This window comes from Elusimicrobiota bacterium (assembly GCA_026388095.1).
GTDB lineage: Bacteria > Elusimicrobiota > Elusimicrobia > UBA1565 > UBA9628 > UBA9628.
This window is the reverse complement of sequence record JAPLKL010000008.1, coordinates 1-54,784: the sequence shown is the minus strand read 5'-3', so window position 1 is coordinate 54,784 and position 54,784 is coordinate 1. Positions and strand designations below refer to the sequence as shown.

Genomic DNA, 54,784 nt, shown 5'->3' with positions numbered 1-54,784 from the left:
TGGAGAAGCGGGCCAGCGTGGAGGCGCCGGTGGGCCGCAAGCCGGGGCATCGGCGGATCATCGCCACGCCTTTCGGCAAGGAGGCGTCGACCGGTTTTTCCGTCCTGGAGTCGTGCGCGGCCGGGGCCTGGGTGGAGGCCCTGCCTTTGACCGGCCGGACTCATCAGATCCGGGTGCATCTTGACCTCCTGGGCCATCCGGTGATGGGAGACCAGGAGTTCGACAGGCCGCGGTCGGGAGAGCCCGTGCCGCCGCGGCTCATGCTGCACGCCTACAAGATCGAATTCGCGCATCCCGCCACGGCCCGGCCGGTCCGGTTCCTGGCCCGGGTCCCCGAGGACATGCGGCGGTTCTGGGCCGCCTGCCGGAAGGCCTAGGCCCAATGCCGGTCACTTAGCGGCACGCAGTTTTTGTGCTATGACGAAAGACGGCGACTTGATGTGCCAATTTTTCATATTTTCCCATCACTTCTAGCCCCTCCACCTCCAGCGCTGGAGGTATTGCTAAATTTATCGTTATTCCATAAATATAATCAGTATTTCAGGTCGCCATCCAGATCACCGAGACTTCGGCCCAATACTCTCTCTTCCTGCTCTCGCGGCGCATGGCGCCACGAGCCGCGCGCGAAGTGACCCAGCACTCAGAATCCTCATAGGGTCGGCGCGACAGAGGAATATCGTCGCGCCGGCCTCGGAACCCCTACGGGGTTCCGAGGGTCTTAACGGCAGCGGCCGACGGAAGCGGACCTTAAGTGACCGGCATTGGGCCTAGGCCCTCCGGCCCGAGGCGTTGGGCCTGAAGGCACTGTCCTCCCGGCTCCGGCACGGCTAAACTAGGAGCATGAACAAGATCCTCCTGGCCGCAGCCGCCGCGCTCGCCGCGATCGCCGTCTCCCCTCTCTCCGCCGCCGAATTCAGCCTCGACACCGCCGGGCTCCAGGACGTCAAGGATTCGGTCTCCAAATTCAAGGACCAGAAGGCTCCGGCGCCGGTGGACAAGGCCCCGGTGCAGAAGCTTTTCGACCGCCTGGCCAAGGACGGGCCGGCCTATGTTCGTTCCCAGGAGACGCCGGACGGAGGCGCGAGGACTTTGCAGGTGACCTTGGTTGAGGTGGCGGGCCCGCCGCAGGAAGAAGGAATGATGCGGGACCTCGTCTACCGGCGCTATTTCAGCCACCTCGAGGGAGTGGAGGAGTCGGTCCGGCCGCAGGCGGACGGCACCGGGGCGCTGGAACGCTACACCTATATCGTCTCTCTGGACGGGAAGCTGCAGTCCGTCAAGCGGGTCACGGCGAAGATCCTGGCCATCACGCCCCAGGGCCTCGCGGTGGTGGATGATAAGAGCGTGCACCAGGAAAGCCTACCGCCCGCCGACCCCCAAGTCCAGAAGCGCTGGAAAAACATCAGCGCCGAGCTCCTCACCATGGGCCGGACCATCGAGGTCTAGCCCCTCCCCGAACTGGCGAGCCGAAGGCTCGCCCGCTCTGCGTCCTTAGCGGGCGTGGACGCCGCTGAGGTGCTTGAGGAAGGTCCGCACGGCCCGGTTCTCGCGCCGCGTCTTGCGCACCAGGACCCCCAGGGGCCTGGTGAGCTTGTGATTCGTGAACCGGCGCACGCAGAGGCTGCCCGCCTTGGCTTCGGCCGCCACCGTCGCCTCCGGCACGATGGCGACTCCCATGCCGCTGGACACCGCGCTCTTGATGGTCTCGATGTTGTCGAACTCCATGCGCACCTTCGGCCGCACCTTGGCCGCGCGCAGGACCTTGTCCAGGGCCTTGCGCGTGGGGGTGCCCCGGTCGAAGGCGACGAAATCCTGCCCCGCCAGGTCGCCCAGGCTGACCGTCTCCTGCCGGGCCAGGGGATGGAGCTTGGGCAGGGCCAGGACCAGCTCCTCCTCGGAGAGGGGGATGGTCTGCAGGTCCCGGCGCTTGACCGGATAGGCCATGATGCTCAGGTCCGCCCGGCCGCGCAGGATGTCGTCGCAGATGCGGCTGGCTTTCTGGTAGTCCACCTCCACCTTGACCTCGGGATGACGCCGCAGGAAATCCTTCAGATAGCGCTGGAGCACGTAGGTGCCCACGCTGTAGATGGCCGCGATGCGCAGCCGCTGGTCGGATTCCGGCGCGGCGGAATGGATGCGCGCCGTGATGTCCTCGTAGGCCGCCACGATGCGTTTGGCCGTGCGGTAGAAGATCCGTCCCGCGGGGGTCAGCTTGAGCTGGCGGCTGCCGCGGTCCAACAGGGGGCGGCCCACGGATTTTTCCAGGTGTTTGAGCTGCTGGCTCACCGCCGACTGGGTGAGGTAGTTGAGCTCGGCCGCCTTGGAGAAGCTCCCGGTCTCGATGAGGTCCCGGAAGATGCGCAGAGATTCTAGATGCATGAGTCCGATTCTATCAAACTATTAGAGCGTCTAATAGGGGCATAAGTAGGATTCGATTCCCAGGGCGGGCCAGTCCATGTTATGATGGGGCCAGACCATCACGGAGGACCCCGCCCCATGAGCCTCAGCGCACTCGCCAGAGCCATCGCCGAATCGCCCACCTTGAGCCTCAACGAGACCGCCCGGGCCCTCCGGGAGAAGGGCGAGGCCGTCATCCACCTGGGCGGCGGCGAGCCCAAGAACAAGGCGCCCCGCAGCGCGGCGCAGGCCTGCGCCGCCAAGCTGGAGAGCGGCGACGTCAAGTACACGCCCACCTCGGGCGTGCCCGCGCTCAAGCAGGCCATCGTCCGCTACACGGCGGAGAACTACGGCTGGACCGTGGGGCCGGGCAATGTCATCGTCTGCGACGGGGCCAAGGGCGCGCTCTTCAACGTGCTCTTCGCTTTGCTCGACCCCGGCGACGAGGTCGTGGTCCTGGCGCCCTACTGGGTGAGCTATCCGGAGATGATCAAGATGGTGCGCGGCGTGCCCGTCATCGTACGGCCGCCGGAGGGCGGCTTCATCCCGAGGCTCCAGGACATCGCGGCCGCGGTTAGCCCGAAGACCAAGGCCGTCATCGTCAATTCCCCCAACAACCCCTCCGGGGCCGTCTACCCCGAGGCGCTCATCGCGGGCCTGGTGCGCCTCTGCGAGGAGCGCGGCCTCGCCTACATCTCGGACGACATCTACCACAAGCTGGTCTTCGACGGCACGGTGCCGGCATCGCCCTACAAGTCCACGGACCGGGACCCGGAGTCCACCAAGATCATCTCCATCAACGGCATCTCCAAGCTCTACGGCATGACGGGCTTCCGCATCGGCTGGGCCGTGGCCCCCCAAGCCGTGGTGAAGGTCCTGGCCAACATCCAGGCGCAGACGGTCTCCTGCACCTCGGGCCTGCTGCAGGCCGCAGCCGTTGGCGCTTTGAACGGCCCGGCGACCGACCTGGAGGCCCTGCGCGCCGCCTTGCAGGGCAACCGGGACGTCATGCTACGGGAGCTGGCCTCAATCCCGGGGCTCAAGGTCTCCCGGCCGGCCGGGACCTTCTACTGCCTGCCCGACTTCCGGGCCTATTCCGAGGATTCGGCGGCCCTGGCGCGCCTGCTGCTGGAGAAGGCTCTGGTGGTCACGGTCCCGGGCAATGAGTTCGGCATGGAGGGGCATCTGCGCCTGAGCTACTGCACCACGGCCCAGGACATCACCGAGGGCGTCGCCCGCATCAGATGGGCGCTAGATCCCAAGGCCCCCAAGGAGATCCGCATCGGGACCAAGACGGTCGTGAGGGACTGGCTATGAAAGACATCCTGGACGTCAAGAGCGAGCATGGACTGGAAAAGCAAGGGTTCCAGGGCCTCCGGAATGTCTATTGGAACCTGTCCCCCTCGGCGCTCTACGAAGAGGCCATCTCCCGTAAGGAGGGCCGCCTGTCGCACATGGGCGCCCTGCTGGTAGACACCGGCAGGCACACCGGGCGCTCCGCCAACGACAAGTTCATCGTCAAGGAGCCGACCACCGCGGGCAAGGTCTGGTGGGGGGAATACAACCGGCCTTTCGACCAGGACAAGTTCAACGGTCTCTACAAGCGGCTACAAGGCTATCTGCAGGGCCGCGACCTCTTCGTGCAGGACTGTTACGGCGGGGCTGATCCCGACTACCGGCTCCCGGCGCGGATCGTCACGGAGCGCGCCTGGCACAGCCTTTTCGCGCGCAACATGCTCATCAAGCCGGCCAGCAGCGAGGAATACCGGCGCTTCGTGCCGGAGTTCACGGTCGTGGCTGTCCCGTCGTTCCAGGCCGATCCCAAGGTGGACGGGACCAGGTCAGGCACTTTCATCCTGGTCGACTTCTCCCAGCGCCTTTGCCTCATCGGCGGCACGGGCTACGGCGGCGAGATCAAGAAGTCCGTCTTCTCCATCCTGAACTACCTGCTGCCGCTGAAAGGCGTGCTCCCCATGCACTGCTCCGCCAACATCGGCCCGGACGACGACGCGGCGCTCTTCTTCGGACTCTCGGGCACGGGCAAGACCACCCTTTCCGCGGACCCCCAGCGCCGGCTCATCGGCGACGACGAGCACGGCTGGAGTGACGCGGGCGTCTTCAACTTCGAGGACGGCTGCTACGCCAAGGTCATCCGCCTCTCGCCCAAGGCCGAGCCGCAGATCACTTCGGCCATCCGGCGCTTCGGAGCCATCCTGGAGAACGTGCCCTTCGACCCGGTGACCAGGCTCATCGACCTTGACGACGAGTCCCGCACCGAGAACACCCGGGCCTCCTATCCCCTGGACTTCATCGCCAACGCCGTGCCGGAGAAGACCGGCGGGCATCCCCGCAACATCATCTTCCTGACCTGCGACGCCTTCGGCGTCCTGCCGCCCATCGCCAAGCTCACGCCGGACCAGGCGCTCTACCAGTTCATCTCCGGGTACACCTCGAAGGTGGCGGGGACCGAGGCCGGGCTGGGCAAGGAGCCGCAGCCGACCTTCAGCACCTGCTTCGGCGCTCCTTTCATGGTCCAGCACCCGGCGGTCTACGCGGACCTGCTCAAGCGCAAGGTCCTCGATCACGGCGCCACCTGCTGGCTGGTCAACACGGGCTGGGTCGGCGGCCCCTACGGCGTGGGCCAGCGCATCAGCATCCGCCACACGCGCGGCCTGCTCGACGCGGTGCTCAGCGGCCGGCTCCGGGACGCGCAGTTCGCCGCGGACCCGGTGTTCGGCTTCGGCGTGCCCAAGGCCTGCGAGGGCATTCCGGCCGGGGTGCTCAACCCCTCGGACTCCTGGCCCGACCAGGCCCGCTACGCGCAGAAGTACCGGGAGCTGGCGGCCCGTTTCGTCGAGAATTTCAAGAAGTTCGAGTCGGGCTGCCCGGCCGAGGTCCGGGCGGCCGGGCCGAAGCTCTGAGGCCCGCCGCATCCTTACGCCATACCTATTAATTTTGTTAATAGTAGGTCATTGCAACCGGGCCTCCCATAATCTTATACTGATGTAGGTCAGATTCAGAAGCTGACGTTCGTCATGCCGCGCGCGCCCGCGCGCCAGGAGGACGTGAGATGGCCATGACTCAGACGATGAAGTACGAGGCGGATCGCGACGCCGACTTCGCCCGCTGGGCGACCAGCCAGACCGGCGGCGAGAACCTGCGCCACTGCATCCAGTGCGGGGTCTGCAGCGCCACCTGCCCCCTGTCCTTGTACATGGACTACACCCCGCGTAGGCTCATCAATCTGGCTCGCGAGGGCTTCAAGAAGGAGGTCCTGAGCTCCTTCACCATCTGGCTGTGCGCCAGCTGCTACGCCTGCCGGGTGGAATGCCCCAAGCAGATCCAGGTCACGGACATCATGTACGCGCTGAAGCGCCGGGCCATCCAGGAGGGCGTCTATCCCTCGCGCTTCCCCATCCCGGTCCTGGCCAAGGAGTTCGGCCGCATGATCTTCATGTGGGGCCGCGTCAACGAGACCTTGCTGGTCATCGACCTGTTCCTGCGCACCAACTGGTTCAAGTTCCTGAGCATGACCGGCCTGGGCTTGAACCTCATGCGCACGGGCCGCATGTCCTTTTTGCCCGAGCACATCCAGCGCAAGGAAGAGTTGCGCAAGATCCTCGACAGCCTCGACGCCCAAGACAAGCAGGAAAAGAAGGAGGTCGCCAGATGAAATATCTCTATTTCCCCGGCTGTTCCCTCAAGGGGACCGGCAAGGCCTACGAGGAATCCCTCCTGGCCGTGTTCAAGGCCCTGGGCGTCGAGCTCAAGGAGATCGAGGACTGGAACTGCTGCGGCGCCACGGCCTACATGTCCGTCGACGAGGCCAAGTCCTACGCGTTGGCCGGCCGCAACCTGGCCATCGCGGAGCGCGAGGAGCTCGACGTCATCGCGCCCTGCAGCGCCTGCTACCTGGGCCTCAACAAGGCCCAGAAGAGCCTCGAGGACCATCCGCAGATCCGGGCCAAGGTGGACAAGGCCCTGGCCGCCGCCGGCTTGGAATACCACGGCAAGGTCAAGGTCCGCCATCCCCTCGACGTGCTGATCAACGACGTGGGCTTGGACGCCATCGCCAAGCGGATCAAGAGCCCGCTCAAGGGCCACAAGTTCGCGCCCTACTACGGCTGCCAGATCGTGCGGCCCTTCGCGAGCTTCGACGACCAGCACGAGCCGGTCTTCATGGACAGGCTCATCAAGGCCGCGGGCGCGGAGTGCGTGACCTATCCCCTCAAGACCCGTTGCTGCGGCGGCAGCCTCACGGGCACCGTGCCCGAGGTCGGCCTGCGCCTGGCCTACATCATCATCAAGGAAGCCAAGAAGCGCGGGGCCGAGGCCATCGTCACGGTCTGCCCGCTCTGCCAGTTCAATCTCGACGGCTATCAGGACCAGATCGCCCGCAAGTTCGAGGCGGTGGACATGCCCGTCGTGTATTTCACCCAGATCCTCGGCCTGGCGCTGGGCCTGAGCGCCGACGAGCTGGGCCTCAAGCGCAGCATCATCTCCGCCGACGCCGTACTAGCCGGGAGGTAAGCCATGGCCGACAACAACGGGAACAAGCCGCACAGCAACGGGCTGCCGCGCATCGGCTTCTACATCTGCCACTGCGGGTCCAACATCGCGGGCGTCATCGACGTGGCCGAGGTGGCCAAGTACGCGGCGGGCCTGCCCGGCGTGGCCGTCTCGCGCGACTACAAGTACATGTGCTCGGACCCGGGCCAGGAGATGATCGCGGCGGACATCCGCGAGCACAAGCTCGAGCGCCTGGTGGTGGCGGCCTGCTCGCCCAACCTGCACGAGGAGACCTTCCGGAAAGCGGCGGCCAAAGGGGGGCTTAACAGCTTCTACTTCCAGATGGTCAACATCCGCGAGCACGCCGCTTGGGTGCACGAGGACAAGAAGGCCGCGACGCAGAAAGCCAAGGACCTGGCCCGCGCCGCCATCTACCGGGTGCGCTTCCACCAGTCCTTGGAGAAGAAGCAGGTCCCGGTGGACCCCAACGTGCTGGTCGTGGGCGGCGGCATCGCGGGCATCCACGCGGCCCTGACCTTGGCCAACGCGGGCAAGAAGGTGACCCTGGTGGAGCGCGAGTCCACCATCGGCGGCCACATGGCCGCCTTCGACAAGACCTTCCCGACCTTGGACTGCGCGGCCTGCATCCTCACGCCCAAGATGTCCGCGGTCAAATCGCATCCGAACATCACCCTCTGGACCTACTCCGAGGTGGCCAAAGTGGAAGGCTACGTGGGCAACTACAAGGTCACGGTCAAGCGCAAGCCGCGCTACGTCAAGGAAGACCTCTGCGTGGGCTGCATGGAGTGCATCGAGGCCTGCGTCTTCAAAGAACCGAAGTTCGCGGACAAGTTCAACCAGGGCCTGGGCAAGCGCAAGCCCGTGTACATCGACTTCCCGCAGGCCACCCCCAAGGTCGTGATGATCGACCCGGAGACCTGCATCCAGTTCAAGACCGGCAAGTGCAAGAAGACCTGCGCCGCGGCCTGCGACCGCGACGCCATCGACTTCGCCCAGAAGGAGGAGATGAAGGAGCTCAAGGTCGGCGCCATCGTGCTGGCCACGGGCTTCAAGACCTTCGACTCCAAGAAGGCGCCGCAGTACGGCTACGGCAAGTACCCGGGCGTGTACACGGCTTTGGAGATCGAGCGGCTGGTCAACGCCTCCGGGCCGACCTCCGGCGAGGTGGTGGGGCGAGACGGCAAGCATCCCAAGGCCGTGGGCATCATCCACTGCGTGGGCTCCCGCGACGAGAAGACCAACAAATGGTGCTCGCGCGTGTGCTGCATGTACTCGCTCAAGCTCGCGCACCTCATCAAGGAGCACTCCGGCGCCGAGGTGTACAACTTCTACATCGACATGCGCGCGCCCGGCAAGGCCTACGAGGAGTTCTACGACAAGCTCCTCTCCGAGGGTGTGCACTTCATCCGCGGACGAGTGGCCGAGGTCACGGACTGGGCCATGACGCCGGAGGAGGAGGGCAGGCTGGTCCTCAGGGTGGAAGATACCTTGGCCGGCTTTGTGCGCCGCGTGCCGGTGGACATGGTGGTCCTTGCCACGGGCCTGGAGCCCCAGCCCGACGCCCAGGCGGTGCGCCGCATCTTCAACATCGGCTGCGGCAGCGAGGGCTTCTTCCAGGAGCGCCATCCCAAGCTGGCTCCGGTCAACACCTTCACGGACGGCGTGTTCATCGCGGGCGCCTGCCAGGCGCCCAAGGACATCCCGGATACCGTGGCCCAGGCGGGCGCGGCGGCCGCGGAGGCTTTGGTCCTCATCGACGCGGGCCACGTGGAGCTCGAGCCCAACACCTCGCACGTGGTGGAGGAGGAGTGCAGCGGCTGCAAGACCTGCGTGCCGCTCTGCCCCTACACCGCGATCACCTTCAACGAAGAGAAGAAGAAGGCCGAGATCAACGAGGTGCTCTGCAAGGGCTGCGGGGTCTGCGCCGCGGCCTGCCCGTCCGGCTCCATCCGGCAGAACCTGTTCGAGGACGACGAGATCTTCAGCGAGATCGAGGGGGTATTGGCGAAATGAGCAAGCATGTTGAGCCTGCCGCACCGGCCCAGCCGGGGCAGTTCGAACCCCGCATCGTGGCCTTCTTCTGCAACTGGTGCACCTACACCGCGGCGGACCTGGCCGGCGTCTCGCGCCTCAAGTACGCCCCCAACGTGCGCGTCATCCGGGTGATGTGCTCCGGCCGCGTGGACCCGCAGTTCGTTCTGGAGGCCTTCGCCAAGGGCGCCGACGGGGTGCTTTTGGGCGGCTGCCACCCCGGCGACTGCCACTACGCGGAGGGCAACTACAAGACCCTGCGCCGCATGCGCATGCTCGAGCGCATGCTCCGGGACATGGGCATCAAGGACGGCCGCTTCCGCCTGGAGTGGATCTCCGGCGCTGAGGGCGACAAGGTCAGGACCACGGTCAACGACATGACCGCCAAGGTCCGGGCCCTGGGCCCGCTGGACCTGCCCGGCAAGTTCGCGGAGTGGGACAAGGAGATCGAAGAATTGGAGGCGCGCGTCGGCTCTGAGAGCGCGCCGGAGGTGGCCCATGCCCGATAAACCCAAAGTCGCTTTCTACTGGTGCGCGTCCTGCGGCGGCTGCGAAGAGGCCGTGGTGGACCTGGCCGAGGACATCCTCAAGGTCGTGGAAGCCGTGGACATCGTCCTTTGGCCCGTGGCCATGGACTTTAAGAAGGCGGACGTGGAAGCCCGGCCGGACAAGTCCATCGCCGTGGCCTTCATCAACGGCGCCATCCGCACCTCCGAGCAGGAGGAGTGGGTCCGCATGCTGCGCCGCAAGGCGCAGATGGTGGTCTCCTTCGGAGCCTGCGCCAACTCGGGCGGCATCCCGGCTCTGGCCAACCAGTTCAAGAAGGAGGAGATCCTCAAGTATGTGTATGAGGACTGTCCCGGGGTGGACAACCCGTCCAAGACCCGGCCCCAGCTGGAGACCGTGGACCAGGGCCGCACCGTGACTTTGCCCGAGTTCCGCAACATGGTGAGGTCCCTGGACGAGGTCATCGAGGTGGATTACTACCTGCCCGGCTGCCCGCCCACCCCCAAGCTCATCAGCGCCGCGGTCGGCGCCATCCTCGCCGGCAAGCTGCCGCCCAAGGGGACCGTGCTCTCGCCCGACAACTCCCTCTGCGAGGAGTGCAAGCGCAAGGATTCCAAGCCGGCCGACCTGGCCCTGGCCGAGTTCAAGCGGCCGCACCAGGTGCACATCGACCCGGAGAAGTGCCTGCTCGCGCAGGGCCTGGTCTGCATGGGCCCGGCCACGCGCGCGGGCTGCGAGGCCCGCTGCCCGGAGGGCAACATGCCCTGCACCGGCTGCTTCGGGCCGTCCTCGCGGGTGCGCGACCAGGGGGCCAAGTTCATCTCTTCGGTCTTCTCCAACATCGCGCCCAAGGAAGAGAAGGACATCGATGCGGTCCTCGACGGAATACCGGACCCCATCGGGACCTTCTACCGCTACGGGCTTTCCAAGTGCATCCTGCGCCGCAAACTGAACTAGGAGCGATAGAATGGACAAGAAAGTTCAAGAGATCTACGACAAGACCCAGAAGGCGGCCAACCAGCAGTATATGAAGCAGCGGCACGTCGCCATCGACCCCATCACCCGCCTCGAGGGGCACGGCAAGATCGACATCTTCCTAAACGACAAGGGCGACGTGGACCACGCCTACCTGCAGATCCCTGAGCTGCGCGGCTTCGAGGTGTTCAGCCTGGGCCGGCCCTCGGAGGACATGCCCCAGATCACCTCGCGCATCTGCGGGGTCTGCCCCACGGCGCACCACATGGCCGCGACCAAGGCCCTCGACGACCTCTACCAGGTCGAGTGCCACCCGGTCGGCCGCAAGATCCGCGAGCTGGTCTACAACACCTTCATGCTGGAAGACCACGCTTTGCACGTGTACATCCTGGGCGGGCCGGACTTCATCGTAGGTCCCGACGCTCCCAAGGAGCTGCGCAACGTCATCGGCGTGATCGGCAAGGTGGGCCTGGACGTGGGCAAGAAGGTCATCTCCATGCGCCGGCGCCTGCGCGGGATCATCAATTACGCGGGCGGCAAGGTCATCCACCCGGTGCTGGGCCTTCCCGGCGGCGTGGCCAAGGGCATCTCCCCGGACCAGATCGCGGAGTTCAAGCAGATCGCGGCCGAGGGCCTGGAGTTCGCCAAGTTCACCTTGCAGGTGTTCAAGGACATCGTGCTCAAGAACGAGGCCTACGTGAAGCTCATCACCTCGGACGCCTTCACCCACAAGACCTACTACATGGGCCTGGTGGACAAGGACAACAAGGTGAACTTCTACGACGGGGACGTCCGGGTCGTCACCCCGGAGGGCAAGGAGTACGCCAAGTTCCCAATCCGGGATTACCTGCAGCACATCAACGAGCATGTGGAGCCCTGGACCTACATCAAGTTCCCGTTCCTCAAGAACGTGGGCTGGAAGGGCTTCACGGAGGGGGGGCGCTCCGGAGTCTACGCCGTGGCGCCCATGGCGCGCCTCAACGCCGCCGACGGCATGGCCACCCCCGAGGCGCAGAAGGCCTACGAGGAGTACTTCAAGGTGCTGGGCGGCAAGCCGGTCCACCACACCTTGGCCAACCACTACGCGCGCGTCATCGAGATGATCCAGGCCGCGGAGACCATCGTCGCTCTGGTCAACGACCCGCAGATCACCTCCAAGGACTTCCGCACCTTGCCCACCAAGACCCCGAAGATCGGGGTCGGGGTCGTGGAAGCTCCGCGCGGCACGCTGATCCACCACTACGAGACCGACGAGCGGGGCCTCATGCGCAAGACCAACCTCATCGTGGCCACCATCGGCAATTCCGCGCGCATCGCCATGAGCGTGGACAAGGCGGCCAAGGGGCTCATCAAGGGCGGCAACGTGTCCGACGGGCTGCTCAACCAGGTGGAGATGGCCTTCCGGGCCTACGACCCGTGCTTCGGCTGCGCCACGCACACCTTGCCGGGCGAGATGCCCTTGATCGTCACCTTGAGGGACCTCAAGGGCGGAGTCATCAAGGAGATCCGCCGTTAAGACCTCCAGGACCGTCGTCCTGGCCCTGGGCAACGACATCCTGGGCGACGACGCCGTGGGCTTCCACGCGGCGCGCAGCCTCCGTTCGGAGCCCTTCGAGGGCGTAGACGTCGTGGAGACGGGCGAGGCCGGCCTGGCCCTGCTCGACCACCTGGAAGGCTACGACCGGGCCCTCATCCTCGACGCCATCGCCACGGGCAAGTGCCGTCCGGGCACGGTCTTGTCGTGGGGGCGCAAGGACTTCAAGGACATCGTCTCGCCTTCGCCGCATTTCTCCGGCCTGCCCGAGCTGATCCAGCTGGCGGAGCGGGTGGGCATGCATTTCCCGAAGGACATGCGCGTGCTGGCCATGGAAGTCGAGGACCCGACCGTATTCCGCGAGTCTTTGACGCCCGGGGCGGCGCAGGCCCTTCCGGCGCTGGTCTCCGAGGCCAGGCGGGTCCTGGCCGAGTGGGGGCACGCTCAGCCCGCGGCCATGCTCACCGGCGGCCCGCGAACTCGTAGGTGAGCCCGGCCGAGACGTAGCGGCGGGGGGCGTCGCTGCCTTGCGCGAGGGTGAGGGCGGCGTGGATCCAGAGGCCCTTGACCAAGGGAACTGCCACGTCGAGCGACTCGGTGTAGACTGGCGCCTGGTCGCCCAGGAACGGGGCCAGCGCTCCGGTGAGCCTGGGCGGGTGGGGACCCCAAGGCGTGGTCCAGACCGCCGCGACGGCGGGCTGGTGCAGGACCAGGTGCTTCGGGGTCACGCTCGTGGCCCCGGTGACCGGGCTGACCGCCGCGTCGTTCCCGGTGAACAGGTCCCCGCTGATCCAGCGGTACGAGAAGTCCGTCGCGAGGTCGCGCCGCCAGGCCCGGAAGAAGCCCGCTTCTACCGCGTGGGACGTGCCGTGGGGCCCGCCGTCGCGCTGCGCCCCCGCGGAGTAAGTGTAGCCGGCGCGGGCCCGGCCCACGCCCGGGAAGCCTTTCTCGACCCCAGCGCCCGGCGCGAGGACGCCGCGGTAGATTGAATCCGTGAAGACCGAGAGGCGTCCGAACGGATACCAGCCCCCCGCGACGCGCAGCTCGGCCTGGCCCGAGAGCTCGTGGCTCCAATAGCCCTTGCTGCCGGCCGTGTATTGATAGCCCGTTTCGCCCGAGTAGAGCGTCGCGGCCGCCCGGGCTGCGAGCGCGAACAGAAGCGTCAGGGCCGCCCCGAGGGAGCGCATGCGGCTCAGGCGTGGGAAAGTCACCAGGCCCTCTTCAATGCCCTTTGCGGCCGCGTCCTGGCGGCAGCTTTGGGGGATTCCCGTTGAAAGCCCCATGCGCCGCGCTCGCCCCGCTCGCGCCGGCTGGCCCTTGCCCGCCGGTCCTGCCCGCGCTCATGCCCGCGCCCGACCGCATCGCGGCGCCCAAGGAGACTCCCAGGGTATGGGCCACTTGGCCCCAGCCCAGCCCGCTCTCCCTCAAGGCCATGACCTCCTCGAAGTCGACGTGAGTCAAGTCGCTCAGCGCTTGGGCGTGCTTCAGCTCGCCCCTGTTGAAGTCCGTCCCGGGTGGCGGAGCCGGTGGCGGAGCCGGTGGCGGAGCCGGCGGGGGCGGCGAGCCCTGCGGCGGCGCGGGCGATTGGCCGCCGCCGGTCTCGATGAAAGTCCTGCGCTGGTCGCCGGTGAGGCTCAGGTATGCGAGGCGGGGGGCCGGAGGCGGGGCCTGCCGGGTCACGGAGCGCGTCTGGCCCGCCCTCAAGAGCTGCGCCGGACGCGCGGAGTGGTCCCGGACGGCATCCAAGTAGGTCTCCCCGGCCAGCCCGCCGAGCCTCGGGGCCGACCACTCGGCTGCCACCGGCAGGCTGACGCCGTCGCCAGCCCATTGAGCCATGACGAGCAGGAGCAGGACGCCCCACGCGGAACGGCTGTAATGGCGCGCGGGTCCACGATCACGGCGCAAGCCCTTCGGACTACGGTCGGTCACGGGAACCCTCGTTTTATCCTCATCATCTCCGCTCCGCGCCGGGGCAGCATGGTTGAGCGCGGCACTCAATAGAGTTTAGCTGGATGGAATCAAAAAAAAATCAAATGCCGCTTTTGTGGCTTGGCGTCCCGGCGGCTTCTTCTAGGCCAAGCGGGCCGCGATCATGGGCTTGAGCTTGGCCCAGACCAAGGGCTGGTAGAGCACCCAGCCCGTCACCCCCAGGCAGGAGGCCAGCGGAGCCAGAAAGCTCTTGACCATCATGTTCCACAGCGGGTAGTTCGGGTCGAGCACCCTCAGGAAGAGGCCGGAGAGGAGCATGTAACCCACCGGCACCGCCAGCGTCTCCGGCGGCAGCAGCGGCCAGGGATTGATCCGGCTGGCTGCGAAGTAGGCCACCGCGGCCATGGACACCAGCATCAGGAAGCGCCCGCTCAGCCCGAAGGCCATCCCCATGACGAAGCGAGCCAAGCCGCGGAACCAAGGGATCGCGCCCAGCGCGGCCACCCCCAGCAGGGCCAGCCCTGCCAGGAGGAAGTAGGCCAGGGCCTTCTGGCGATGGCTCCGGTAGAACTGGCGCACCTGCTCCGAGTCCTGCAGCAGGCCCATGCGCCACTGCTCGAGGATGGGCTTTTGGTTCTGGTAAGACTTGATCGCCGTCATAGCCGTGTTCAACTGGCCCAGCGGACCGCCCATAGGGGAAGCCCCGCCGTTGGCCATATCCTTGATGGCCGCCAATTGCGGCAAGGAGACACCCTCCATCTGTCCGTTCTGGAGGGACTGCAACTGCGCCAGCATCGCAGAGGTCGGGTCCTGGCCGGGCTTGGCTGACCGCAACTGCGCCAGGAGCGCGGCGGCCGGGTCCTGGCCGGGCTTGCCGGCCTGCGACTGCGCCAGGAGCGCAGCGGCTGGCGCTGGGGCGGGATTGACCACCGGCACCTGCTGCGCGGCAGCGGCAGCCGGCTCTTGGCCGGGCTGGGCTGACAGGACTTCCACAAAGACCTCCCCGTTCGGGTCCGGGGCTTGGCCGGAGTCTTCCGTCGGCGCCGCCTGGTCGCTGCCAGGCATCTGTCCCTTCTCGATGGCGCGCATCTGCGCCAAGGTCCTCTCTTCCATGCCTTGGCCGGAGCTGATGGACTGGACCTGGCCGACCAAGTTGATCAAGCCGCCCTGGTCTATGCCCGTGAACTTGGAGAACAGGCTGGGCGCCATGGTCGAGGCGCCGGCCATAATCAGAGTCGAGATCAAGCTGCCCCAGCGCATTTCGATCCTCCTGGCTCAGTACGTGTCTCGGCGAGCCAGCTATCCGGATAATTGTATTCATTAATACCACATCGCGCAACCTCAATCGGGAACGTCATCATCGCGGGTGCAAATCCTGGCCTACGACGTGTATAATAGATGATCCCATGCACGAACAAGCCATAATCCAGAGCGTCATCGATTCCATCCGCCAGGACCTGGCCGCCCGGAAGCTGACGGGGAAGGTGAAGTCCATCTCCCTGAAGATCGGGGCCTTGGAGCTGCACGGCGAGGAGTCCTTCAAGCAGATCTTCGCGGTGTCGGCTGCGGGCACGCAATTGGAAGGCGCGGAACTGGTCCTCACCGTGCTCCCGGCCCGCATCAAGTGCGCGTGCGGCCATGAGGGCCGGGCGGACGAGGGCGTCGACCACCACTCCGATCTGCCCATCGCGGAATGTCCGAAGTGCGGCGCGGTCTGCCGCGTCAGCGGCGGGCGCGGCGTGGAAGGAATAGACTTGGAGGTCGCAGAGCAGCCGGCCCGGAAGCCCCGCCGGCCGGCCAAGAAGTCCTGACCGGCCGCGACATGAAGGGGAAGCTCCTAGCCCTCGGCGTCGGACTCGCGACGGCCTGCCTCTTGCTGGAGGCGGCCCTGCGGCTGGGCGGCTGCGCGCGCGCGGCCTCCGGCCGCTGGCGCTCCGGGGCCGAGGCTCCGGGCGCCTATCGGATCCTCTGCCTGGGGGAGTCCACCACTTTGCGCCAATACCCCGGGCCGCTCGAAGCCCTGCTCAACGAGCGCGGCCAGGGCCGGAAGTTCGTGGTCATCGACGGCGGCGTGGGCGTGATCAACACCAACTACGTGTTCGCGCACCTTCCGGAGAACCTGGAACGGCATCATCCGGACCTGGTGGTCGCCATGATCGGCGGCAACGACCGCGAGGTCCCCTACCTGAGGGACGTGGCGGGGAGGGACTCCTGGCTGTTCACGCATTCCCGGGCCTTCCGGCTGCTGGCCCTGCTGAGGAACGCCGCGCGCTCCCGGGGCGGCCGTTTCGCGGACCTGCCGCCGCCGGGCCGGGGAGAGGGGGCGGTCCCGGGGACGGCCCGGGCGCACCATCTGCGGCAGTGAGCCCAGTTGTTGGCGCTCGGCCGGGTGCGCGCGGCCGCGGCCTTGTCGCGGCTGGCCTGCCGGGAGGCGCCGGGAGACCCCGAGGCCTGGCTGCTGATGGCGAGACTGGAACTGGGCCGCCGGCAGCCCGAGGCGGCGCGCCTCTGCCTGCGCCGGGCCGAGGCCGCGGGCGCGGGCCGGACCGACCTGCTCACGGCCTGGGGCCGCTGGCATGAGGCGCGGCGGGACTGGCCGGCGGCCCGGGAGTCGTTCGCGCGGGCCTTGGCCCTGCGGCCGAGCGACCTGGCCGCGCGGCAGGGGCTGGCGGACCTGCTCCGGCATGAAGGCATGGCCCGGCAGGCTGAAGAGGGTTTTACGGCCATGGCCCAGGAGCGCCCCCAGGACCCGGCGCGCTGGTCCGCGCTGGGCAGGTTCTACCATGAGCAGGGACGCCCTCACGACGCCGTGGCGAGCCTGCAGCGGAGCCTGCGCCTGGGGCCGGATCAGCCGGAGGTCTGGGACCTCCTGGCCCGGGACTTGCGCCTCAGCGCGCGTCCGGGGGCCGCGGAGGCGGTCTACCGCCGCCTTCTGCGGCGCTGGCCGGGCCTCTTCGCGTCCCGCACAGGCCTCTACGCGGCCGTCGCCGACCAGGGCCGCAGCGAGGCCGAGCCGGAAGACGTGCAGGACTACGTGCTCCGCCAGCCGGACGGCATCCGCGACCTGTTCCTGCTGGCGGCGCGCCGCGGCGGGTTGCAGCGGCAGCAGGACCTGGCCTTGGCGTGGGTCCGGCAGGCCGTGGCGAGCGAGCCCTGGAACCCGGCGGGGCATATGAACCTGGGCCGGGTCCTTTCCGCGCAGGTCCGCCCGCGCTACGGCGAGGCGGAGCGGGAGGTCCGCCTCGCCCTGGCGCTCGATCCCGACGACGAGCCCGCGCGCATGTTCCTGGCGCAGTTGCTCTGCTGGCAGCGCCGTTGGGCTTCAGCCGCGCAGCAGTACCGCTGGATGCTGGCCCGCAGGCCGGAAGACGCCTCCACGCTCAGGGCGCTGGCGCTGGCTTACGATGGGATGTCCCAGCCCGGGCTCGCGGCCGAGACGCGCCGCCGGGCGGAGGCGGCCGCGGGAGGCGGCGTCGCGGCCATGACCCGCGAAAACTACCTGAAGATCAAGACTCTGCTGGACCGGCGGGGCGTGGCTCTGGCGGCCGTGCAATACCCGATGCGCAGCGTGGCGCCGCTCCGGGACATGCTGGCGGGCGCGCCGGAGGTCACATTCGTGGACAACGAGGACTCATTCCGACAAGCCGTGGCGCGGGAGGGCTACTTCGCGCTCTTCGTGGACAACTTCGGCGGAGACTTCGGCCACTGCACGCGGCGCGGCAACGAACTCCTGGCCTCCAACATCGCGGACGCGGTCCTGGCGCGCCTGGCCGCGCCTCCGCGCTGAGCCGCTCGGCGCGCTCCTCCCGGAAATCGAAGTATACTCCACTCGTCCAGTATAGTATCATTGCTGGGCATGCGGCCCCTGTCGCGGCTGAGCCGAGGATTCACCCTCCTGGAGCTGATGTTCGTGGTGCTCATCATCAGCGTCCTGTGCTCAATCGTGTTCCGGAAGGCGAAAGAAGGGGGGACCCAGGGGAATCTGGGAGCGATACGCTCGGCGATCCAGACCTACTACGCGGACCAGGCCTCGACCTTCCCGAGTTCCCTGTCGGCCCTGACCGCGGGCGGCCAGTACCTGGGCGCCTTCCCGCCGGCCGTGCTGGTGGGCTACCACCAGGATTCCAACAGCATCCGGGAAGGGAGCGCGGCCTCCGTCATCAACGACGCGGGAGGCTGGGCCTACGACAACGACTCCAGTGACGCCGACTTCGGGAAACTCTGGGTCAACTGCACGCACACCGACACCAAGGGCTCCGTATGGACGGCCTATTGATCCCATGACCAATCGACCTCTGGACCACTCCCGGACCCATCTCGTCAACCGCTATTTCACCCCCCTGGGCGTGCTCCTGGTGGCTAACGGCATCATCCTGGCCGAGCTCCCGCTGCGGCTGAAGGCGGTCTCCTCGGTCCTGATGGTCTTCTCCATCCTGTTCAACTCCCTGTCCATCGGCTGGATCGACCACGGCGACGCGGCCGGCCGCCGGCTCCGGGTGCGCGTCTGGGTCAATTTCGCGGTCAGCGTGCTGCAGGTCTACATATTCGGGCCGGCCTGGCCTCCGGCCTGGCTGCTGCTCATTCTGACGCCCATCGCCTCGGCCATCTACGGGTCCCGCGGCAACACCATCCTGTTCTCATTCCTCGCGTCCGCCGCCATCCTCGTCGTGCACGCCCTGCGCGGGCCGTCAGGCCCGATCGGCTGGGCCGTGCAGGTCAACTGCGGCGCCTTCATCATACTGCTGAGCCTGGGGCTTTACGCACTCTCCCGGATCGTCCGGGCCGAGGCGCGCCACGGCGGCCGGTAGGCCCGCTGAAGCCTCCTGCGAGCCGGAGACTGACGGAGCACGTGGAGTCCTTGCGCGCCTGCCGGCTCTGCCCGGACATGCGGCCGCCCGTGGTGAGCGGGGGTCCGGTGGCGAGCCGGGTCCTGCTCGTGGGCCAGGCTCCGGGCGACAAGGAGCCCAAGCTGGGGCGCCCCTTCGCGTGGACCGCGGGCAAGACCCTGTTCAAGTGGTTCTACGCGGCGGCGGGCCTCAGCGAGGAGCGGTTCCGCTCCGCCGTCTACATGGCGGCCGTGTGCCGCTGCTTCCCGGGCAAGAGACCGGGAGGCGGCGACCGGGTCCCCTCGCCCGAGGAGATCGCCAACTGCGCGGCCTGGCTCGAGCGCGAGCTTGAGCTCCTCAGGCCGTCGCTGGTCATCCCGGTGGGCAAGCTGGCCATCGCGAGGTTCCTGCCCGAGGGCAAGCTCAGCGGGCTGATCGGGCGCCGGTTCCGGGTCCGGGGCTTCGACGTCATCCCCCTGCCGCACCCTTCCGGCGCGTCCCCCTGGCACCGCATGGAGCCGGGGCGGACCCTGCTGCGCCGGGCGCTGGGCTTGATCGCCGCGCATCCGGCCTTCCGGGCTATTGTAAATCCGCGCGCACATCGTTAAACTATACGGTGCCAATGGCTCAGACATCCCGGGGATCCACCTTGCTGGAGCTGCTGATCGTCACCAGCGTGATCGCGATCCTGGCTCCCATCGCCATGCCGAAGGTCGCGGCCGCGGTCCCGGCTGCGCCCGCGGCCGTGGCCCCGGCTTCGCCCAAGGCCGCGGTCCAGCCGGCCGCCAAGGCCGCGGCAAGCTCCGCGGCCCGTCCCGAGGTCGCCGCCTCCAGCGCGGCCACCGTGGGCGGCATCTACACGGTGGAGCGCCTGCGCGATCCTTTCGCGCGCTGGGGCGCCAGCCGCGGCTCCGCGCGGGCCTTCTCGCTGCAGGACTTCAGCATCCACAAGCTCTACTTGCGGGGCATCATGCGCGACGCGGGGACCGATTTCGCGCTGTTCGTGGACAACGACGCGGGCACGGGCTTCCTCCTGCGCCAGGGCCGGCTCTACGATCCCAAGCAGAAACCCATCCCGGGAGTGGGCGGCACCGTCAATCTCAGGCGGAGGATGGTGACTTTGACCGCTCCGGAAGGCGACGCGCAGGCCTTCCAGCTGGGAGAGGAAGAGAAGGATTGACCGGGGGCCGATCCGCCTCGTTGAGCCGCGCCTGCCTAGCCTTCGTTTTCCTGGCTGCGGGGGGCTGCGCCGCCATGACCAGGATCATGCCCGCGCCGCCGGACTTCATGGTCAAGATCCGGCTCGACGGCCCCTTCGACAAGGACATCCCGGCTGAGTCCGTCAAGCAGCTCAAGGGCGCCAGCGTGGGCGCGGATTGGGGCATCCCCTACATCTTCATGAGCGTGGGCATGCATTTCGAGTCCTTGGGCGATGAGACCAGGACCCTGCATTTCTATGACCGGGCGCTGTCCGAGTTCCGCAAGCGCGGCAACGCCGGCGGCGAGGGCTCGGCGCTGAACCGCAAGGTCTTCGCCCTCTACGAGTTCGGCCGGGTGCGCGAGGCCTTCGACCTGATCCGGCAGAAGGAGAAGGACTGGCCGTCCGCCCCAATGGACGCCTTCGTCGCCCACAACTACGGGCACTACCACCTCATGAACGGCGACTACGCCCAGGCCCTGTCGGATTTCCAGCGCTCCTGCGCCGCCAACGAGGGCTACGGCAAGGACTTCGACTTCATGATGCTGCGGCGCGACTCCGAGCTGGAGAGCGGCATCGCGGCCATCCTCGCCGACTACGTGCCGCGCATGACCAAGAAATACAGCCTCCTGGATTTCGATCCGGCCATGCTCGCCGCCATCCGCGCCCGCCAGGACGAGGGGATCGCGCATCTGCGGCGGGTCCTCGACCTCAACTCCGCCATCCGCAAGACCAAGCCGGGCTCCTTCACCCCGCCCGACGTGTTCCGGATCATGGAGACCAACGTCAACAACTTCCTGGGCCTGGCCGCCGGGATCAAGGGGGATTGGGACACCGCCTTCAATCACCTGGACCGAGCCTCCCGGCTGGCGCGGGAGGAAGGCTATCGCGTAGGCGAGGTGGACAGCCTGTTCTTCCGCGAGCAGGTCTTCCTGCTCAAGCAGGACATCACCGCCGGCCTCAAGGCGGCGCGGGAGCTCAACGAGCTCGCGGACCGCTACCGCTTCCCCTTCTACCAGATCTGGGCCAAGTTCATCCTGTCGCGCTACGAGACGGGCTTCGGCAACGCGCCGGGCGCCATCGCGGCGCTCAAGGAGGCCGCGGCTATCATCGAGGCTCAGCGCTCGGCCTTGGTCATCGACCAGCTCAAGGAGAGCTATCTCTTCAACCGCCAGGTGGTCTACGAGGCCTTGGTGGAGGTCCTGGCCCGGGAGGGGGATTCCGCCGGGGCTCTGGACTACGCGGAGCATTCCAAGGCCCGGTTGCTGGTGGACCTGCTCGCGGGCCAGGACCTCGGCCGCAGCCCCGCGGAACGCTCGCTGCTGCGCCAGGAACAGGCCGCCGACCAGGAGGTGGCGGGCCTGGGCAAGCGGCTGGCCGCGGCCCGCAGCGATCCGGCCGCCCAGGAGCTCCTCGCCGGCTTGGCCAAGGCCGAGGGCGCCTACCGGGACATCGTGGTCAAAGTCAAGCGCGAGAACACCGAGCTGGCCTCCTTGGTCTCGGTCCAGTCGCCGGCGCCGTCCGTCATCCAGGCCAGGCTCCCCGCCGACACCGCCTTGCTGGACTATTTCGTGACGGACCAGACCCTCTACGTCTGGGCCGTGGACCGGGACAAGGTGCACCTGGAGCGCGTCAAGCTCGGCCGCGAGGACCTGCGCGCGCTGGTGGCCTCGTTCCTGAAGGCCATCCAGGCCAAGGACCAGGCCGCGACCAAGGCCCTCTCCCAGAAGCTCTACGACATCCTGCTCAAGCCCATCCTGCCCTTCGTGACCGCGCCGAACATCGGCTTGGCGCCGCACGACGCGCTTTACTACCTGCCGTTCTCGGCCTTGAGCGACCAAGGCAAGTACCTGATCGAGAGTCGCGCCCTCTTCAGCCTGCCCAACGCGGGGGTGCTGGAGTACCTCGCCGAGCGCAAGCCGCAAGCCAGTCTCCGGGTCCTGGCCTTCGGCAACCCGGACCTGGGCCGGCGCGAGTTCGACCTGCCCTCCGCGGAGGCCGAGGTGGCGGCCATCAAGGGACGCTTCCCATCGGCCGTCGTGTTCACGGGCAAGGCCGCCACCGGGGAGAAGGCCAAGGAGCTGCTCGGGGGGGATTTCGACGTGGCCCACTTCGCGGCGCACGGCAACTACTCCGAGGAGACGCCGCTGGAATCCGGACTGCTTTTGGCGCCGACCGCGGCCGACGCGGGGCGCCTGAGCGCGCTGGACATCTTCAAGCTGCGCTTCAAGGGCAGCGCCGTGGTCCTGAGCGCCTGCAAGACGGCCTTGGGCCGCTCGGCCACGGGCAGCGAGATCGTGGGCTTGAACCGCTCCTTCCTCTACGCGGGCGCGCCGTCCGTGCTGGCGACCTTGTGGAGCATAGACGACAAGGCGACCGCCGAGCTGATGGGAAGCCTTTACGCCGGGCTGGAGAAGAAAGAGGGCCTGGCGGAGAGCCTGCGCCTGGCCCAGCTCGAGATGGTCCGCAAGGGCCTGGCCCCGTATTTCTGGGCCGCCTTCTTGGTCACCGGCCGCGGCTGAAGCCGCGCGCTAACGGATCTTCAGCTGCAGGACCGCCTCGCTCCACTCTCCGGGCTTGGCCTTCTTGGCCTTCACGTGGATGTCCCGGGTCAGGGCCGGGGCCTCATCCTTGAGCTCGGCGAAGGGACTCTCGGCCGTGGTCTTGCCCACCGCGTCGGCCAGGTCCACGGCCGGCTCATGCGAGGCGATGGCGCGCACCAGCTCCCTGCCCGCCGGGCCGCTCACCTCGAACTCGAAGCCCGCGGCCGGGTCCGGTATGGTGTAGGTCACGCCCGCCTTGACCGCGTTGTCCGGGGCCTGATGGTTGGGGAAGATGACGCTGACCGAGCCGCTGGTGCCCACGTCGATGAGGGTCAGATGGCAGTCCTGGTTGGCCTTCACGCTGACCCGGAACTTCTCTCCGGGTTTGTACTCGGTCTTATCGGTCCAGACCTCGACCTTGAGCGGCTCGGCCTTGCCGGGCCGGGGCGCGGCCTTGGCCGCCGGCTCGGGCGCGAGCTTCTCGCTCGCCGCGCGCAGGCGCTTGTCGGCCTTGACCAAAGACGTGGCCGCGGCCAGGATCTGCCCGGACTCGGTGTCCACCAAAGAGGCGCGCAGCTCGATGAGCTTCTTCTCCGGGAACGCGTACTTGCCCAGCAGCAGGACGTCTACGCCCAGCAGCTTGCCGGCCTGCTTGGCGGTGGAATCCTCGATGAAGCCCTTGTTGTCGAGCTCCCACTCCTTGGCCAAGGACTCCAGGTTGCGGCGGTCGAGCACCTTGAGCTCCCGCCCCTTGGCCGGGAGCATCAAGGCGGCCTCCAGGGCCTCGGCGCACCGCACCGAGAGCTCGGTGGGGCCACCCTGCGGGGGCGCGATCTCACCGACGGCCACGCTCTTGCCCCGCAAAGACGAGGCCTGGGAGAGCAGTCCGGCCGCGAGCTGGGACGCGGCGTCCGGCAAAGAGTCCTTGGCTTCGTCGGCGGCGGACGCGGCGGTCCAGCCCGCGGCCAGCAAGGCCGCGGCGGCTAGGCAGGTCTTGAAGGAGAGTTTCATGTGTTCACCTCTGGGTCCGGCTGGTATTATATAAAGCCTGCTCACCGCGCGTCGCGCAAAGCGAAGGTCTGCCGCTGCAGCTCCAGCTTCAGGGCATTGTGCCTCTCCATGTCGGCAACGAGCGCGGCATCCGGATAGGAGTCCGGTCGAGTCGAGCGGCCCTGCATCTTCTGCGACATCTCCAACAGCTGGGTGGCGCACCGGTCCAAGGACTCGGCGTAGACCTTGGCCTGGGCGTAATAGGCCGGCCTTCTGCTGGCCGGCCCTGCAGGCTTGGCCGTGTCCTGCGCCAGATGGTCGAGCATCGTCCGCGTCTGCAGCGTCAAGGCCGCCGCGTCGGCTTGCACCGCCGCCCACTCGTTGGAGTCCGCGGAACGCAAGCCGGCCAGGAAGCGCTTCTCCAGCGCGGACCAATCGTTGTAGGCCCGGTCCGACTCTCCCACAAAGCGCGGCCCCGGCCGGGGCGCCTGGCTCTGCCCGGCGTCCACCGGCTCCTTTTCGACCGGCAGGCCCTTCTCCAGCCGGTCGAGATTCTCAACGAACCTGGCCACCCTTTTCGCCTCCGCGTCGGGCGGGGCTTGGCCCGGGCTGCGCGACTCCATGCCGCCGACCACGAATGACTTGAGCCGCGGAGAGGTGGCGGCCCGGTAGCGCAAGGTGATCGTCTGCCGCGAGCGGGGATACTCCAGGTACATCTCCTTGGTGATCTCGTCGCCGCTCATGGTGAAGTTTCCGGGGGCGCAGGACTCGATGGGGCCCTGGTCCCTGGGCAGGGCTTCGAAGATGCGCAAGGGCGCGACGTCGCGGAAGGGCTCGTCTTTATGGCCGAGGAGCGCCTGGGCCAAGCCCGGGATGGAGGGCCTGATGCCTGGGGCCGGCTCCAGAGGCACGGCGGCAGCGGCGGGGTCGCCTTTGCGCAGGGCCGCGCAGAGCTCGCCCACGCCCAGCTTGCGGTCCAGGTCTCCGAAGGTCATCTGCTCCTGGCAGCCCGACAAAGAGGCGGCGGAAAGCAGAATCAGGATGCAGTGCCGCATGGCCTGAATCTACCATTGCGCCGCCGCCCTGTCAAACCTGCCGGAGCATAAGTGCGATATAATGACTCGTCATGAGACTATTGCTCCGGCTTATCCTCCTCGCGGCCCTCTGGGCCGTGACCGATGCTCGGTCAGGGGAGGCCCCCGCCCCACTCCAGGTCCTTTTCCTTGGCAACAGCTACACCTCCGTCAACGACCTGCCCGGCACGCTGACCGCTGTGGCCCGCTCCTTCGGCGACACCGTGGCCGCGGACGCCTCCGTCAAGGGCGGCTATCGCCTCATGGACCATGCCCGGGACGAGCAATCTTTGGCCAAGATCAAGGCCCGCCCCTGGGACTTCGTCGTGCTCCAGGAGCAGAGCCAAATGCCCGGCTTCGACGACTCCCAGATAGACGCTGAGACGGTCCCCTACGCGGTGCGCCTCGATGGGCTCATCCACGCCGCCAACCCCCGGGCCAAGACCGTGTTCTTCGCCGCCTGGGGCCGCAAGAGCGGGGACAGCGAGAACTGCAAGGCCATACCCGCGGTCTGCACCTACGAGAGCCAGCAGCGGCGCATCACTTGGACTTTCGACCGCCTGGCCGCGCGGACCTCCGCGGTCCTGGCCCCGGTCGGCACGGCCTGGAGCCGCGTCCGGCATGCCCATCCCGAGATCGAGCTCTATGACGGCGACGGCGTACATCCCTCGGCCGCCGGCACCTACCTGGCCGCCTGCGTCTTCTACTCGGCCCTGCTGCGCAAAGGGGCGCTCGGCGCCAGCCCCCTCGGCCTGGACCCCGCCGTCGCCCGCGTCCTCCAGAAGGCCGCCCAGGAGAGCGTGTTCGCCCCGGCGGGCCGCGGGCAGCGATGATCTGGGGCTGTCTGTTGGGGCTCACGCTCGGCGCCGGAACTCTGGCGGCCTCGGCCGCCGAGCCTCCCGAGTTCCAGCGCGTGGACTCCGAGCATTTCACCGTTTACAGCGAAGCCTTCTATCCCCCTGAGGGACTGCTCAACGAGCTCGAGGGCCTGCACGCCAAGGTATCCCTCGACCTCGTCCTATTCTCTCCCTGGGCCAAGGACGCCAAGATAGAGCTGTATTTGTATAAGAGCTCCGACTCCTACCGGGCCCAGCCCGGAGTCAAGCCCTGGACCGCCGCGCAGGTGGACCTCGCCCGGCGCCGGATCTCCGCCTTCCAGAGCCCGGACCTGCGCCGCATCCTGGCCCATGAGCTGGGGCACCTGTTCTTCGACGATTTTTTCTTGGCCGCCTCGTCCGGTTCTGCGGCCGGACACGCCCCGCGCTGGCTCACTGAAGGCGTCGCGGTCAACATGGAGTGGGACTACGGTCTGGACCAGGACCGCCCGTTCGACCCGGAGCGGGCGGCCAAGCGCATGCGGCCTTTGCCGGAGTTCCTGGCCTTCGACTATCAGGACGACGCCCATGAGGCGCGCAGCGTCTCGGATTGGTACATCCAGGCCTACAGCCTGGTGCGCTTCTTGATGCGGCGGTTCCCGGGCGGGCTGTTCTTCGACCTGTGCGATGGCCTGCGCCGGGGGCTGCCCTTGGAGGAGGCCCTGCGCCGAGCCTATGGGACGGCGTTTCCGGACCTGACCATGCTGGAGAGGCGCTGGCGCGAGGACCTCAAGGGCGGCTAGCCGCAATGCCGGTCACTTATCGGCACGCAGTTTTTGTGCTATGACGGAAGACGGCGACTCGATGTGCCAATTTTTCATATTTTTCCATCACTTCTAGCCCCGCCACCTCCAGCGCTGGAGGTATTGCTGAATTTATCGTTATTTCATAAATAGAATCACCATTTCAGGTCGCCATCCGATCACTGATACTTCGGCCCATTACTCTCTCTTCCTGCGCTCGCGGCGCTTGGCGCCGCGAGCCGCGCGCGCCCCATTCCGCCTGCGCGCGCAACTTCATGAAGATCCAAGGGATCGGGAAGTGACCCAGCACTCAGAATCCTCATAGGGTCGGCGCGACAGAGGAATATCGTCGCGCCGGCCTCGGAACCCCCACGGGGTTCCGAGGGTCTTAACGGCAGCGGCCGACGGAAGCGGACCTTAAGTGACCGGCATTGCGGCTAGCCGATCACCAGGACCCGGAGGCGCCGCCGCCGCCGAAGCTGCCGCCGCCGCCGGAGAAGCCGCCCCCGCCGCTGGAGAAGCCTCCGCCGCCGGAGGAGCAGCCCCAGCCGCTGGAATAGCTGGAGCCGTGGCAGCCGCCGCCCGTGGTGTGGATGTGGCTGGCCACGCGCTTGCCCCAGTCGGTGCGCGGCAGCAGCAGCCTCAGCAGGGGGAAGCCCACCAGGTGGCAGGTCAAGGTGGCCAGCGCGCCGCGGGGGCCGAGGATCACGATGGGGAACATCGCCCAGAAGGGGATGAGGAAGAAGTACAAGAACCAGCCGGTCGCGTCCGGGATGAGGATGCCGATGGCGGTGAACAGGCCCAGTATGCCGAAGACGAAGGCTCCGATCAGGATGCGCATGACCGGGTCCATGTCCGGCGTCAAGCCGCCGCCGCTGGTCGAGGCGGCGCGCTCCGGCGCCTTAGGCTCATAGGAGCCCTCCAAGGTCCCCAGTATGGCCGAGACCCCGGCCCGGATGCCGCCGTCGTAGTCCTGGTGCCGGAAGGGGGGGGTGATCTCGTCGCGGATGATGCGGCCGGCCAGCGCGTCGGGCAAGGTCGCCTCCAAGCCGTAGCCCACCTCGATGCGCATCTTGCGGTCCTGGGGCGCGACCAGCAGGAGGATGCCGTTGTCCTTGCCCTTCTGACCGAGCTTCCAGGTCTTGGCCACGCGCACCGAGAAATCCTCCAGCGCCTCGCCCTCCAAGGAGGGGACGGTCAGCACCGCGATCTGGTTGCCGGTCTTGCGCTCGTGCTCGGCCAGCTGCGCGGAGATCTCCTTGACCGCGCTGGGGCTCAGGATGCCGGCCTGGTCGCTGACCCGGCCGTCGAGGTAGGGCACGTCCAGGGCAGCGGCCGGCGCGGCGGCCAGCAGGACCAGCGCCAAGGCCCAGGCGCGGCGGATCACGCGCCCTCCCCATCGATCAGGGGCTTGTCGCTGAGCTCGTTGCGCGCGCCGGGCTCGGCCTGGAACCCGGCCTTGAGCAGAAGATCATGGCAGTGCGCGACCGCGTGCTCCATGCCCTCGGCCAGGCTGGCCCCGGCCGCGCTCTCGATGACCCGGGACACGGCCCGGTCCCAGTCTCCGGGGCCGACCTTGGCGTTGATCCCGGAGTCCGCCACCACCACGGCGCGGCGCTCGAAGAGGCTCACGAAGATCAGGATGCCGGTGCGCTTCTGGGTCTTGAAGAGCTCATGGTGCAGGAAGACCTCCTCGGCCCGGCGATGCACCATGGCCGAAAGGCGCTGGGCTCCGGCCAGCCGCCGCCGCAGGGCCGGCACGAAGCGGCCGGCCGCCGCGCCCAAAGCGCAGCCGGCCAGCACCGCGGCGAGCAGGTTGCGCAGGGGCTGCCAGAGGGGCTCTCTCCAGTCCGCGAGGAAGAGGGCCAGGCAGGCGGCCGCCGCGCCCAAGGCCGCGCCTTTCCAGGGCGCTTCCGGATAGGAGTCGCTCTGCCAGGCGATATAGGTCGCGATCTGGCCGGAGGTCCCGGCCTCGGCCCGGGCCACGGCGCTTTCTATGCGCTTGAGCCCGTCTGGGCCCAGCAGAGCCTTGATCCGCTCGGAGGTCCCCATGGCGGGCTAGAAGCGCACCTGGGGGGCCTTCTTGGCTTCGGGCTCGGCCTCGAAATAGGGGCGCTCCTTGAAACCGGCCAGGCCGGCCACGATGCTGGCGGGCACGCGGCGCACCGTCACGTTGTAGGCGATGACCGCCTCGTTGAAAGCGCGGCGCTCCACCGCGATGCGGTTCTCCGTGCCCTCCAGTTGGACCTGCAGGTCGCGGAAGTTCTCCGTGGCCTTGAGGCTGGGGTAGTTCTCGGCCACGGCCAGCAGGCGGCTCAAGGCGCCGCTGAGCTCGCCCTGCGCCGCGGCGAACTTCTTGAACTGGGCGGGGTCGTTGAGCACCGACTTGTCCACGGTGAGGCTGCCCACCCGGGCGCGGGCGTCCACCACCGCGGTCAGCGTGGACTTCTCGAAGCCGGCCGCGCCCTTGACCGTCTCGACCAGGTTGGGGACCAGGTCCATGCGGCGCTGGTACACGTTCTCCACCTGGCCCCAGGCGCCGTTGACCGCCTCCTGGTTGGTGACCAGGCCGTTGTAAGCGGACATGGCCCACAGGCCTATGAGCAAAGCCAGGACGAGGATGCTTCCGAGCACGGCGGCTAAAGCTTTCATGGCGCCTCCGAGGATTGGATTACGGCTATGATAGCAAACCGCCGCCGCGGTGACGCGGCTATCGGCGCAGAGGGGTGCGCCGAAAATTTGTAGGTAGCCGGCCTTACACCCTCGTCAAGCGGTCAATAGAAACGGCGATTGCCCGCGCAAAGAGCTTGCCCCAGGTCGAGAGCTTGGCGTCCTCGCCCCGCTCGGCCCGATGGACGACCGAAGCGTTGACGCCGGCTTGATCGGCAAGCTGCCGCTGGGAGATTCCGCGGTCCAGCCGCAGCTCTTTGAGCGATGTCGCCATGCGACGCACCGTCCCTTGGGAATCCATACTATACTTACGAGATGACCCCCGAAAAAGTTCCCACCCGCCGAGCCTTGCCTCCCTTGGTCCGTTGCTCCCAAGCAACACGGTTCGGAATAGATGCCCTATATCGTTGCGTTGGGGAGGGAAGTTGCAGCAAAGCAACGGACCAAGGGAGGGACCCCCACGGGAGATTGCCGGGCGCGCAATTCCGGGCGCCCGGTCTGGCGGCTACCTACAAATTTTCGGCGCACCCACGCAGAGGGTCGAGTTCAGCGGGCAGCTCGATGGACAACTCGCGGTCTTGGGTCGGATGCTTGAAGCGCAGGCGCACAGCCGCGAGAGCGATGCCGGGCCGCGGCCAAGGCAGGCGCGCGCCGTAGCGCGAGTCGCCGACTATGGGATGCCCGGCCCGCGCCAGTTGGACGCGGATCTGATGCTTGCGTCCGGTCTCTAGGTCGATCTCAAGCAGCGTGGTAGCCTTGTCGCGGCGCAGCACGCGCAGGCCGAGCCTGGCTTCCTTGCGGTCCGGGCCTGGCTCGTCGTGGGCGGTCACGAAGCCGTCGTCTTCCGAGAGCCAGTGCGTCAGCCGCAGGCTTTCCGGCTCCACAGTGCCCTCGACCATGGCGCGGTAGGTCTTTTCGATTGTGCGCGCGCGGATCTGCTCGGAGAGCCGGGAGGCCGCTTTGGAAGTCCGGGCGAAGAGTATGACGCCGCACACGGGCCGGTCGAGGCGCTGCACCAGACCCAAAAACACCTTGCCCGGCTTGTCATACTTCTTGGCGAGCCAGAGCTTGACCGCGTCCATGAGCGTGGGCTCGTTGCTGGCATCGCCTTGGACCAGAACGCCGGCGGGCTTGTACACCACGATGACGTGGTTGTCCTCGTAAAAGACGGTGGGCGCGATGCTCGGGTCCATGTCTCAGACCAGGCAGTTCGCCAGCTTCACCTGGAGCCCGCCGTTCATGGTGGAGAAGCCTGGCTCGAAGCGCAGGCCGGTACTGGCCATGAGCCGAGGTCCCGTGGCGAGCACGGAGGCATGCCAGCCCGGGCACTTGGCCCGCAGGACTTTGCCGAACTGGGCGTAGAGGTCGCGCAGATCGCCGCTGCCTTTCAGGCGCATGCCGTAGGGCGGGTTGGTGACCACCCAGCCCGGACCCAAAGGGGGCTCTATGGCTGAGACGGCCCGGCAGGAGAATTCGATGCGGTCAGCCACTCCCGCGCGCTTCGCGTTGGCCTGCGCGGCGCGGATGGCTCCGGCGTCCCGGTCGGAGGCGATGATCCTCGGTGTCTCAGAGACGGCCTGTTGGGCGGCCGCGGCCTTGAGCTCCTCCCAGCACGCGGCGTCGAAATCGGGCCAGTCCATGAAGGCGAAGCGCCGGGCCTGGCCCGGCGCCATCCTGCCGGCCAGCAAAGCCGCCTCGATGGCGATGGTCCCTGACCCGCAAAAGGGATCGAGGAGGGGCGAGCTTCCGTCCCAGCCCGAAGCCTGCAGCATCGCGCTGGCCAAGGTCTCCCGGAGCGGGGCCTTGGCCAAGGCCAGCCGGTAGCCGCGCTTGTGCAAGGGGTCACCGGAGGAGTCCAGGCTTATGGAGCAAAGGTCGTCGTCGAGGCGCACATCGATGAGTTGTCCCGGCCCTGGGAGTGGGGGAGTGCCGAGGCTGTCTGCGATGGCATCGGCCAGCCGCTCGGCCACTGCCGTCTCATGATACAGGCGCGAGCTCTCGCAGGAGACCCGCAAAGTGACGGGCCGCCCCGGCGCGAGATAGTCCTTCCAGAGCAGGCGGCTCGCCTTGCGCCTTAACTCAGGGAATGAGGCCGCGTGGAACTGCGCGAATCGGACCAGGATGCGGTCCGCGCAGCGCAGGAGCAGGTTGGCCCGGTACAGGTCGCGCAAGGAGCCCTGGAACTTCACGCCTCCGAAATCGCGCAAGAGTCCTAAAGCTTTGATGAGGCCCAATCCATATAGTTCCCGCGCGACGCAGGCCTCCAGGCCGGGGGCGCACACTGCGAAGAGCTGTTCCAAAGCGGGCCTCAAGCTCGTGGGCTGGGTTCGACGCTGGCGCTGAGCATGCGGTCCCCATCGAAGCGAAAATGGCCTTGGAATGGCTTGCCGGCCAGCATCCAGGGCATCCAAAGCTCGTCGTCCGCCCACATGTCCTTGTAGGGGATAGCGCAGATGTCGGTCCAGATGGGCGCGGCCTCGTCCGTCTCGATTAGCGCGCCCTCGGCCTCCCTTGCGGTGAAGACCGTGCAGTGGAGCTTGTAGCCGTCCGCGAATTGGAAGTGGAGCTCGCCGGCCTGGGCCAGACCCGAGGGGGTCAGGCCCACTTCTTCAGTGGTCTCGCGGCAAGCCGCGTCCAGGGCGCTCTCGCCGGGCTCGATGCGTCCGCCGGGGGCTGTGATCTTGCCGGTGCCGAGGCCTTGCTTCTTGCGGATGAGCAGGATGCGGCCGTCCTTGATGAGGAAGCACAGCACTGCGAGTTCGCTGAAGCCGGGCTTTGCGGGCTCCATGAGGTCTGTTTCCACTAGTACAATCATAGCCTTTCCAACGGGTATTGCTATACTCTGCGCGGTCGAGCTTGCGAGTTTGGGGACACAATACCTGACTCCCCGGCTGAATTGAGTATTGTGTCCCCGAACTCCTTTGTCGCATAATGTCTATCATGCGAACTCCAAAGAGACACAAGATGATGACGCTGTATAAGAACCTCAGCGGCAAATCCAAGGTCGTGCGCTATCACCTCGCGAAGGACGCCGTGACCGTCCGGTTCGCCGACTGCTCGGTCTATATCTACACCAACCAGACCGCGGACCCCGCCAATATCGGCAAGATGAAGACCCTCGCGCTCGCCGGCAAGGGCTTGGGCACCTTCATAGACGCCAACCTGAAGGACCGCTTCGCCCGCAAGATCCGATAGGCCGCTTTCAGCGCCCAGACCTGCCGGTTCGGGGATCGGCCTTCCTGCAAGAAGGCCGAACAGCCGAGCCTAGACGTCGCGGCTCAGCTTGGCCTTGAGCAGGGCCGCGTCCACCCCTTCGACGCCGTCCTGGGTGTCGAGCCATTCGGCGAAGGGCTGGCCCAAGGATTTTTCGAAGCTGGTGTCCCACATCTCGATGAACTGCTGTTCGCGCCAGGAGATGGCCCGCCAGGTCGAGACCGGCATGCGCGTGTCCACGAAAGGCTCCGGCTCGGCCTCCAGCCGGGCCAGCAGACGGCGGGCGGAGGCTGTTTCCGTGATCGGCGCCTTAGGAGAGGAGATCTCAGCCACGGTCGCCGGCTCCACCGGCAAGACCTCGGCGGGCGGAGCGGCCGTGAATTCCCGCTTGCTGGCCAGAGCCAGCAGACCCGCCGTTGCCAACGATATCAGGGCCAAACCAGCGAGGGGCAAGGACGGTAGATTGTCGGAGGTCGGCTCCGGGGATTGACTCGCCGCGGCCGGACCCGGCGGGATGACCCCGAGCTCCAGCCTGCGGGCGCGCAGCGACGCCTGCAGCAGAGTGCTCCTGACCGCGGCCCGGCCCGAGGATTGCGGCCAGAGTTGGGCCCGAGGCACGGCCGGGCCTTCCGGAAGCCTCCGCGAGCCTTCCACGAAGCTCTTGAAGTCCGCGGGGTCGCTGATCTGGCTCTGCAGCACCCGGACCTTCTCGGCCGCGGGCTGGGCCCTTGGCGCATCCTCGGCCCGCGCCGCGGACGCGGATACGGCCACAAGGATGGCGGTCAAGAAATAGGCCGAGCCGCGCGCGTCCATGGCAATAGCATAGCCCGTTTTCCAGGCAGCGGCTGGGCTGTGGGGCCCAGAGCGGAGTAGGACTTTGGGCCTATATGGGTATTTCCGGGCCGCCGGGCAGGTTTGGTATGATGTAGGCAGACATGAAAAAGACCAAGCCCGGACCCGTTGTGAAGACCGCTGCCGCTATCAAGCCTGCCCCGGCCAAGCCCGCCGGTCTCAGCGCCGCATCTCCGTCTCCGAGTTCTTCACCAAGAACCGCCACCTCCTCGGCTTCGACAGCCCGCGCAAGGCCCTGCTCACCTGCGTCAAGGAGGCCGTGGACAACGCTTTCGACGCCTGCGAGGAGGCCGGCATACTCCCCGAGGTGGTGGTCAGACTGGAGGTCGTGGCTCCCGAAGGCGCGGCCGCGCCGCCTCTCTCCCAGGCCACGCGCTTCAAGGTCACGGTGGTGGACTACGGCCCGGGCATCGTGCGCGAGCAGATCCCGCGCATCTTCGCCAAGCTCCTCTACGGCTCCAAGTTCCACCGCCTGCGCATGAGCCGCGGCCAGCAGGGCATCGGCATCTCGGCCGCCGGCATGTACGGCCAGCTCACCACGGGCAAGCCCGTGCAGATCATCTCGCGCACGGGCGAGCATGCCCCGGCCCACTACTTCGAGGTGCAGATCAACACCAAGACCAACGAGCCCCGCATCCTGGAGAAGAAGCAGATCGAATGGGAGCACCACCGCGGCACGCAGGTCACCATCGAGCTGGAGGGCAAGTACCAGAAGGGCCGCTCCTCGGTCGACGAGTACCTGGAGCAGACGGCCATCGCCAACCCCCACGCCAAGATCACCTACGTCACCCCCGAAGGCGAGACCAAGGTCTATCCGCGCACCTTCAACCAGCTCCCGGTCCCGCCGCGCGAGATCAAGCCCCACCCCTACGGCATCGAGTTCGGCATCCTGCTCAAGATGCTGCACGACACCAAGAGCCACTGGCTCTCCGGCTTCCTCTCCAGCGACTTCTCGCGCGTCTCGCCCCGCGTGGCCGACGAGATCTGCAAGACCGCGGAGCTCAACCCCCACTCCAAGCCCCGCAACATCATGGGCGTCGAGGCGGACAAGCTCTACAAGGCCATCCAGGCCACCAAGATCATGGCCCCGCCCACCAACTGCATCTCGCCCATCGGGGAGAAGGCCATCCTGACCGGTCTCTACAAGCAGATCAAGGCGGACTTCTACACGGCCGTGACCCGTCCGCCGGCCGTGTATCGCGGCAATCCCTTCATCATCGAGGCGGGCCTGGCCTTCGGCAAGGGGCCGGACGCGGTCCAGGCGGTGGAGAAAAAGGCGCCCATGGCCGAGGGCGAGCACCAGTCGGAGGAGGCGGAGCTGGCGCGCGTTCTTCGCTTCGCCAACCGGGTCCCCCTGCTCTACCAGCAGGCCGCTTGCTGCACCTTCCAGGCCGTGCTGGAGACCTCCTGGCGCAACTACGGCGTCTCGCAGTCCCGGGGCGCCCTCCCCGCCGGGCCCATGGTCATCTTCGTGCACATGGCCTCGGTCTGGGTGCCCTTCACCAGCGAGTCCAAGGAAGCCATCGCCGACTACGACGAGATCCGCAAGGAGATCAAGCTGGCCATGCAGGAGTGCGGCCGGCGCCTGGGCATCTTCCTGAAGAGGAAGGAACACGCCAAGCACGAGTTCCACCGCCGCAACATATTCGAGCTCTACATCGAAGAGGTGGCCGAGGCCTGCAAGCGCCTCAAGGGCGGCAAGCTGGCCACGGAGAAGCTCAAGGCCCAGCTGCTCAAGATCGCCATGAAGCGCACCGGCGGTGAGAAGACTGACGAGATCCTGGGCAAGAAGGGCGGCCCCGAGGGCCTGCCGGACTCCATCATCGTCACGGCCGAAGGGGTAGAAGGGGAGGTGCCGGCGGAGATCCCTTTGGAGGGGATTCCTGAGGCGCCGCAACCGGCGGCCCCCCTGCCGGCAGCGGGCCTGCCGCAGGCTCCCCAACCGGAGCCGGCGCCCGCCCCGATCGGGCCCGCCAAGAAGGGCAAGCCGTCGCCGAAGGCCAAGAAGGCAGCCAAGAAACCGGTCAAGAAGGCCAAGCCGGCCGCCAAGAAGCGGAAGAGATAGCCCGAGGAAGCCATGGCAAAATCCACTCATACGTCCGGGGCGGTCGAGAAGAAGCTCGTGGGTCTGGCGGACCTGGTCATCCGCGCCGCGGAGCGGGGCAGGGACCCGTCCCTATCGATCCCGGTGCGCTCGCTCTCCAACGTCAAGTTCAACGAGAAGAAGCGCATCATCGAGATGGGCTCCAACACCCAGGACCGGACCTTCTTCAACGTGGGCATGGCCAAGAAGTTCATGCAGACCATGCTCGTCGGCGACGCCCTGGCCGAGCTGCAGCGCGCCGGCCTGACCACCTCCCTGCGCGAGATCTACTACCGCGCCAAGCACACCATCGCCGACTCCCATGAGAACACCTTCGACCTCCAGAGCGAGTCCGACCCGCTCATCGAGGACCTGGAAGTGGCTTTGGAGGCCCTGCGCGAGGAGCTGCACGTGCGCGCCGAGAACGCGGGCACCGTGATCGGCCCGCTGACCGTGGTCGACGACGGCGACACCGTGGACTGCGCCAAGCTCGGCAAGGGCGGCTACTCCGTGCCCTCCATCGTGGAGCCCGACTACGTGCAGATCAAGAAGTGCACGGCCGACTTCGTGCTGCTGGTCGAAAAGGGAACCCAGTGGAACCGGCTGGCCGAGGACAAGTTCTGGAGGAAGTACAACTGCGTGCTGCTCACCGGCAACGGCCAGCCGCCCCGCGGGGTGCGGCGCCTGGCCCGGCGCCTCAACGACGAGAAGAAGCTGCCGGTCTACGTGCTGGTGGACAACGACCCCTGGGGCTACTACATCTACTCCGTGGTCAAGCAGGGCTCCATCAACCTGGCTTTCGAGAGCCAGCGCATGGCCATCCCCGAGGCGAAGTTCATCGGGCTCTCCAGCCACGACCCGGAGCGCTACGGACTGCCCCGCAACGTGGGCATCAAGCTCAACGAGAAGGATATCAGCCGGGCCAAGGAGCTGCTCAACTACCCCTGGTTCCAGAAGAAGGAGTGGCAGAAGGAGATCCGCAACATGCTCTCCGTGGGCCTGAAGTTCGAGCTCGACGCTTTGGCCAACAAGGACTTCCAGTACTTGACCAAGAAGTACCTGCCCCGCAAGCTCCAGGAAAAGGACTGGCTGGACTGAGCCCCCCGCTCCGTTGATGTTTTTTTGACGGAGTCCGCCCAGAATATGAGCAGGGGGACACCATCATGGAGCTCAATAGAGGAGTCGCCGGCTTCGTGGGCGTCAGCGTGGTCCTGGCCGGCCTGATGCTGGCGGGGAAGCAGACCCAGGATTCCGAGAAGGCGCAGGCGCAGGCCTACGCGCATGCGGCGATGTGGCCCGCCGGGCCCCGCCAGCAGGCGCTCATGCTCCTGGAGCGGTACGGCTCGCCCCAGCGTCTGTCCGAGGACAGGATGGAGTGGGACGGAAAAGGGCCCTGGAAGAGCGTGGTGGTCAGCGCCGACTGGCCGCTCTCCCCCTTGACCCAGACGGTCTCCTGTCATGTCTCCCGGGAGAAGCTGGAGGAGCTGGCGCGCTACCCCCATGGCCTCACGGCCAGCGTGCGCCGGGGGGAGCTGTCGGCGCGCAGCGACAGCGAGGCCCTCAACTTCCTGAGCCTGAACCTGGGCATGGACATCCTGACCGGCCAGAGGACGCCTGAGGAAGCGAACCGGTACTTCCACAAGGCCATCGACCTGCGCTACGCCGGCAAGTCGGTCCCCTACATGGAGAGGCTGCTCTTCGGCGTCCCCCAGCCGCCGACTTGGCCGGCGGCCCGGGACTGGTTCGGCAACAAGCTCTGAGGCTTCCGCCTCAGAGCATCTTCGAGACCAGCTCGCAGATGAACAAGATGGCGAGGACGACTGCCGCGTAGGTGGAGACGTTGCCCTCGCCGAACATAGCGGCCAGCGTCCCGATGATCACCGCGACGCCCGCCACCATGTCCAAGGTCCCCTGGGGACTGCCGCCCATGCTGTTGATCTGGGAGCCCAGCGAGATGGCCGCGATGGCGCAGGCGATAGCGGCGAGCAGGCAGACGATGGCTATGATCAGGCAGACGTAGGCGAGGATCGATACCGGATAAGGTTTGTCCTTGAGCTTGTCGTAGATCTTGTAGAAGATCGTGGCCAGCAGGCCCAGCGCGCAGCCCGCCAGGATGAGGTCCTTGGCCTGGTTGGCCTTGTCCTGCCAGGGCGTGGAGTTCTGGCCCGGGTCCGTGGTGTAGATGGACTTGCAGGCAGAGCCGTCCCAGTACTGCTGGTCCGTGCAGGTGTCCACGGGATTGGCGTCCGTGGCGGTGGTCCCTGTGGTGCTGCCGGTGTTGCCCACCCCGGCCGGGGTGGCCGGGACCTGGGCCGTGGAAGCGTCGTCCGGAAGGTCGGGCACGGAGCCGGCGCCGGCTCCGTCGAGGCGGGTGCCCTCGAACTGGGCGATCGAGGCGTCCTTGTTGGCTTCCGAGGCCCTGGCGCCGCCCGCGCGCAAGGACGGGTTCATGGTCCTCATGCCGCGCAGCTGGGCCAGCGACCGGCTGTTCTTGTCGAGGCCTTTGACGCGCGCGTAGGGGCTGCCCATGGGCGCGCCTGCGACCGGGTGGCCGCCCTTGGCCTTGGACTTCTGGGGGCTCTGGAAGCCGATGATCTTGCCGCGGTCGAAGCCGTCGCCGAACTTGGGCGCCGCGGTGGCTGCGCCGCCGCCCGAAAAGATGTTGTGGCTGCCGAAGCCGCCCAGGCCGGAGGACTTCAGGCGCGGCTGGACGAGCTTCTTGCCGTCGCTGCCCGTCTCATCGCCCTCGGCCAGCACTCCCGGAGAGGCTCCGCCGGCATCAGCGCCCGCCCCGCCCGCGGCCTGCCTGCCCGCGACGCTGGCGGCGACGTCCGGGGTCGGCCCGGCCGCGCCCGGGCTCTCCGCCGCGACTCCGCCGCCGAACTCCTTCTTCACGGCCTGAGCGAGCAGCGAGAGGGATAGGCTGCTGAGGTCTTGGCTGACCTTGTGCACCGGGATGGCGGAGCGCAGGTCCGCCACCATGCGCCGGACGGTGGGGCTCTGCGAGGCGCTGGGGCGATGCTTGGCCATGACCGCGCCGGCGCCCGCCACGATGGCGGCCGCGATGAGCACCGCTGCCCCCTTGCTCATGAATAGCGCGCCCAGTTTCCCAAAGAAACCTGCCGCGCCCATGCCCATGGGCGCGCCGGCGCCGACCGGGGAGGCGCCGCGGATCACGATCCCCGCCAACTCGCCCAGCCCGGCCGAGCCTGAGGCCGAAGCACCGATGCCCGCGCCGCTCGATCCTGCCCCGGACCCTGCCGGCAAAGCGACACCGCCTTTCTTCTTCTCTTCTTCCTTCTCTCTTTTTGGTTCCGGCTGGGGAATCTCCGGCGCTCCTTCGGAAAGGTAGTCCTCCAGTTTCTTCTTGAGGACCTCCGGGTCCTGGGGGTTCTTCGGGTCGGGTTCGGGGCTCATGGATAAGGGCTATGATACCACACGAAATGGCGTTTTTTACTATAGTATAGGCCCCTCATGACCGAGACCGACCTTCTCATCCGAGCTTTGCGCCTCGCCGTGCGCGGCCAAGGCCTCGTCAGCCCCAACCCCATGGTGGGCGCGGTCTTGGTCAAGGCCGGCCGAGTCATAGGCGAGGGCTGGCACCGCTGCTTCGGGGGAGACCACGCCGAGGTTGACGCCCTCAAGCGGGCCAAGGCCTCGCCCCGGGGGGGCACCCTCTACGTCAACCTGGAGCCCTGCTCTCATTTCGGCAAGACCCCGCCTTGCGTAGACGCCCTCATCTCCAGCGGGATCAAGAAGGTCGTGGCCGCCATGCCCGACCCCAACCCGCTCGTCTCGGGAAAGGGATTCCGCCGCTTGCGCCAAGCCGGCATCGAAGTCGAGGTCGGCCTCATGAGGAAAGAGAGCCTTGAGCTCAATCTGGCCTACCTCACCTGGCTCAAGAAGGCGCGCCCCCTCATCGCGCTCAAGGCCGGCCAGAGCCTCGACGGCAAGATCTCCAGCCGCGCCGGCCGGTCCAAGTGGATCACCGGACCCGAAGCCCGCGCTTACGGCCGGCGCCTGCGCTTCATGTTCGACGCCATCCTGGCGGGCATCAACACGGTGTTGAGCGACGACCCGTCCTTGGACTACCGGCCCCCGCTCCTGCCGCGGGCGCTTCTGGCCCGCAAGCGCCACCTCAAGATCATCCTGGACAGCCGGGCCCGCCTGCCGCTCTCGGCCAGGCTCTGGCGCGGCCCCAGCCAGGTCGTGGTCGCAGTCGCGAAAGCCGCCCCGGAGTCCCGCCTGCGGGCCCTGCGGCTTAAGGGCGCGCGGGTCCTGGTCTGCGGCGAACAGCGCGTGGACGTCAAGAAGCTCATGGCCTTGCTGCGGCCGGAGCTCGGCTCGGTGCTGGTCGAAGGCGGGGCCGCGGTCCACGGCTCTTTCGTCGACGCCGGCCTGGTGGACCTCTTCTACCTCTTCCAGTCGCCCCTGATATTGGGCGGCGAGAAGGCCCGGACCTCCATTGCGGGCCGAGGCTTCGCCTCGCCGGCCCGGGCCCTGCGCATGAGCCTCGCGGCCGAATACTGCTTGGGAGCGGACCATCTCCATGTTTACCGGAATAGTTGAGAGCCTGGGCAGGGTGCTCAGTATCGCGCCTGGCCGCCTGGCCGTGAAAGCGGAGTTCGCGGACGTGAAGGTCGGAGAGAGCATCGCGGTCAACGGCGCCTGCCTGAGCGTGAGCCGGGTCCGAGCCGGCCTGGTCGGCTTCGACGTCTCCCCGGAGACTTTGCAGAAGACCACATTGGGGTCGCTGCGGCGGGGGGAGGCGGTCAATCTGGAGCGCGCCCTGCGCCTGAGCGACCGCCTGGGCGGACATCTCATGACCGGCCATGTGGACGCCGCCGGCCGCGTCGTGGCCATGCGGGGCGCGGCCCCGGGCAAGGAGCTGGCGGTGCTCTTCCCGGAGCGGTTGCGCCGCTACCTGGTGCCCAAGGGCTCCGTGGCCGTCGAGGGGGTGAGCCTCACCATCGCGGCCTTGCACGGCTGCCGGGTGACCGTGGCCTTGGTCCCCCAGACCTTGAAGAGCACCAATCTCGCGCACAAGCGCGTGGGCGACCGGGTCAATGTCGAGGTGGACGCTTTGGCGCGGTATCTGCGATGAGGAACGTGGAGGCGGTCCGCGCCCGGCTGCGCGCCGGCGGCTTGGTCATCCTGGTCGACGACGAGAACCGGGAGAACGAGGGCGACCTGGTCATGGCCGCGGAGAAGATCACCCCGGCGGCCGTCAACTTCATGGCGACCGCGGCGCGGGGCCTGATCTGCTGCGCCATGGAGGAGGGCCGCCTCGACGAGCTGGGCCTGCGGCCCATGGTCGCGGAGAACACCTCCTTGCACGGGACTTCCTTCACGGTGTCGGTGGACGCCAAGAAAGGCGTGGCCACCGGCATCTCGGCCGCGGACCGCGCCGCCACCATCAAGGCCCTCATCTCGCCCAAGACCAGACCCGCGGACCTGGCCAGGCCCGGCCACATCTTCCCTCTGCGCAGCCGCAAGGGCGGGGTCCTGGTGCGCGCCGGGCATACCGAGGCCGGGGTGGACCTCATGAAGATCTCGGGCCTGTACCCGGCCGCGGTCATCTGCGAGATCATGGCCGCCGACGGCGGCATGGCGCGGCTGCCCGAGCTGCGGCGCCTGGGCCGCGAGCACGACATCCCGGTGGCCACGGTCGACGAGGTCATCGCCTACCGCCGCAAGAAAGATAAGCTGGTGGCCAAGGTCCTCGAGGTGGACCTGCCCACCTCTTTGGGCGATTTCACCTTGCACCTCTACGAGTCGGTCATCGAAAAAGAGCACCACATGGCGCTGACCAAGGGCGACCTGCGCCTCAAGAACTCCCGGGACAGCGTCCTGGTCCGGGTCCATTCCCAGTGCCTGACCGGGGACATCTTCCACTCCTCCCGCTGCGATTGCGGCGAGCAGCTGCACCGGGCCCTGAGCATCATCGCCCAGGAAGGCCGCGGGGCTTTGCTCTACATGCGCCAGGAAGGCCGGGGCATCGGCCTGCTCAACAAGCTCAAGGCCTACAAGCTGCAGGAGAAGGGGCTCGACACCGTGGAGGCCAACCTGGCTCTGGGCTTCGCCGAGGACCTGCGCGACTACGGCATCGGCGCCCAGATACTCAAGGACCTGGGCCTCTCGCGCATCCGTCTGCTGACCAACAATCCGCGCAAGCTCGTGGGCCTGGCGGGCTACGGGCTGGAGATCACGGCCCGGGCGCCCATCGAGATCGCGGCCGGCAAGCACAACCTGCGCTATCTGACGACCAAGAAAGAGAAGCTCAAACATCTGCTGAAGATCTAAGGGGGGAGAATGCCGAAAGAATTGTCCGGGATGCTGGACGGGAAGGGCAAGCGCTTCGCCGTGGTGGTGAGCCGCTTCAACGACATGATCACGAACCGGCTCCTGGAAGGGGCCTGCGACTGCCTCGTGCGTCACGGGGTCAAGGACAACGACATCACCGTGGCCCGGGTGCCCGGCGCCTACGAGATCGGGCCCGTGGCCAAGCGCCTGGCCGCTGGCAAGTACGACGCGGTGATCTGCCTGGGCGCGGTCATCCGCGGCGAGACCCCTCACTTCGACTACGTGGCCGGCCAGTCCTGCCGCGCCATCGGCAAGCTTTCCCTGGAAAGCAAGATCCCGGTCATCTACGGGGTCCTGACCTGCGATTCCGCGGACCAGGCCATGGCCCGGGCCGGCACCAAGAGCGGCAACAAGGGCTGGCAGGCCGCTTTGTCCGCCTTGGAGATGGCCGACCTTTACAAAGCGCTCTAACGACTGGCCCTAGCCTGGAAGCATCCCTTGCTCGGCGTGACGAATTCCCGGGCTTCGCCAGTATAGGCTAGTGAGGGGGTGCTAGCGTATGCAGAATGAAGCTTTGCGGGCTCTCCAGCGGCTGGACTTCCGGCTGGAGAGCAAGCGGCTCTTGGTCCACGCGATCCACGAAAGCCGCAGGTACCTTTGGAGCCGGGGGCAAGGAGCTCCGCTTTCCGGAAGCCGCGACGCCCTTCTGGCCCGCGGCGCATCGGCGGCCGACATCGTCCAGCAGGCGATGCTGCTGACGATCAACGGCTCCCGGCCGTGGGATCAAGAGAAATATCCGGACATCGTAAGCCATCTGCGCTGGGTGATCCGCAGCCTGATCTCCAATCTGGCTTCTTCCGCGGACAACCGGCAGGTCCAAGTGCAGGACGAGCAGGAGCTGGAGCTTCCGGAAGCGGCCGTGCTGCGCGACAGCGCGGGGCCGCAAGCCGACGAGCTGAGCCGCCGGGTCCAGGAAGCCATCCATGACGATCCGCAGTTGGTGAAGGTCTTCGAGCGCCTCCAGCAGGGAGGCAAGCCCAAGGAAGTGGGGGCGAGCATGGGTCTGGCCGACAAGGACGTGTACCGGCTGACCCAGAAGCTGAGGCGGCGTCTGGCGCCGGTCTTGACAGCCGGCCAGGGGGCGATATGAAGAACCAGGATTTCCTCAAAGGAGTGGCTGATTTCATGGAACACGGACATAAGCTGCAGACGGAGGAGCAGAGGCTCGACGACGAGATCCGGGAGGCGGGGCTGGACCCCGAATCCTGCATGAAGGGATTGGAGCTGTTCCTCGACCGGCAGGTGCGCAAGTCCCGCGCCGAAGCCGGCTCCAGCCCGGCCTCCGGCCGGCTGGGAGCGCTGGGGACCTGGCTGCGCGCGAAAAAGACCTGGGCCGTGGCCACGGCTGTGGCCGCGGTCTGCATGGGGATCTTCGTGTTCCGCGGCGGCAGCTCGGCCATGGCCGCGGAGCTGCTGGCGCAAGGCGCCCAGAGGCTGGCGGGGCTCAGCGCCATCCATATCCAGGCGCGGATGCGCACCTTGCCCCGGGACAACTTCGAGTACATCGACGTCGCCCACGAGTTCGTAGGGCTCGACATGTGGAAGCGCTATGGCGAGCCGGCCCAGTGGCGGGTGGAGAAAGCGGGCCGGAAGGTGGTGATGGACGGCAAGGCCGCGACTTTGCTGATCGAGCCGAACCTGGCGGCCAAGGGCGGGCCGGACGCAGGCTTCGTGGAATGGCTCAAGCCTTTGCTCGACATCGACCAGGTGCTGAGCCGCGAGGTGGACCTGGCGGCGCGCCAAGGCTCCCGGCTTTCCCTGCGGCCCAGCCGGAGCCGGAAGGGGGAGATCGAGGTGACCGTGGCCGCCAAGGCGCAGGGCGACTTCAGCAACGACTGGCTGAAGAACAAGTCCATCATCGAGGCTGACAACCGCCGGGTTTACCGCTTCGACGCGGAGTCCAAGTGGCTCAGGGGCCTGCAGGTCTTCGTGCGCGGCCGGTCCGGTGAGACGCTGGCCTTCGAGATCACGGACATCGAGTACAACCCGAGCCTCGCGGACTCGCTGTTCTCGCTGGCCCTGCCTAAGGACGTGGTCTGGCTGACCGAGCCTGAGCAGCTGGCGGACAATGCGCGTTACGAGCGGATGCTGCCCGCGGAAACGGCCCGGGCGTTCTTCCTGGCCTGCGCCGACCGGAACTGGGAAGAGGCAGTCAAGTTCATGCCGCACGCCGCCCGGAAGGATTTTCAGGCCGCTTTCGGCGGCCTGCGGGTGGTGCAGGTGGGCAAGCCGTTCAAGTCAGGCCTGTACCGCGGCTGGTTCGTGCCTTATGAGGTCCGGCTGGCCTCGGGGGAAGCCAAGAAGTGGAACCTGGCCGTGCGCAACGACAATCCGGCCAAGCGCTACGTGGTAGACGGCGGTTTCTGAGGGAGCCTTTGAGCCGGCGGCGCTTTGCGCCGCCGGCTCTGTTTCAACGATAGTAGCCGGTGCCCACGACCCAGCCGAAGGGCGCAAACGGGGCCACGAAGGACCTCTTGGGCTCGGCCGCGGTCTGGCCCTTCTTCGCGAACCAGTAATCGACGTACCCGCCGCCGGCCTTGGCATTGGCGATGAATCGTTTGACGTAGAACGTGCCCTTCGGGTCCTGGTCCTCGAGGCGGTTCCTGCCCTCGACGTCCTTGCGGCCGTAAAGGACGATGTTGACGCCTGCCGTGGTGTCGGCCCAGAAATAGCCGTCGCTGCCGTAGCTGAGGTCCCGCAGGAGGTCGGCGCCGAGCTTCTTGGCCTGCTCCAAGGTCATCTCGCCCTGCTGGTGCTTCTTGTAGACCGCCTTGAGCATGCTGACCGCGGTCTGGACCTCGCTCTTGATCAGGAGGTCCTGGGGCGACGTCTCTGGCTGCGCGTCTGCAGGCAGGCACATGCCGGCCACAGTGAGAAGAGCCATCAATGCCATTTTCATGTTTGTTCCTCGCTTTGTTTGTTGTTGGACTGGGCAAGCTGAAGAAGCGCTTGGGCACGAGACAGAGCCGCAGCGGCTTCAGCCGGGCGGCCCTGGGTCTCCAAGAGTCCCGCCCATTCGCGGAAGAGGCTGGCCAAGGTGGATAGGAACTCCGATGAGGGTGCCTGGCCTCGGCACGCCAGAGGGAGGACTTCCTCCAGCGGAAGAGCAAGCGCCAGTTTTTCGCTGATGCCGAAGGCCTTATGGATCGCGGCTTCAAGAGCCGCGGCCGCGGCTTGAATCTCGCCCTTGTTCTTGAGGCCTAGAACGGCGCTCAGGGCTTTCACCATGATTTCAATGTGGTTCATGAACCAGTCGCGTTGGATCATGTTTTCTCTGACTGATTTTTGGCCATTGTCTGTGCCTCAACGCGATGATGGGCCGCCGGGAGCCCCGCAAGCCGGCCGCTTAAGAGGCCGGCTCGTGCGGATGTGCACCGCCTTTCTGATCATGCGCCCAGCAAGGTTTCGAGCTTATGCATCACTTCTGCCAAAGTCGCTTCCGGGACTTTGCAGCAGAATTGGGCGCTTCGAGCCTGCCAATCGAGGCTCTTGACCTGATCTGCCAGCACGACGCCGGATGCCTTTAGGCCAGCTGGGAGGCGGACCTCGAAGGGATATCCCTTGATTTGCGTCGTGACGGGACAAAATATGGCCAGCCCCACCTTGTCGTTATAGGCCGCCGGCGAGAGAGTCAGAGCTGGCCGATGCCCCGATTGCTCATGGCCCGCCTGAGGCGCAAAGGAGAGCCAAACTACATCACCACGTTTTGGGCAGTAGGCTCGGGTCATTACAGTGCTTCCTTCCCGACGGGCCCGCCCCAATCATGCTCGGAGTGCCGATTCGCCTTGGTGATTCCCTTGAGCATTTGCGAAAGAGAGTACTTGCGCTCTCCCTTTGGCTTCAGGACCATCTTCCCCTCGACCACGGCCATATCAACTAAGGATCCTTGGTGCAGATGGATATCCTTGGCCAAGGAGCTCGGGATGCGCAGCGCCAGGCTATTGCCCCATTTTTGAATGGTGGTAGTCATTGGGATCTCCTTGGGAAGTATCTACAATGAGTATACATTATTTCTGGCCGTTGTCAAGGGTTAGCGTGTGCAACGATGGGGCCTACGGCGCGCGCTATGCGCGTGCCGCTGAGGCCGACCCCACGTTGGCGTTCCGCGCACTTGCGCGCGGCCGTCGCAGCCGATGTTATGCGTTCCTCTTTTCACTGTGGATGGACTCTCCATTTGGACGCCACGAGGGTTCCAACCAACAGGCCTACGATTGCACCAGCCAACATTACACCATACCCAGGCCTGATCTGATGACATGTGGTCCTATAGACCTGAACCCAAGTCATTAGAATGAGCGCAACAAGTAGCGAGAGGCAGCCAAGCACTACAGACATCATTCGTCCGGCAAGCGTCCTAGATTTTCGCAATATAACAAGCGCGCTGACCTGCGCGACGCAGAGACTAACCGCAAATCGCCACAGAGGTTTGGGACCATATTGCCATGCGCCCGTTAATGCATATCCGAGAAGGGTCAGCGGGTACTTTAGACCGTAGACCGCGCTAATACATGGGAATACCCGGAATGCCGCGAGCCCTAGCAAGAACAAGAGAACGATGACTGGAGGCATGACACTCAACATGTGTCGTTTCTCTTCTGCCGTTTCGTCAGGAGAGTCTAAGAGGGCATGCCAGCCACAGACCCCAAGCCAGCCTAGGCAGGCCAGGCACAAGAATGATGAGTCGAAATCGATGATGCCAGAGTACTTGCATGAACCAAATTGGGGCATTCTTGCGGATGACCCGCAATCGTCCAGATGGAACATGGTCACGGTGCGGGCCATAATGATGCAGGTCCCGATGCAGACGAAATCTAGGACGAAATGGAGCCTAGACTTGGCTAGCTTCGCTTTGACAACCAGTTGTTCCCGCAAGAGAGAATTCATTGTCTGATTTTCAAATACGCATAACGTTGGGGTTTGCGGCGCGCGCTAAGCGCGTGCCGCAAAGGCCCGCCACACGTTGGTATTCCGCGCTTGCGCGCGACCGCAATACCCGATGTTCTACAGGCCCTTAACGCTCGAAGTCCGTTTTCCAATTCTCGACCTGTTGTCCGTTGTTGATCTTGCTCTTCAACCTTTCGAACACCGTTCCCTAATTCTCGAAATGTCCTTTGACCCAGCTCTGTAGAACATAAGAGTCTGCTGACCAGTGTTGTAGCAGGTCGAGAGGACTCTTGCACTCAAATTCTACTTTAGAAGCCTAGCTCAGGCAAGGTGGAATTGCTTTTCCACTTTGCGCGAAGCCGCCGGCTTGGACGGCCTTTTGTATGACGGCAATGCAGAAGCCCTAGTCTAGATTCCGACGCTCTTGTCTTTGCCCTTGCCGGGGAGCTTCGGGGCGGGGCAGTCCGGGAGGACGGCCGAGAGCCACTTGAGGAACTCGGCCCAGCCTCCGTCCTTGGCCCAGGCCAGCCGGGCGGCCTGGTGAACGAGGTCTTCCAGGGCCCGGGGGTCGTTGAAATCCAGCTGCGCCCGGGCACTGGCCGAGAGTCCGAAGAAGAGCAGAACCGCCAAGGGAACCATACTCAGGGTAGTATGGGGCCGGAGCGGGGCCCGGGGGAGCGGCGAAGGGCCCGGCGCGGGGTGGGTCCGCAGGTCCGGAGTCCGCCTAGCGGCGGAAGCGGTGGCTGCTGGAGCGGGCGATGCGGCGGCGGAACTTGAACCGCTGGGCCATGGGCTCCTTGTAGGCCTTCATCTGCGGCGGCACCTTATAGGGGAACTCCGGGAAGGCCAGGCGCGGGATGGGCGTGCCGATGAGCCTCTCGATGGCCGCCACGAAGCGCTCCTCATCGAGGGCCATGAGCGTGATGGCGTCGCCCGCGGCGAAGACCCGTCCCGTGCGCCCCACCCGGTGCACGTAGTCCTCCGCGTGCAGGGGCACGTCGAAGTTGATCACGTGGCTGATGTGCCGCACGTCCAGGCCGCGGGCCGCGATGTCCGTGGCCACCAGGATCTGGTGCTTCTGCTCCCGGAAGCCCTCCATCGCGTTGTCGCGCTGGGCCTGGGTCTTGTCCGAGTGCAAGGCGACCACTTTCACGCCGCGCACCTCCAGGTAGCGCGTCACCTGTTCGGCGCGGGACCGGGTGCGGGTGAAGATGACGGCCGACTTGATCTTGGTCTTCTTGAGGATGAAGTGCAGCAGCTCGAACTTCTCGCCCGCGTTGATCGGGTAGAGGGCCTGGGTGATGCCCGAGGCCGGCGTGTTGTCCGCGTCGATGGCGATGCGCACCGGCTCGCGCATGAACTCATTGACCACGCGCGCCACTTCCGGCGGGATGGTGGCCGAGAACATGTGCGTCTGGCGCTGCTTGGGCAGGGCCTGCATGATGCGCCGGATGTCGGGCATGAAGCCCATGTCCAGCATCCGGTCGGCCTCGTCGAGAACCGCCACTTCCACCGTGTCGAGCCGGATCTGCCGCCGCCCGTAATGGTCCAACAGCCGCCCGGGGGTGGCCACCACGATGTCGGCGCCCTTGCGCAGGCCCTGCAACTGCTCGTGGAAGGAGGCCCCGCCGATGATCAGCACGCAACGCGCCTGCGTGAAGCGGGAGAACTGGCGCACCGCCTCTTCCACCTGCGTCGCCAGCTCGCGCGTCGGCACCAGCACCAGGGCCCGCACTGGATACTCGGTGCTGCGCCCCTTGGTCTGCTGGCCGGCCGGCCTGGCCCTGCGCGAGAGGATCAGCTTCTGCAGCAGAGGCAGCACGAAAGCCATGGTCTTGCCGCTGCCCGTCATCGCCGAGCCCAGCACGTCCTTGCCCTTGAGGGCCTGCGGCAGCGCCTGCGCCTGGATGGGCGTCGGCTCCGTGAAGCCCAGGGCCTGCACGCCCTGGTAGAGCTCGGGCAGGAGGCCGAACTCCGCGAAAGGCCCCGTCTGATGGATCGCGGGGGCGGGCTTGTGAGCGTGCACATGCGCCGGAGCCTGCGCGTGCGGGTGGGCGTGAGCCGGCGCGTGCTTCTGCACCGGCTCGGCCTGAGCCTTCTTACCGAAGATGCGGCGGATGATTCTCCGTATCAGGGGTCAGTACCGGTAGTTCTCGGGCTTGTAGGGCCCGTCGGGGCTGATGCCCAGGTAATCGGCTTGGGCCTTGGTGAGCTTGGTGAGCTTGGCCCCGAGCTTGCCCAGGTGCAGGCGCGCCACCTTCTCGTCGAGGAGCTTGGGCAGCACGTAGACCTCGTTCTTGAACTTGCCCTGGCCGCGGTGGGACCACAGCTCGATCTGGGCCATGATCTGGTTGGTGAAGGAGGCGCTCATCACGAAGCTCGGATGCCCGGAGGCGCAGCCCAGGTTGACCAGCCGGCCCTCGGCCAGGACGATGACCTTCTTGCCGTCGGGCCAGATGAATTCGTCGACCTGCGGCTTGACTATCTCGCGCTTGATCTTCTCGTCGTTGACGATGGAGGCCACGTCGATCTCCAGGTCGAAGTGCCCGATGTTGCAGACGATGGCGCCCGACTTCATGGCGTCGAGGTGCCTGCGCACGATGATGTCCCGGCAGCCGGTGGCCGTGACGAAGATGTCGCCAAGGGCTGCGGCCTCGTCCATGGTCACGACCTGGTAGCCTTCCATGCAGGCCTGCAGGGCGGTGATGGGGTCGATCTCGGTGACCAGGACCCGCGCGCCCATGCCGCGCAAAGACTGGCAGCAGCCCTTGCCCACGTCGCCGTAGCCGGCGACCACGCAGACCTTGCCCGCGACCATCACGTCGGTGGCGCGCTTGATGCCGTCCAGGAGCGACTCGCGGCAGCCGTACAGGTTGTCGAACTTGCTCTTGGTGGTCGAGTCGTTGACGTTGATGGCCGGGCACTTCAAGGTGCCGGCGGCCTGGCGCTGGCAGAGCCGGTGCACGCCCGTGGTGGTCTCCTCGGAGAGACCCACGACGTCCTTGAGGAGCTCCGGGAACTTGTCGTGGACCATGTTGGTGAGGTCGCCGCCGTCGTCGAGGATGAGGTTGAGACCCTTGCCGCCCGGCCAGCGCAACGTCTGCTCGACGCACCAGTCGTACTCGCCGAGGCTCTCGCCTTTCCAGGCGAAGACCGGCACGCCCGCCTTGGCCACGGCGGCCGCGGCGTGGTCCTGGGTGGAGAAGATGTTGCAGGAGCTCCAGCGCACCGAGGCGCCGAGCTTGATCAAAGTCTCGATCAAGACCGCGGTCTCGATGGTCATGTGCAGGCAGCCCGCGACGCGGGCGCCGGCCAGCGGCTTTTTGCCCGCGTACTCCTCGCGCAGGGCCATGAGGCCCGGCATCTCGGCCTCGGCGATGGTGATCTCCTTGCGGCCCCAGGCGGCGAGGCTGATGTCCTTGACCTTGTAGTCCGGGACTGCGTTCTTGGTGGTCGACTTCTTCATCATAGCGGTAGTTGCCATTATCCTCTTTCTCCGTCGGAAGTTCCATGATTATACCTTTTTTGGCCCCCTTGATGGTGCCGGTGGTCGACTTTCTTGACTTATCAACTTTCCCAACCAACCAACAAGTTGAGAAGTTGACAAAGTTGACCACCGGCACCGATATCCATTATCATCACAGAATGCTCGAACGCGAGATCCTCGGCAACAGCGTCTGGGAGTACCTGGTCAGCGCAGGCACCTTCCTCGGCATACTCGTCGCTTTCTCCATCGTGCGCAAGGTGGTGATCGCACGCCTGCGGGCCTTGGCCGCGAGGACCGAGACCGACCTCGACGACTTGCTCGTCGACCTCCTGGAGCTGATCCGCCTGCCCGAGGTCGTGCTGGTCGCCCTCTGGACCGCCACCCGGCATCTGGACCTGCCTGCGCGGGCCGAGCATCTCCTGCACGCCGTCCTGCTCATGGCCCTCACCTATCGGGCTTTGACCTGGCTGCGCGTCGGGGCCGATTATTCCATCCGCAAGATGCTCTGCGCCCAGGGCCGCGGCGCGGAGGCGGACAAGGGCACGGCGCGCAACCTGAGCTACCTCATCAGCGGCCTGCTCTGGGTCGTGGCCGTGCTCTTCGTGCTGAGCAACCTGGGCTTCAACGTGAGCTCCATGCTCGCGGGCCTGGGCATCGGCGGCGTGGCCGTGGCCCTGGCCGCGCAGGCCGTGCTGGGCGACCTGTTCAGCGCCCTGGCCATCTACCTGGACCGGCCCTTCGTGGTCGGGGACTTCATCGTGGTGGGAGACAAGCAGGGCACGGTCGAGCACATCGGCATCAAGACCACCCGGGTGCGCGCCCTCTCCGGCGAGATGCTCATCGTGGCCAACTCCAAGCTGACCTCCTCGGAGATCCAGAACTTCCGCCTGCTGCGCGAGCGGCGCATCGCCTTCAAGGTGGGCGTGCCCTACACGACGACGGCGGAGCAGGTCGCCAAGGTCCCGGCCCTCCTCAAGGCCGCGATCTCGGCCCAGTCCAAGGCGCGGTTCGACCGGGCGCACCTGAGCTCCTTCGGCGAGACCGGCTTCTCCTTCGAGGCGGTCTACTATGTGACGGGCCCGGACTATACGGTCTACATGGACGTCAACCAGGCCATCCACTTGGGCATCCTCGACGCCTTCCGCAAGGAGAAGATCGCCTTCGCCATGCCCGCCACCGTGTTCCATCAAGCGCCTGGAGCGGGCGCTCCCCTGATCTAGTGGACGGGCCTGCCTGCCAGGCTTACCTATTGGCCGCGGGCCGCGGCCGCCGGGCCGGGGGCCCCAAGGCTTGGCGGGACTGGGAGGGCAAGCCGCTTTTGGAGCGGCAACTGGAGTTCCTGGGCCTGGTCCTGCCCCTGGAGAACGTGGCTGTCTCCATCCAGGAAAGCTGGCTGCAGCGCTGCCGGATCTTGGAGCCCCGCGCGGTCTGGGTGCCGGTGGACCCGGAAGCTCCGGCTTTGGCTGCGATCCTGGCCTTGGCGCGCGCCCTGCCCCTGGAGCGCTGGACCTTCCTTTATCACGTGGACATGCGGGTCTGGGAGCCAGAGCTGTTCCGCTTGCTGGCGGAGCGCGCGGCTGAGGGCGGGGCCGAGGCTGTGGTCCCGGTCCAGGGGGGGCGCCGAGGGCATCCGGTGCTGCTCTCCCCGGGGCTCAGGGATTCCCTGCTGGCTCTGAATCCCGTGAAGGACCGTCTGGACGTCTGGCTGCGCTCGCGCCGGGTCGTGGAAGTGCCGGTCCCCTATCTTTGCGTCCACGACAACTGGAACAGCTGAGCCGCTAATCCTTGCGCGCGTCCTTGGCGGCGAGGATCTTCGCGACGAGGGCGAGCAGGTCCTCGGGGGCGAAAGGCTTGGTCAGGAACCCCTCGACCTTGACGGTGGCGTTGAAGATCGGGCTCAGGTCCCGGAGGGCGGAGACGACCACGATCGGGATGCCGCGGGTCCGCTCGCGCTCGCGGATCACGGTCCCCACCTTGTAGCCGTCCACCTCGGGCATCATGATGTCCAGCAGGAGCAGGTCGGGCAGCTCCGCCGACGGGGCATCGGGCTCCATCCCGAGCTTCTTGAGCGCGTCCTGGCCGGAGCCGCTCGTGGTGACGCGGTGGCCGGCTTTGTTCAGGAGCGTCTTGATCAGGCTGACGATGCCTCGGTCGTCGTCGACGACCATGATGTGCGCCATGGGTGGTTAGGGTAGCAACAAATCGCGGGGCCGTCAAGGAGGACCCCCCGGCCGCGGCCAGGGGGTCTCCTCGTCATGCGCTCCCTCAGTAGGCGGCCGCCAAGGTCGCGGGCTGATAGGGGACCTTGTCGGTGTCGCCGACCTTCATGAGGTCAGGCTTGGATATGCTGCCGATCCTCTTGAAGGCGTAGCGCACGTAGTACTTCTTGCCCGGCTCGAGTTTCTGCGAGAACTCCTTGGCGTAGGCCATGAGGTCCACAGTGTAGGCGTCGGCCGGGGCCACGGAGATCTCCTTGTCCAGCACCGTCTGGTCGGGCCAGAAAGAGACCTCTTTGCGCAGTTCGACCTTCAAGACGGTCTGCTCTCCCTGGTAGTAGGAGGCCCATTTGTCCTTGAGCGAGAGGATCATGTTCGCGGAGAGGCCTTGCGCGACGATGCCGGCCGGGTCCGGCTTCATGGCCTTCTTCTTGAGAGGGGCCAGGATGAAGTCGCCGTCGCGGTTGCCGCCCTGCACCATCTTGTACTCATAGGCCGCGTCGATCGTGTAGAGGCTGTACCACGGGCCTTCCAGGCAGACCTCGAACTTGTCGTACTCCCAGGGGAAGAGCTGCAGGCGGTCGCGCAGCATGATCTGGGCCTGGCCGCTGTAGGAGTAGCCCGGGCGTTCCCAGCAGTTCTGCTGGGGCGGCACCGGTATCGGATGTCCGCCGGGGCCGGGATAGGTGCCGCCGCCGGTGTTGTTGCACTCGGTGATCCACTCGGTCGAGCGCAGGTCAATCTGGCCCGAGGCCGGCTGGTCCGTGGGGCTGAAGGTCACGGTCCGGCAGTCCCGGTCGTAGCGCGTGGAGCCGATGTACGCGGGAGCGATGACGGACTTGTCCTGCGCGGTCTGCGCCTTGGCCTGCTTGAGGATATCGGACGCGCTGACGCCTTGATCGAAGTTGAGGCCCGATGACTCGGCTCTTGCGGCTGGGGGGGTGGCCAGCGTCAGCCCGAAGGCCGCCGCCGCCAGGGATGCCACAACGCCATTCACTTTCATTCCTCTTGTTTCCTCCGGGGCCTCCGCGAGGCCCGACACACTGGAAATATTCTAGCACAAAAGAATCCCGAAAGGCCCAGACGCGGGTGGGCCTTTCGGGCTATGCCTGGGCCTATGCGTTTGGTATCATGCCGGTCGAGGTGCGAACTTGACCATCCGCTTGAAGACCGAGGTGCCGGGCCCGCGCAGCCGGGCCCTGATGGCCGAGCGCCAGGCCGCGGTGGCGCGCGGCCCTTTCCATGTGACGCCCGTGTTCATCGCGCGGGGCGAGGGCGCGGTCCTGGAGGACGTGGACGGCAACCGCTTCATCGATTTCGCGGCAGGCCTGGCCGTCCTCAACGCGGGCCACCTGGCCGCGCCCGTGGCCGAGGCCGTGCGGGGGCAGAGCCGGGACTTCCTGCACGCCTGCTTCCACGTCACGCCCTACGAGGGCTACGTGCGGCTCTGCGCGGCCCTGAACCGCCTGGCCCCCGGGGACTTCCCCAAGAAGTCCTTTTTGGCCAACAGCGGGGCCGAGGCCGTGGAGAACGCGGTCAAGATCGCGCGCGCGGCCACGGGCCGGCCCACGGTAGTCTGCTTCGAACACGGCTTCCACGGCCGGACCTACATGGCCATGACCTTGACCGCCAAGGAGAAGCCCTACAAGCTGGGCTTCGGGCCGTTCAACCCGGGCGTGGTGCGGGCCCCCTTCCCTTACTGCTACCGCTGGCCCTCGACCGACGACCCGGAGCGGGTCTCGGCGGAGTGCTTCGCCGCTTTCGAGGCCGTGGTGCGCGGCGTGGGGCCGGACCAGGTCGCCGCCCTCATCATAGAGCCGGTCCTGGGCGAGGGGGGCTTCGTGCCCGCGCCCGCGCCTTTTTTGCGCAGGCTGCGGGACTTCTGCACGGAGCATAAGGTCGTGTTCATCGCCGACGAGGTGCAGACGGGCTTCGGCCGCGCGGGCGGGCTGTTCGCCTGCGCGCAGTCGGGCGTGGTCCCGGACCTGATGACTTTGGCCAAGGGCCTGGGCGGCGGCATGCCCATCTCGGCCGTGGTGGGCCGCGCCGAGCTCATGGACGCGCCCGGCGTGGGCGCCATCGGCGGGACCTTCGGCGGCAACCCGGTGTCCTGCGCCGCGGCCCTGGCCGTGCTGGAGCTGTTCGAAAAGGGGGATCTGCCCGGCCGAGCCCGGGCTCTGGCCGAGGATCTGCCCAAGCGCCTGGCGGCTTTCCGGCGCTTCCCGGGCGTGGGCGACGTCAGGGGCTTGGGCGCGCTGCAGGCCTTGGAGCTGGTCAAGGACCGCCGGACCAAGGAGCCGGACCAGGAGGCCGTGGCGGCCGTCATCCGGCACTCTTATGAGCGGGGCCTCATCCTCATGAGCGCGGGGACTTACGGGAACGTCATCCGCCTGCTCATGCCTTTGGTCATCACGGACGGCCAGCTCGAAGAGGGCCTGGCGGTGCTGGAGTCGGGCCTGGAGAGGTTCGCGGCCTAGGTATTAAGAAGAGACCGCCAGGGGGGCCGGCGTCCCCTGGCGATCCCGTCGCCGACTGCGACCGACGTCCGCCTTCGCCTACTGCGGCAGCAGGTCGTTGATGGCGCTGGCGTTGCTGGAGCTGTAGTTCCCGGTCAGCGAGTTGAAGGTGACCGTGTATTGGCTGTACGCGGTCGGTGCGCCCGCGCTGCGGGTGAAGGTGACGGCCCAGCCGGCGGTCTGGCTCCCGCCGGTCATGGACGCGGCGTTGCTGAAGTACTTGAAGGCCGGGACCGTGACGTCGAGCAGGTTGGCGTCGGCGGTGTAGTTCTGGGCCCGCAGAGCGTATCTCTCCTGGGCGCCCCTCAAGTCTCCGATGTAGGCGGTCACCTCGGCCACGCGGCCCTTC

59 protein-coding genes (1 of these 59 cut by a window edge) are annotated in these 54,784 nt (G+C 66.8%); 34 read left to right on the top strand and 25 right to left on the bottom strand.

All coding sequences use genetic code 11. The features are described 5' to 3' along the window. Together NTY77_02335 and NTY77_02330 are read left to right on the top strand one after the other, a co-directional pair. Positions 1 to 377: the 3' portion of an RluA family pseudouridine synthase gene (locus NTY77_02335; protein MCX5794320.1), read on the top strand. It extends 562 nt beyond the left edge of the window; only the last 377 of its 939 coding nucleotides appear in the window; the start codon falls outside the window, past its left edge; the stop codon is at positions 375 to 377. A 463-nt stretch (positions 378 to 840) separates the two neighbouring features. Beyond that, entirely contained in the window at positions 841 to 1,446 is a 606-nt protein-coding gene (locus tag NTY77_02330; GenBank protein ID MCX5794319.1) for a hypothetical protein, read from the top strand. A gap of 45 nt (positions 1,447 to 1,491) precedes the next feature. On the opposite strand, the gene NTY77_02325 is transcribed toward NTY77_02330, so the two are convergent. Beyond that, positions 1,492 to 2,379 (bottom strand): LysR family transcriptional regulator, encoded by an 888-nt coding sequence (locus tag NTY77_02325; protein ID MCX5794318.1) that lies wholly within the window; start codon positions 2,377 to 2,379, stop codon positions 1,492 to 1,494. Positions 2,380 to 2,496: 117 nt separating this feature from the next. Between NTY77_02325 and NTY77_02320 the strand changes: the two genes are divergently transcribed. The 9 genes from NTY77_02320 to NTY77_02280 all read left to right on the top strand — a co-directional run bounded on the left by NTY77_02320 (position 2,497) and on the right by NTY77_02280 (position 12,464). Continuing rightward, positions 2,497 to 3,714 (top strand): pyridoxal phosphate-dependent aminotransferase, encoded by a 1,218-nt coding sequence (locus NTY77_02320; GenBank protein MCX5794317.1) that lies wholly within the window; start codon positions 2,497 to 2,499, stop codon positions 3,712 to 3,714. Further along, positions 3,711 to 5,318, top strand: a complete 1,608-nt coding sequence (gene pckA, locus NTY77_02315; protein MCX5794316.1) for a phosphoenolpyruvate carboxykinase (ATP) — start codon at positions 3,711 to 3,713, stop codon at positions 5,316 to 5,318. Before NTY77_02320 ends, pckA begins: the two co-directional genes overlap by 4 nt. Positions 5,319 to 5,473: 155 nt before the next feature. Continuing rightward, positions 5,474 to 6,070 carry a 4Fe-4S dicluster domain-containing protein gene (locus tag NTY77_02310; protein MCX5794315.1) on the top strand — a complete coding sequence of 199 codons (597 nt, stop codon included), beginning with the start codon at positions 5,474 to 5,476 and terminating at the stop codon, positions 6,068 to 6,070. After that, positions 6,067 to 6,927, top strand: a complete 861-nt coding sequence (locus NTY77_02305) for a CoB--CoM heterodisulfide reductase iron-sulfur subunit B family protein (protein MCX5794314.1) — start codon at positions 6,067 to 6,069, stop codon at positions 6,925 to 6,927. Before NTY77_02310 ends, NTY77_02305 begins: the two co-directional genes overlap by 4 nt. Positions 6,928 to 6,930: 3 nt before the next feature. Then, entirely contained in the window at positions 6,931 to 8,940 is a 2,010-nt protein-coding gene (locus NTY77_02300) for a CoB--CoM heterodisulfide reductase iron-sulfur subunit A family protein (protein MCX5794313.1), read from the top strand. Next, positions 8,937 to 9,467, top strand: coding sequence for a hydrogenase iron-sulfur subunit (locus tag NTY77_02295; protein ID MCX5794312.1), 531 nt, complete (start codon positions 8,937 to 8,939; stop codon positions 9,465 to 9,467). Before NTY77_02300 ends, NTY77_02295 begins: the two co-directional genes overlap by 4 nt. Continuing rightward, positions 9,457 to 10,422, top strand: coding sequence for an oxidoreductase (locus NTY77_02290; protein MCX5794311.1), 966 nt, complete (start codon positions 9,457 to 9,459; stop codon positions 10,420 to 10,422). The genes NTY77_02295 and NTY77_02290 overlap by 11 nt, the downstream gene beginning before the upstream one ends. Before the next feature lie 70 nt (positions 10,423 to 10,492). Beyond that, complete coding sequence (locus tag NTY77_02285) at positions 10,493 to 11,956, top strand: Ni/Fe hydrogenase subunit alpha (protein ID MCX5794310.1); 1,464 nt, start codon at positions 10,493 to 10,495, stop codon at positions 11,954 to 11,956. 25 nt (positions 11,957 to 11,981) lie between these two features. After that, on the top strand, positions 11,982 to 12,464 hold the full coding sequence (locus NTY77_02280) for a hydrogenase maturation protease (protein MCX5794309.1): 483 nt from the start codon (positions 11,982 to 11,984) through the stop codon (positions 12,462 to 12,464). On the opposite strand, the gene NTY77_02275 is transcribed toward NTY77_02280, so the two are convergent. The 3 genes from NTY77_02275 to NTY77_02265 form a co-directional block, all read right to left on the bottom strand. Then, positions 12,436 to 13,185 (bottom strand): hypothetical protein, encoded by a 750-nt coding sequence (locus NTY77_02275; protein MCX5794308.1) that lies wholly within the window; start codon positions 13,183 to 13,185, stop codon positions 12,436 to 12,438. The genes NTY77_02280 and NTY77_02275 overlap by 29 nt on opposite strands. Positions 13,186 to 13,195: 10 nt before the next feature. Beyond that, on the bottom strand, positions 13,196 to 13,903 hold the full coding sequence (locus NTY77_02270) for a hypothetical protein (protein ID MCX5794307.1): 708 nt from the start codon (positions 13,901 to 13,903) through the stop codon (positions 13,196 to 13,198). 141 nt (positions 13,904 to 14,044) lie between these two features. Further along, positions 14,045 to 15,163 carry a hypothetical protein gene (locus NTY77_02265; protein MCX5794306.1) on the bottom strand — a complete coding sequence of 373 codons (1,119 nt, stop codon included), beginning with the start codon at positions 15,161 to 15,163 and terminating at the stop codon, positions 14,045 to 14,047. A gap of 146 nt (positions 15,164 to 15,309) precedes the next feature. Between NTY77_02265 and NTY77_02260 the strand changes: the two genes are divergently transcribed. The 8 genes from NTY77_02260 (at position 15,310) to NTY77_02225 (ending at position 22,449) form a co-directional block, all read left to right on the top strand. Continuing rightward, a complete protein-coding gene (locus tag NTY77_02260) occupies positions 15,310 to 15,714 on the top strand; it encodes a hydrogenase maturation nickel metallochaperone HypA (protein MCX5794305.1) in 405 nt (134 codons plus the stop codon). A gap of 11 nt (positions 15,715 to 15,725) precedes the next feature. Next, positions 15,726 to 16,268, top strand: a complete 543-nt coding sequence (locus NTY77_02255) for a hypothetical protein (GenBank protein MCX5794304.1) — start codon at positions 15,726 to 15,728, stop codon at positions 16,266 to 16,268. A 9-nt stretch (positions 16,269 to 16,277) separates the two neighbouring features. Next, positions 16,278 to 17,690: a tetratricopeptide repeat protein gene (locus NTY77_02250; GenBank protein ID MCX5794303.1), complete on the top strand. Its 1,413-nt coding sequence runs from the start codon at positions 16,278 to 16,280 to the stop codon at positions 17,688 to 17,690. A gap of 69 nt (positions 17,691 to 17,759) precedes the next feature. After that, positions 17,760 to 18,179, top strand: a complete 420-nt coding sequence (locus tag NTY77_02245; protein ID MCX5794302.1) for a type II secretion system protein — start codon at positions 17,760 to 17,762, stop codon at positions 18,177 to 18,179. A gap of 4 nt (positions 18,180 to 18,183) precedes the next feature. Continuing rightward, positions 18,184 to 18,711: a hypothetical protein gene (locus NTY77_02240; protein ID MCX5794301.1), complete on the top strand. Its 528-nt coding sequence runs from the start codon at positions 18,184 to 18,186 to the stop codon at positions 18,709 to 18,711. A gap of 77 nt (positions 18,712 to 18,788) precedes the next feature. After that, complete coding sequence (locus NTY77_02235) at positions 18,789 to 19,337, top strand: uracil-DNA glycosylase family protein (protein ID MCX5794300.1); 549 nt, start codon at positions 18,789 to 18,791, stop codon at positions 19,335 to 19,337. A gap of 14 nt (positions 19,338 to 19,351) precedes the next feature. Beyond that, positions 19,352 to 19,909, top strand: a complete 558-nt coding sequence (locus NTY77_02230; GenBank protein ID MCX5794299.1) for a hypothetical protein — start codon at positions 19,352 to 19,354, stop codon at positions 19,907 to 19,909. 74 nt (positions 19,910 to 19,983) lie between these two features. Next, positions 19,984 to 22,449, top strand: a complete 2,466-nt coding sequence (locus tag NTY77_02225; protein ID MCX5794298.1) for a CHAT domain-containing protein — start codon at positions 19,984 to 19,986, stop codon at positions 22,447 to 22,449. 9 nt (positions 22,450 to 22,458) lie between these two features. Here NTY77_02225 and NTY77_02220 read toward each other — a convergent pair whose 3' ends face one another. Further along, positions 22,459 to 23,481, bottom strand: a complete 1,023-nt coding sequence (locus NTY77_02220; GenBank protein MCX5794297.1) for a DUF4384 domain-containing protein — start codon at positions 23,479 to 23,481, stop codon at positions 22,459 to 22,461. Between the two features lie 41 nt (positions 23,482 to 23,522). Next, positions 23,523 to 24,515 carry a hypothetical protein gene (locus NTY77_02215; protein ID MCX5794296.1) on the bottom strand — a complete coding sequence of 331 codons (993 nt, stop codon included), beginning with the start codon at positions 24,513 to 24,515 and terminating at the stop codon, positions 23,523 to 23,525. Between the two features lie 71 nt (positions 24,516 to 24,586). On the opposite strand from NTY77_02215, the gene NTY77_02210 reads away from it, so the two are divergent. Together NTY77_02210 and NTY77_02205 are read left to right on the top strand one after the other, a co-directional pair. Continuing rightward, positions 24,587 to 25,366 (top strand): SGNH/GDSL hydrolase family protein, encoded by a 780-nt coding sequence (locus NTY77_02210; GenBank protein ID MCX5794295.1) that lies wholly within the window; start codon positions 24,587 to 24,589, stop codon positions 25,364 to 25,366. A gap of 14 nt (positions 25,367 to 25,380) precedes the next feature. Next, positions 25,381 to 26,151, top strand: a complete 771-nt coding sequence (locus tag NTY77_02205) for a hypothetical protein (protein MCX5794294.1) — start codon at positions 25,381 to 25,383, stop codon at positions 26,149 to 26,151. 445 nt (positions 26,152 to 26,596) lie between these two features. Here NTY77_02205 and NTY77_02200 read toward each other — a convergent pair whose 3' ends face one another. The 7 genes from NTY77_02200 to NTY77_02170 form a co-directional block, all read right to left on the bottom strand. Beyond that, the gene (locus tag NTY77_02200; protein MCX5794293.1) at positions 26,597 to 27,538 is read right to left on the bottom strand and encodes a TPM domain-containing protein; all 942 of its coding nucleotides are present in this window, start codon (positions 27,536 to 27,538) and stop codon (positions 26,597 to 26,599) included. Then, positions 27,535 to 28,203 carry a hypothetical protein gene (locus NTY77_02195; protein ID MCX5794292.1) on the bottom strand — a complete coding sequence of 223 codons (669 nt, stop codon included), beginning with the start codon at positions 28,201 to 28,203 and terminating at the stop codon, positions 27,535 to 27,537. Before NTY77_02195 ends, NTY77_02200 begins: the two co-directional genes overlap by 4 nt. 6 nt (positions 28,204 to 28,209) lie before the next feature. Further along, positions 28,210 to 28,803 carry a LemA family protein gene (locus NTY77_02190; protein ID MCX5794291.1) on the bottom strand — a complete coding sequence of 198 codons (594 nt, stop codon included), beginning with the start codon at positions 28,801 to 28,803 and terminating at the stop codon, positions 28,210 to 28,212. A gap of 103 nt (positions 28,804 to 28,906) precedes the next feature. After that, on the bottom strand, positions 28,907 to 29,095 hold the full coding sequence (locus NTY77_02185; GenBank protein MCX5794290.1) for a helix-turn-helix transcriptional regulator: 189 nt from the start codon (positions 29,093 to 29,095) through the stop codon (positions 28,907 to 28,909). Between the two features lie 235 nt (positions 29,096 to 29,330). Then, positions 29,331 to 30,014 carry an RNA pseudouridine synthase gene (locus tag NTY77_02180; GenBank protein MCX5794289.1) on the bottom strand — a complete coding sequence of 228 codons (684 nt, stop codon included), beginning with the start codon at positions 30,012 to 30,014 and terminating at the stop codon, positions 29,331 to 29,333. 3 nt (positions 30,015 to 30,017) lie between these two features. After that, positions 30,018 to 31,121, bottom strand: a complete 1,104-nt coding sequence (locus tag NTY77_02175) for a class I SAM-dependent RNA methyltransferase (GenBank protein ID MCX5794288.1) — start codon at positions 31,119 to 31,121, stop codon at positions 30,018 to 30,020. An 8-nt stretch (positions 31,122 to 31,129) separates the two neighbouring features. Then, on the bottom strand, positions 31,130 to 31,624 hold the full coding sequence (locus NTY77_02170) for an 8-oxo-dGTP diphosphatase (protein MCX5794287.1): 495 nt from the start codon (positions 31,622 to 31,624) through the stop codon (positions 31,130 to 31,132). 161 nt (positions 31,625 to 31,785) lie between these two features. On the opposite strand from NTY77_02170, the gene NTY77_02165 reads away from it, so the two are divergent. Further along, entirely contained in the window at positions 31,786 to 32,016 is a 231-nt protein-coding gene (locus NTY77_02165) for a hypothetical protein (GenBank protein ID MCX5794286.1), read from the top strand. A 69-nt stretch (positions 32,017 to 32,085) separates the two neighbouring features. Here the strand turns inward: NTY77_02165 and NTY77_02160 are convergent, their stop codons facing one another. Next, positions 32,086 to 32,847 carry a hypothetical protein gene (locus NTY77_02160; GenBank protein ID MCX5794285.1) on the bottom strand — a complete coding sequence of 254 codons (762 nt, stop codon included), beginning with the start codon at positions 32,845 to 32,847 and terminating at the stop codon, positions 32,086 to 32,088. Positions 32,848 to 32,911: 64 nt separating this feature from the next. On the opposite strand from NTY77_02160, the gene NTY77_02155 reads away from it, so the two are divergent. The 3 genes from NTY77_02155 to NTY77_02145 all read left to right on the top strand — a co-directional run bounded on the left by NTY77_02155 (position 32,912) and on the right by NTY77_02145 (position 36,729). Beyond that, complete coding sequence (locus tag NTY77_02155) at positions 32,912 to 34,951, top strand: DNA topoisomerase VI subunit B (GenBank protein ID MCX5794284.1); 2,040 nt, start codon at positions 32,912 to 32,914, stop codon at positions 34,949 to 34,951. Between the two features lie 12 nt (positions 34,952 to 34,963). Continuing rightward, on the top strand, positions 34,964 to 36,067 hold the full coding sequence (locus NTY77_02150; protein MCX5794283.1) for a DNA topoisomerase IV subunit A: 1,104 nt from the start codon (positions 34,964 to 34,966) through the stop codon (positions 36,065 to 36,067). A 65-nt stretch (positions 36,068 to 36,132) separates the two neighbouring features. Next, entirely contained in the window at positions 36,133 to 36,729 is a 597-nt protein-coding gene (locus NTY77_02145; GenBank protein MCX5794282.1) for a hypothetical protein, read from the top strand. Between the two features lie 10 nt (positions 36,730 to 36,739). On the opposite strand, the gene NTY77_02140 is transcribed toward NTY77_02145, so the two are convergent. Next, on the bottom strand, positions 36,740 to 38,386 hold the full coding sequence (locus NTY77_02140; protein MCX5794281.1) for a hypothetical protein: 1,647 nt from the start codon (positions 38,384 to 38,386) through the stop codon (positions 36,740 to 36,742). Positions 38,387 to 38,443: 57 nt separating this feature from the next. Here NTY77_02140 and ribD point away from each other — a divergent pair, with 57 nt between their 5' ends. From ribD to NTY77_02110, 6 genes are all read left to right on the top strand, one after another. Further along, the gene (ribD, locus tag NTY77_02135; protein ID MCX5794280.1) at positions 38,444 to 39,538 is read left to right on the top strand and encodes a bifunctional diaminohydroxyphosphoribosylaminopyrimidine deaminase/5-amino-6-(5-phosphoribosylamino)uracil reductase RibD; all 1,095 of its coding nucleotides are present in this window, start codon (positions 38,444 to 38,446) and stop codon (positions 39,536 to 39,538) included. After that, positions 39,519 to 40,073 carry a riboflavin synthase gene (locus NTY77_02130; protein MCX5794279.1) on the top strand — a complete coding sequence of 185 codons (555 nt, stop codon included), beginning with the start codon at positions 39,519 to 39,521 and terminating at the stop codon, positions 40,071 to 40,073. Before ribD ends, NTY77_02130 begins: the two co-directional genes overlap by 20 nt. Further along, positions 40,070 to 41,272, top strand: a complete 1,203-nt coding sequence (locus NTY77_02125) for a bifunctional 3,4-dihydroxy-2-butanone-4-phosphate synthase/GTP cyclohydrolase II (GenBank protein ID MCX5794278.1) — start codon at positions 40,070 to 40,072, stop codon at positions 41,270 to 41,272. Before NTY77_02130 ends, NTY77_02125 begins: the two co-directional genes overlap by 4 nt. A 9-nt stretch (positions 41,273 to 41,281) precedes the next feature. Then, entirely contained in the window at positions 41,282 to 41,743 is a 462-nt protein-coding gene (ribH, locus tag NTY77_02120) for a 6,7-dimethyl-8-ribityllumazine synthase (protein ID MCX5794277.1), read from the top strand. A gap of 103 nt (positions 41,744 to 41,846) precedes the next feature. After that, positions 41,847 to 42,422 (top strand): hypothetical protein, encoded by a 576-nt coding sequence (locus NTY77_02115; protein MCX5794276.1) that lies wholly within the window; start codon positions 41,847 to 41,849, stop codon positions 42,420 to 42,422. Beyond that, positions 42,419 to 43,699: a hypothetical protein gene (locus NTY77_02110; protein ID MCX5794275.1), complete on the top strand. Its 1,281-nt coding sequence runs from the start codon at positions 42,419 to 42,421 to the stop codon at positions 43,697 to 43,699. The genes NTY77_02115 and NTY77_02110 overlap by 4 nt, the downstream gene beginning before the upstream one ends. 43 nt (positions 43,700 to 43,742) lie before the next feature. On the opposite strand, the gene NTY77_02105 is transcribed toward NTY77_02110, so the two are convergent. The 7 genes from NTY77_02105 to ahcY form a co-directional block, all read right to left on the bottom strand. Continuing rightward, positions 43,743 to 44,216 (bottom strand): cache domain-containing protein, encoded by a 474-nt coding sequence (locus NTY77_02105; GenBank protein ID MCX5794274.1) that lies wholly within the window; start codon positions 44,214 to 44,216, stop codon positions 43,743 to 43,745. 11 nt (positions 44,217 to 44,227) lie between these two features. Continuing rightward, entirely contained in the window at positions 44,228 to 44,599 is a 372-nt protein-coding gene (locus NTY77_02100) for a hypothetical protein (GenBank protein MCX5794273.1), read from the bottom strand. Positions 44,600 to 44,718: 119 nt separating this feature from the next. Further along, positions 44,719 to 45,060: an endoribonuclease MazF gene (gene mazF / locus NTY77_02095; GenBank protein ID MCX5794272.1), complete on the bottom strand. Its 342-nt coding sequence runs from the start codon at positions 45,058 to 45,060 to the stop codon at positions 44,719 to 44,721. Then, positions 45,060 to 45,302, bottom strand: a complete 243-nt coding sequence (locus NTY77_02090) for an AbrB/MazE/SpoVT family DNA-binding domain-containing protein (GenBank protein ID MCX5794271.1) — start codon at positions 45,300 to 45,302, stop codon at positions 45,060 to 45,062. Before NTY77_02090 ends, mazF begins: the two co-directional genes overlap by 1 nt. Before the next feature lie 1,322 nt (positions 45,303 to 46,624). Then, on the bottom strand, positions 46,625 to 46,855 hold the full coding sequence (locus NTY77_02085) for a hypothetical protein (protein ID MCX5794270.1): 231 nt from the start codon (positions 46,853 to 46,855) through the stop codon (positions 46,625 to 46,627). Positions 46,856 to 46,940: 85 nt separating this feature from the next. Then, the gene (locus NTY77_02080) at positions 46,941 to 48,296 is read right to left on the bottom strand and encodes a DEAD/DEAH box helicase (protein ID MCX5794269.1); all 1,356 of its coding nucleotides are present in this window, start codon (positions 48,294 to 48,296) and stop codon (positions 46,941 to 46,943) included. A 57-nt stretch (positions 48,297 to 48,353) separates the two neighbouring features. Then, entirely contained in the window at positions 48,354 to 49,682 is a 1,329-nt protein-coding gene (ahcY, locus tag NTY77_02075; GenBank protein ID MCX5794268.1) for an adenosylhomocysteinase, read from the bottom strand. A gap of 179 nt (positions 49,683 to 49,861) precedes the next feature. Between ahcY and NTY77_02070 the strand changes: the two genes are divergently transcribed. Both NTY77_02070 and NTY77_02065 read left to right on the top strand, forming a co-directional pair. Beyond that, positions 49,862 to 50,923 (top strand): mechanosensitive ion channel family protein, encoded by a 1,062-nt coding sequence (locus NTY77_02070; GenBank protein ID MCX5794267.1) that lies wholly within the window; start codon positions 49,862 to 49,864, stop codon positions 50,921 to 50,923. Next, positions 50,923 to 51,477, top strand: coding sequence for an NTP transferase domain-containing protein (locus tag NTY77_02065; GenBank protein MCX5794266.1), 555 nt, complete (start codon positions 50,923 to 50,925; stop codon positions 51,475 to 51,477). Before NTY77_02070 ends, NTY77_02065 begins: the two co-directional genes overlap by 1 nt. Before the next feature lie 4 nt (positions 51,478 to 51,481). On the opposite strand, the gene NTY77_02060 is transcribed toward NTY77_02065, so the two are convergent. Together NTY77_02060 and NTY77_02055 are read right to left on the bottom strand one after the other, a co-directional pair. After that, positions 51,482 to 51,883 carry a response regulator gene (locus NTY77_02060; protein MCX5794265.1) on the bottom strand — a complete coding sequence of 134 codons (402 nt, stop codon included), beginning with the start codon at positions 51,881 to 51,883 and terminating at the stop codon, positions 51,482 to 51,484. Between the two features lie 85 nt (positions 51,884 to 51,968). After that, on the bottom strand, positions 51,969 to 52,904 hold the full coding sequence (locus NTY77_02055) for a hypothetical protein (protein MCX5794264.1): 936 nt from the start codon (positions 52,902 to 52,904) through the stop codon (positions 51,969 to 51,971). A gap of 217 nt (positions 52,905 to 53,121) precedes the next feature. On the opposite strand from NTY77_02055, the gene gabT reads away from it, so the two are divergent. Then, entirely contained in the window at positions 53,122 to 54,396 is a 1,275-nt protein-coding gene (gene gabT / locus NTY77_02050; protein MCX5794263.1) for a 4-aminobutyrate--2-oxoglutarate transaminase, read from the top strand. Between the two features lie 78 nt (positions 54,397 to 54,474). On the opposite strand, the gene NTY77_02045 is transcribed toward gabT, so the two are convergent. Next, positions 54,475 to 54,784, bottom strand: a 310-nt coding sequence (locus tag NTY77_02045; protein ID MCX5794262.1) for a hypothetical protein, incomplete at its 5' end; no start/stop codon positions are given.

Excerpts from the sequence above, each read along its gene's own strand:
- gabT (MCX5794263.1), top strand. The coding sequence starts at position 53,122 with ATGGCCGAGCGCCAGGCCGCGGTGGCGCGCGGCCCTTTCCATGTGACG.
- NTY77_02215 (MCX5794296.1), bottom strand. The coding sequence starts at position 24,515 with ATGCGGCACTGCATCCTGATTCTGCTTTCCGCCGCCTCTTTGTCGGGC.
- NTY77_02290 (MCX5794311.1), top strand. The coding sequence starts at position 9,457 with ATGCCCGATAAACCCAAAGTCGCTTTCTACTGGTGCGCGTCCTGCGGC.
- NTY77_02130 (MCX5794279.1), top strand. The coding sequence starts at position 39,519 with ATGTTTACCGGAATAGTTGAGAGCCTGGGCAGGGTGCTCAGTATCGCG.
- NTY77_02230 (MCX5794299.1), top strand. The coding sequence starts at position 19,352 with ATGGCTCAGACATCCCGGGGATCCACCTTGCTGGAGCTGCTGATCGTC.
- NTY77_02195 (MCX5794292.1), bottom strand. The coding sequence starts at position 28,203 with ATGGGGACCTCCGAGCGGATCAAGGCTCTGCTGGGCCCAGACGGGCTC.
- NTY77_02165 (MCX5794286.1), top strand. The coding sequence starts at position 31,786 with ATGATGACGCTGTATAAGAACCTCAGCGGCAAATCCAAGGTCGTGCGC.
- NTY77_02110 (MCX5794275.1), top strand. The coding sequence starts at position 42,419 with ATGAAGAACCAGGATTTCCTCAAAGGAGTGGCTGATTTCATGGAACAC.
- NTY77_02325 (MCX5794318.1), bottom strand. The coding sequence starts at position 2,379 with ATGCATCTAGAATCTCTGCGCATCTTCCGGGACCTCATCGAGACCGGG.
- NTY77_02140 (MCX5794281.1), bottom strand. The coding sequence starts at position 38,386 with ATGAGCCCCGAACCCGACCCGAAGAACCCCCAGGACCCGGAGGTCCTC.
- NTY77_02320 (MCX5794317.1), top strand. The coding sequence starts at position 2,497 with ATGAGCCTCAGCGCACTCGCCAGAGCCATCGCCGAATCGCCCACCTTG.
- NTY77_02105 (MCX5794274.1), bottom strand. The coding sequence starts at position 44,216 with ATGGCTCTTCTCACTGTGGCCGGCATGTGCCTGCCTGCAGACGCGCAG.
- NTY77_02125 (MCX5794278.1), top strand. The coding sequence starts at position 40,070 with ATGAGGAACGTGGAGGCGGTCCGCGCCCGGCTGCGCGCCGGCGGCTTG.
- NTY77_02210 (MCX5794295.1), top strand. The coding sequence starts at position 24,587 with ATGAGACTATTGCTCCGGCTTATCCTCCTCGCGGCCCTCTGGGCCGTG.
- NTY77_02185 (MCX5794290.1), bottom strand. The coding sequence starts at position 29,095 with ATGGCGACATCGCTCAAAGAGCTGCGGCTGGACCGCGGAATCTCCCAG.
- NTY77_02255 (MCX5794304.1), top strand. The coding sequence starts at position 15,726 with ATGAAGGGGAAGCTCCTAGCCCTCGGCGTCGGACTCGCGACGGCCTGC.
- NTY77_02150 (MCX5794283.1), top strand. The coding sequence starts at position 34,964 with ATGGCAAAATCCACTCATACGTCCGGGGCGGTCGAGAAGAAGCTCGTG.
- pckA (MCX5794316.1), top strand. The coding sequence starts at position 3,711 with ATGAAAGACATCCTGGACGTCAAGAGCGAGCATGGACTGGAAAAGCAA.
- NTY77_02070 (MCX5794267.1), top strand. The coding sequence starts at position 49,862 with ATGCTCGAACGCGAGATCCTCGGCAACAGCGTCTGGGAGTACCTGGTC.
- NTY77_02100 (MCX5794273.1), bottom strand. The coding sequence starts at position 44,599 with ATGATCCAACGCGACTGGTTCATGAACCACATTGAAATCATGGTGAAA.
- NTY77_02305 (MCX5794314.1), top strand. The coding sequence starts at position 6,067 with ATGAAATATCTCTATTTCCCCGGCTGTTCCCTCAAGGGGACCGGCAAG.
- NTY77_02085 (MCX5794270.1), bottom strand. The coding sequence starts at position 46,855 with ATGGTTCCCTTGGCGGTTCTGCTCTTCTTCGGACTCTCGGCCAGTGCC.
- NTY77_02330 (MCX5794319.1), top strand. The coding sequence starts at position 841 with ATGAACAAGATCCTCCTGGCCGCAGCCGCCGCGCTCGCCGCGATCGCC.
- NTY77_02310 (MCX5794315.1), top strand. The coding sequence starts at position 5,474 with ATGACTCAGACGATGAAGTACGAGGCGGATCGCGACGCCGACTTCGCC.
- NTY77_02190 (MCX5794291.1), bottom strand. The coding sequence starts at position 28,803 with ATGAAAGCTTTAGCCGCCGTGCTCGGAAGCATCCTCGTCCTGGCTTTG.
- NTY77_02265 (MCX5794306.1), bottom strand. The coding sequence starts at position 15,163 with ATGCGCTGGGGCAGCTTGATCTCGACTCTGATTATGGCCGGCGCCTCG.
- NTY77_02090 (MCX5794271.1), bottom strand. The coding sequence starts at position 45,302 with ATGACTACCACCATTCAAAAATGGGGCAATAGCCTGGCGCTGCGCATC.
- NTY77_02180 (MCX5794289.1), bottom strand. The coding sequence starts at position 30,014 with ATGGACCCGAGCATCGCGCCCACCGTCTTTTACGAGGACAACCACGTC.
- NTY77_02060 (MCX5794265.1), bottom strand. The coding sequence starts at position 51,883 with ATGGCGCACATCATGGTCGTCGACGACGACCGAGGCATCGTCAGCCTG.
- NTY77_02235 (MCX5794300.1), top strand. The coding sequence starts at position 18,789 with ATGCGGCCGCCCGTGGTGAGCGGGGGTCCGGTGGCGAGCCGGGTCCTG.
- NTY77_02245 (MCX5794302.1), top strand. The coding sequence starts at position 17,760 with ATGCGGCCCCTGTCGCGGCTGAGCCGAGGATTCACCCTCCTGGAGCTG.
- ribH (MCX5794277.1), top strand. The coding sequence starts at position 41,282 with ATGCCGAAAGAATTGTCCGGGATGCTGGACGGGAAGGGCAAGCGCTTC.
- NTY77_02220 (MCX5794297.1), bottom strand. The coding sequence starts at position 23,481 with ATGAAACTCTCCTTCAAGACCTGCCTAGCCGCCGCGGCCTTGCTGGCC.
- NTY77_02240 (MCX5794301.1), top strand. The coding sequence starts at position 18,184 with ATGACCAATCGACCTCTGGACCACTCCCGGACCCATCTCGTCAACCGC.
- NTY77_02300 (MCX5794313.1), top strand. The coding sequence starts at position 6,931 with ATGGCCGACAACAACGGGAACAAGCCGCACAGCAACGGGCTGCCGCGC.
- ahcY (MCX5794268.1), bottom strand. The coding sequence starts at position 49,682 with ATGAAGAAGTCGACCACCAAGAACGCAGTCCCGGACTACAAGGTCAAG.
- NTY77_02160 (MCX5794285.1), bottom strand. The coding sequence starts at position 32,847 with ATGGACGCGCGCGGCTCGGCCTATTTCTTGACCGCCATCCTTGTGGCC.
- NTY77_02145 (MCX5794282.1), top strand. The coding sequence starts at position 36,133 with ATGGAGCTCAATAGAGGAGTCGCCGGCTTCGTGGGCGTCAGCGTGGTC.
- mazF (MCX5794272.1), bottom strand. The coding sequence starts at position 45,060 with ATGACCCGAGCCTACTGCCCAAAACGTGGTGATGTAGTTTGGCTCTCC.
- NTY77_02225 (MCX5794298.1), top strand. The coding sequence starts at position 19,984 with ATGACCAGGATCATGCCCGCGCCGCCGGACTTCATGGTCAAGATCCGG.
- NTY77_02295 (MCX5794312.1), top strand. The coding sequence starts at position 8,937 with ATGAGCAAGCATGTTGAGCCTGCCGCACCGGCCCAGCCGGGGCAGTTC.
- NTY77_02260 (MCX5794305.1), top strand. The coding sequence starts at position 15,310 with ATGCACGAACAAGCCATAATCCAGAGCGTCATCGATTCCATCCGCCAG.
- NTY77_02285 (MCX5794310.1), top strand. The coding sequence starts at position 10,493 with ATGAAGCAGCGGCACGTCGCCATCGACCCCATCACCCGCCTCGAGGGG.
- ribD (MCX5794280.1), top strand. The coding sequence starts at position 38,444 with ATGACCGAGACCGACCTTCTCATCCGAGCTTTGCGCCTCGCCGTGCGC.